This window comes from Mycobacterium sp. ACS4054, assembly GCF_001667275.1.
Taxonomy (GTDB): domain Bacteria; phylum Actinomycetota; class Actinomycetes; order Mycobacteriales; family Mycobacteriaceae; genus Mycobacterium.
In genome coordinates this window covers 1-56,083 of sequence record NZ_LZHV01000006.1, presented here as the reverse complement: position 1 = coordinate 56,083, position 56,083 = coordinate 1, and the positions used below count along the sequence as shown (strand labels likewise).

At 68.8% G+C, this 56,083-nt stretch carries 56 protein-coding genes and 2 pseudogenes (1 of these 58 cut by a window edge); 36 read left to right on the top strand and 22 right to left on the bottom strand.

The window, feature by feature from the left end; translation table 11 throughout:
* Positions 1–566, bottom strand: the 5' portion of a protein-coding gene (locus tag A5730_RS00925; protein WP_067894310.1) for a mycofactocin-coupled SDR family oxidoreductase. Its footprint begins 262 nt before the window's first position; 566 of the gene's 828 nt are visible here — the first part of the coding sequence; the start codon lies at positions 564–566; the stop codon falls past the left edge of the window.
* 103 nt (positions 567–669) lie between these two features.
* Complete coding sequence (locus tag A5730_RS00920; RefSeq protein WP_067894307.1) at positions 670–1,521, bottom strand: LysR family transcriptional regulator; 852 nt, start codon at positions 1,519–1,521, stop codon at positions 670–672.
* Positions 1,522–1,677: 156 nt separating this feature from the next.
* On the opposite strand from A5730_RS00920, the gene A5730_RS00915 reads away from it, so the two are divergent.
* The 4 genes from A5730_RS00915 (at position 1,678) to A5730_RS00900 (ending at position 4,726) form a co-directional block, all read left to right on the top strand.
* The gene (locus A5730_RS00915) at positions 1,678–2,634 is read left to right on the top strand and encodes a DMT family transporter (RefSeq protein WP_067894371.1); all 957 of its coding nucleotides are present in this window, start codon (positions 1,678–1,680) and stop codon (positions 2,632–2,634) included.
* 69 nt (positions 2,635–2,703) lie between these two features.
* A complete protein-coding gene (locus tag A5730_RS00910; RefSeq protein WP_067894306.1) occupies positions 2,704–3,936 on the top strand; it encodes a TetR/AcrR family transcriptional regulator in 1,233 nt (410 codons plus the stop codon).
* 228 nt (positions 3,937–4,164) lie between these two features.
* The gene (locus A5730_RS00905) at positions 4,165–4,389 is read left to right on the top strand and encodes a hypothetical protein (RefSeq protein ID WP_067894305.1); all 225 of its coding nucleotides are present in this window, start codon (positions 4,165–4,167) and stop codon (positions 4,387–4,389) included.
* Between the two features lie 7 nt (positions 4,390–4,396).
* The gene (locus A5730_RS00900) at positions 4,397–4,726 is read left to right on the top strand and encodes a hypothetical protein (RefSeq protein WP_067894304.1); all 330 of its coding nucleotides are present in this window, start codon (positions 4,397–4,399) and stop codon (positions 4,724–4,726) included.
* A 54-nt stretch (positions 4,727–4,780) separates the two neighbouring features.
* Here A5730_RS00900 and A5730_RS24870 read toward each other — a convergent pair whose 3' ends face one another.
* Both A5730_RS24870 and A5730_RS00895 read right to left on the bottom strand, forming a co-directional pair.
* The gene (locus A5730_RS24870; RefSeq protein ID WP_197281059.1) at positions 4,781–4,948 is read right to left on the bottom strand and encodes a hypothetical protein; all 168 of its coding nucleotides are present in this window, start codon (positions 4,946–4,948) and stop codon (positions 4,781–4,783) included.
* A 71-nt stretch (positions 4,949–5,019) separates the two neighbouring features.
* Complete coding sequence (locus A5730_RS00895; RefSeq protein WP_197506074.1) at positions 5,020–5,712, bottom strand: class I SAM-dependent methyltransferase; 693 nt, start codon at positions 5,710–5,712, stop codon at positions 5,020–5,022.
* A gap of 160 nt (positions 5,713–5,872) precedes the next feature.
* Here A5730_RS00895 and A5730_RS00890 point away from each other — a divergent pair, with 160 nt between their 5' ends.
* The gene (locus A5730_RS00890; protein ID WP_067894299.1) at positions 5,873–6,295 is read left to right on the top strand and encodes a nitroreductase family deazaflavin-dependent oxidoreductase; all 423 of its coding nucleotides are present in this window, start codon (positions 5,873–5,875) and stop codon (positions 6,293–6,295) included.
* A gap of 278 nt (positions 6,296–6,573) precedes the next feature.
* Positions 6,574–8,115, top strand: coding sequence for a SulP family inorganic anion transporter (locus A5730_RS00885; RefSeq protein WP_067894368.1), 1,542 nt, complete (start codon positions 6,574–6,576; stop codon positions 8,113–8,115).
* 15 nt (positions 8,116–8,130) lie between these two features.
* Here A5730_RS00885 and A5730_RS00880 read toward each other — a convergent pair whose 3' ends face one another.
* Positions 8,131–8,604 (bottom strand): hypothetical protein, encoded by a 474-nt coding sequence (locus A5730_RS00880; protein ID WP_067894296.1) that lies wholly within the window; start codon positions 8,602–8,604, stop codon positions 8,131–8,133.
* Between the two features lie 71 nt (positions 8,605–8,675).
* Positions 8,676–9,533 (bottom strand): LLM class F420-dependent oxidoreductase, encoded by an 858-nt coding sequence (locus tag A5730_RS00875; protein WP_067894293.1) that lies wholly within the window; start codon positions 9,531–9,533, stop codon positions 8,676–8,678.
* Positions 9,534–9,664: 131 nt separating this feature from the next.
* Between A5730_RS00875 and A5730_RS00870 the strand changes: the two genes are divergently transcribed.
* Both A5730_RS00870 and A5730_RS00865 read left to right on the top strand, forming a co-directional pair.
* Positions 9,665–10,702 carry a 2-hydroxyacid dehydrogenase gene (locus A5730_RS00870; RefSeq protein WP_369829842.1) on the top strand — a complete coding sequence of 346 codons (1,038 nt, stop codon included), beginning with the start codon at positions 9,665–9,667 and terminating at the stop codon, positions 10,700–10,702.
* A 79-nt stretch (positions 10,703–10,781) separates the two neighbouring features.
* Positions 10,782–11,603 carry a formate/nitrite transporter family protein gene (locus A5730_RS00865; RefSeq protein WP_067894288.1) on the top strand — a complete coding sequence of 274 codons (822 nt, stop codon included), beginning with the start codon at positions 10,782–10,784 and terminating at the stop codon, positions 11,601–11,603.
* Between the two features lie 4 nt (positions 11,604–11,607).
* On the opposite strand, the gene A5730_RS00860 is transcribed toward A5730_RS00865, so the two are convergent.
* Positions 11,608–12,540, bottom strand: coding sequence for an LLM class F420-dependent oxidoreductase (locus A5730_RS00860; RefSeq protein WP_067894286.1), 933 nt, complete (start codon positions 12,538–12,540; stop codon positions 11,608–11,610).
* A 116-nt stretch (positions 12,541–12,656) separates the two neighbouring features.
* Between A5730_RS00860 and A5730_RS00855 the strand changes: the two genes are divergently transcribed.
* Positions 12,657–13,094: an ATP-binding protein gene (locus tag A5730_RS00855; protein WP_067894285.1), complete on the top strand. Its 438-nt coding sequence runs from the start codon at positions 12,657–12,659 to the stop codon at positions 13,092–13,094.
* Positions 13,095–13,101: 7 nt separating this feature from the next.
* Here the strand turns inward: A5730_RS00855 and A5730_RS00850 are convergent, their stop codons facing one another.
* The 5 genes from A5730_RS00850 to A5730_RS00830 form a co-directional block, all read right to left on the bottom strand.
* Entirely contained in the window at positions 13,102–14,460 is a 1,359-nt protein-coding gene (locus A5730_RS00850; protein ID WP_067894364.1) for a wax ester/triacylglycerol synthase family O-acyltransferase, read from the bottom strand.
* A 94-nt stretch (positions 14,461–14,554) separates the two neighbouring features.
* A complete protein-coding gene (locus A5730_RS00845; RefSeq protein WP_067894283.1) occupies positions 14,555–16,540 on the bottom strand; it encodes a 4-alpha-glucanotransferase in 1,986 nt (661 codons plus the stop codon).
* 125 nt (positions 16,541–16,665) lie between these two features.
* Positions 16,666–17,301, bottom strand: coding sequence for a phosphate signaling complex protein PhoU (gene phoU / locus A5730_RS00840; protein WP_067894281.1), 636 nt, complete (start codon positions 17,299–17,301; stop codon positions 16,666–16,668).
* 40 nt (positions 17,302–17,341) lie between these two features.
* Positions 17,342–18,670, bottom strand: a complete 1,329-nt coding sequence (locus tag A5730_RS00835; protein WP_067894362.1) for an MFS transporter — start codon at positions 18,668–18,670, stop codon at positions 17,342–17,344.
* Positions 18,671–18,847: 177 nt separating this feature from the next.
* A complete protein-coding gene (locus A5730_RS00830; protein ID WP_067894279.1) occupies positions 18,848–19,435 on the bottom strand; it encodes a hemerythrin domain-containing protein in 588 nt (195 codons plus the stop codon).
* A 185-nt stretch (positions 19,436–19,620) separates the two neighbouring features.
* Between A5730_RS00830 and A5730_RS00825 the strand changes: the two genes are divergently transcribed.
* From A5730_RS00825 to A5730_RS00815, 3 genes are all read left to right on the top strand, one after another.
* Positions 19,621–20,505: a cyclopropane mycolic acid synthase family methyltransferase gene (locus A5730_RS00825; RefSeq protein WP_067894357.1), complete on the top strand. Its 885-nt coding sequence runs from the start codon at positions 19,621–19,623 to the stop codon at positions 20,503–20,505.
* A 141-nt stretch (positions 20,506–20,646) separates the two neighbouring features.
* A complete protein-coding gene (locus A5730_RS00820) occupies positions 20,647–21,156 on the top strand; it encodes a hypothetical protein (protein ID WP_082946655.1) in 510 nt (169 codons plus the stop codon).
* A gap of 61 nt (positions 21,157–21,217) precedes the next feature.
* Positions 21,218–21,571, top strand: coding sequence for a VOC family protein (locus A5730_RS00815; RefSeq protein WP_067894274.1), 354 nt, complete (start codon positions 21,218–21,220; stop codon positions 21,569–21,571).
* Between the two features lie 3 nt (positions 21,572–21,574).
* Here the strand turns inward: A5730_RS00815 and A5730_RS00810 are convergent, their stop codons facing one another.
* Positions 21,575–21,841, bottom strand: a complete 267-nt coding sequence (locus tag A5730_RS00810) for a YdeI/OmpD-associated family protein (RefSeq protein WP_067894267.1) — start codon at positions 21,839–21,841, stop codon at positions 21,575–21,577.
* A gap of 37 nt (positions 21,842–21,878) precedes the next feature.
* A complete protein-coding gene (locus A5730_RS00805) occupies positions 21,879–22,769 on the bottom strand; it encodes a hypothetical protein (RefSeq protein WP_067894354.1) in 891 nt (296 codons plus the stop codon).
* A 50-nt stretch (positions 22,770–22,819) separates the two neighbouring features.
* Between A5730_RS00805 and A5730_RS00800 the strand changes: the two genes are divergently transcribed.
* Positions 22,820–23,539 (top strand): CoA pyrophosphatase, encoded by a 720-nt coding sequence (locus A5730_RS00800; protein WP_067894265.1) that lies wholly within the window; start codon positions 22,820–22,822, stop codon positions 23,537–23,539.
* Between the two features lie 27 nt (positions 23,540–23,566).
* Here the strand turns inward: A5730_RS00800 and A5730_RS00795 are convergent, their stop codons facing one another.
* Positions 23,567–24,136 (bottom strand): PadR family transcriptional regulator, encoded by a 570-nt coding sequence (locus tag A5730_RS00795; RefSeq protein ID WP_067894263.1) that lies wholly within the window; start codon positions 24,134–24,136, stop codon positions 23,567–23,569.
* A gap of 115 nt (positions 24,137–24,251) precedes the next feature.
* Between A5730_RS00795 and A5730_RS00790 the strand changes: the two genes are divergently transcribed.
* Entirely contained in the window at positions 24,252–24,674 is a 423-nt protein-coding gene (locus A5730_RS00790; protein WP_067894261.1) for a nuclear transport factor 2 family protein, read from the top strand.
* Positions 24,675–24,683: 9 nt separating this feature from the next.
* Positions 24,684–25,721: an LLM class F420-dependent oxidoreductase gene (locus A5730_RS00785; protein ID WP_067894259.1), complete on the top strand. Its 1,038-nt coding sequence runs from the start codon at positions 24,684–24,686 to the stop codon at positions 25,719–25,721.
* A gap of 11 nt (positions 25,722–25,732) precedes the next feature.
* Here A5730_RS00785 and A5730_RS00780 read toward each other — a convergent pair whose 3' ends face one another.
* Positions 25,733–26,776 carry a DUF3533 domain-containing protein gene (locus A5730_RS00780; protein WP_231994587.1) on the bottom strand — a complete coding sequence of 348 codons (1,044 nt, stop codon included), beginning with the start codon at positions 26,774–26,776 and terminating at the stop codon, positions 25,733–25,735.
* A gap of 142 nt (positions 26,777–26,918) precedes the next feature.
* Entirely contained in the window at positions 26,919–28,106 is a 1,188-nt protein-coding gene (locus A5730_RS00775; RefSeq protein WP_067894254.1) for an MFS transporter, read from the bottom strand.
* Between the two features lie 228 nt (positions 28,107–28,334).
* Between A5730_RS00775 and A5730_RS00770 the strand changes: the two genes are divergently transcribed.
* Entirely contained in the window at positions 28,335–28,613 is a 279-nt protein-coding gene (locus A5730_RS00770; protein ID WP_067894251.1) for a hypothetical protein, read from the top strand.
* Between the two features lie 91 nt (positions 28,614–28,704).
* Here the strand turns inward: A5730_RS00770 and A5730_RS00765 are convergent, their stop codons facing one another.
* The 4 genes from A5730_RS00765 to A5730_RS00750 are packed head-to-tail and all read right to left on the bottom strand — an operon-like array spanning position 28,705 to position 32,784.
* Complete coding sequence (locus tag A5730_RS00765) at positions 28,705–29,652, bottom strand: FAD-binding oxidoreductase (RefSeq protein ID WP_067894248.1); 948 nt, start codon at positions 29,650–29,652, stop codon at positions 28,705–28,707.
* A 21-nt stretch (positions 29,653–29,673) separates the two neighbouring features.
* Positions 29,674–30,891 (bottom strand): GNAT family N-acetyltransferase, encoded by a 1,218-nt coding sequence (locus A5730_RS00760; protein ID WP_067894245.1) that lies wholly within the window; start codon positions 30,889–30,891, stop codon positions 29,674–29,676.
* Between the two features lie 51 nt (positions 30,892–30,942).
* Positions 30,943–32,154: an acyl-CoA dehydrogenase family protein gene (locus A5730_RS00755; protein WP_067894242.1), complete on the bottom strand. Its 1,212-nt coding sequence runs from the start codon at positions 32,152–32,154 to the stop codon at positions 30,943–30,945.
* Between the two features lie 27 nt (positions 32,155–32,181).
* The gene (locus tag A5730_RS00750; RefSeq protein ID WP_156349414.1) at positions 32,182–32,784 is read right to left on the bottom strand and encodes a TetR/AcrR family transcriptional regulator; all 603 of its coding nucleotides are present in this window, start codon (positions 32,782–32,784) and stop codon (positions 32,182–32,184) included.
* A 234-nt stretch (positions 32,785–33,018) separates the two neighbouring features.
* On the opposite strand from A5730_RS00750, the gene A5730_RS00745 reads away from it, so the two are divergent.
* The 17 genes and pseudogenes from A5730_RS00745 to A5730_RS24065 all read left to right on the top strand — a co-directional run bounded on the left by A5730_RS00745 (position 33,019) and on the right by A5730_RS24065 (position 52,093).
* The gene (locus tag A5730_RS00745) at positions 33,019–34,347 is read left to right on the top strand and encodes a HAMP domain-containing sensor histidine kinase (RefSeq protein WP_067894240.1); all 1,329 of its coding nucleotides are present in this window, start codon (positions 33,019–33,021) and stop codon (positions 34,345–34,347) included.
* Positions 34,348–34,680: 333 nt separating this feature from the next.
* The gene (locus tag A5730_RS00740; protein WP_067894351.1) at positions 34,681–34,992 is read left to right on the top strand and encodes a PE domain-containing protein; all 312 of its coding nucleotides are present in this window, start codon (positions 34,681–34,683) and stop codon (positions 34,990–34,992) included.
* Between the two features lie 15 nt (positions 34,993–35,007).
* Positions 35,008–36,195, top strand: a complete 1,188-nt coding sequence (locus A5730_RS00735) for a PPE family protein (protein ID WP_067894238.1) — start codon at positions 35,008–35,010, stop codon at positions 36,193–36,195.
* A gap of 105 nt (positions 36,196–36,300) precedes the next feature.
* The gene (locus A5730_RS00730) at positions 36,301–36,615 is read left to right on the top strand and encodes a WXG100 family type VII secretion target (RefSeq protein WP_007166893.1); all 315 of its coding nucleotides are present in this window, start codon (positions 36,301–36,303) and stop codon (positions 36,613–36,615) included.
* Between the two features lie 52 nt (positions 36,616–36,667).
* The gene (locus A5730_RS00725; protein ID WP_007166892.1) at positions 36,668–36,955 is read left to right on the top strand and encodes a WXG100 family type VII secretion target; all 288 of its coding nucleotides are present in this window, start codon (positions 36,668–36,670) and stop codon (positions 36,953–36,955) included.
* Between the two features lie 78 nt (positions 36,956–37,033).
* Entirely contained in the window at positions 37,034–37,864 is an 831-nt protein-coding gene (locus tag A5730_RS00720; protein WP_067894235.1) for an ESX secretion-associated protein EspG, read from the top strand.
* A 132-nt stretch (positions 37,865–37,996) separates the two neighbouring features.
* Positions 37,997–39,022: a MinD/ParA family protein gene (locus A5730_RS00715; RefSeq protein ID WP_156349415.1), complete on the top strand. Its 1,026-nt coding sequence runs from the start codon at positions 37,997–37,999 to the stop codon at positions 39,020–39,022.
* Positions 39,019–40,548, top strand: a complete 1,530-nt coding sequence (gene eccD, locus A5730_RS00710) for a type VII secretion integral membrane protein EccD (protein ID WP_067822339.1) — start codon at positions 39,019–39,021, stop codon at positions 40,546–40,548. The genes A5730_RS00715 and eccD overlap by 4 nt, the downstream gene beginning before the upstream one ends.
* Positions 40,533–42,106, top strand: a pseudogene (mycP, locus tag A5730_RS00705) (type VII secretion-associated serine protease mycosin). Before eccD ends, mycP (A5730_RS00705) begins: the two are co-directional and overlap by 16 nt.
* The gene (eccE, locus tag A5730_RS00700; RefSeq protein ID WP_067894231.1) at positions 42,103–43,662 is read left to right on the top strand and encodes a type VII secretion protein EccE; all 1,560 of its coding nucleotides are present in this window, start codon (positions 42,103–42,105) and stop codon (positions 43,660–43,662) included. Before mycP (A5730_RS00705) ends, eccE (A5730_RS00700) begins: the two are co-directional and overlap by 4 nt.
* Positions 43,663–43,697: 35 nt before the next feature.
* Positions 43,698–45,536, top strand: a complete 1,839-nt coding sequence (eccA, locus tag A5730_RS00695) for a type VII secretion AAA-ATPase EccA (protein WP_067894229.1) — start codon at positions 43,698–43,700, stop codon at positions 45,534–45,536.
* A gap of 108 nt (positions 45,537–45,644) precedes the next feature.
* The gene (mycP, locus tag A5730_RS00690) at positions 45,645–46,988 is read left to right on the top strand and encodes a type VII secretion-associated serine protease mycosin (protein WP_067894228.1); all 1,344 of its coding nucleotides are present in this window, start codon (positions 45,645–45,647) and stop codon (positions 46,986–46,988) included.
* A 5-nt stretch (positions 46,989–46,993) separates the two neighbouring features.
* Positions 46,994–48,397 carry a type VII secretion protein EccE gene (gene eccE, locus A5730_RS00685; protein ID WP_067894348.1) on the top strand — a complete coding sequence of 468 codons (1,404 nt, stop codon included), beginning with the start codon at positions 46,994–46,996 and terminating at the stop codon, positions 48,395–48,397.
* A gap of 123 nt (positions 48,398–48,520) precedes the next feature.
* Entirely contained in the window at positions 48,521–48,883 is a 363-nt protein-coding gene (locus A5730_RS00680; protein ID WP_231994586.1) for a YbaB/EbfC family nucleoid-associated protein, read from the top strand.
* A gap of 106 nt (positions 48,884–48,989) precedes the next feature.
* Complete coding sequence (locus tag A5730_RS00675; protein ID WP_197506070.1) at positions 48,990–50,000, top strand: glycosyltransferase family 9 protein; 1,011 nt, start codon at positions 48,990–48,992, stop codon at positions 49,998–50,000.
* 69 nt (positions 50,001–50,069) lie between these two features.
* Positions 50,070–51,125, top strand: coding sequence for a glycosyltransferase family 9 protein (locus tag A5730_RS00670; protein WP_197506068.1), 1,056 nt, complete (start codon positions 50,070–50,072; stop codon positions 51,123–51,125).
* A complete protein-coding gene (locus A5730_RS24065; RefSeq protein ID WP_197506066.1) occupies positions 51,122–52,093 on the top strand; it encodes a DUF4254 domain-containing protein in 972 nt (323 codons plus the stop codon). Before A5730_RS00670 ends, A5730_RS24065 begins: the two co-directional genes overlap by 4 nt.
* Before the next feature lie 10 nt (positions 52,094–52,103).
* On the opposite strand, the gene A5730_RS00660 is transcribed toward A5730_RS24065, so the two are convergent.
* Positions 52,104–52,880, bottom strand: a complete 777-nt coding sequence (locus A5730_RS00660) for a hypothetical protein (RefSeq protein WP_067894213.1) — start codon at positions 52,878–52,880, stop codon at positions 52,104–52,106.
* A gap of 440 nt (positions 52,881–53,320) precedes the next feature.
* Between A5730_RS00660 and A5730_RS24545 the strand changes: the two genes are divergently transcribed.
* The 3 genes and pseudogenes from A5730_RS24545 to A5730_RS00645 form a co-directional block, all read left to right on the top strand.
* The gene (locus A5730_RS24545; RefSeq protein ID WP_067894211.1) at positions 53,321–54,805 is read left to right on the top strand and encodes a hypothetical protein; all 1,485 of its coding nucleotides are present in this window, start codon (positions 53,321–53,323) and stop codon (positions 54,803–54,805) included.
* An 8-nt stretch (positions 54,806–54,813) separates the two neighbouring features.
* The gene (locus A5730_RS00650) at positions 54,814–55,161 is read left to right on the top strand and encodes a YbaB/EbfC family nucleoid-associated protein (protein ID WP_055405264.1); all 348 of its coding nucleotides are present in this window, start codon (positions 54,814–54,816) and stop codon (positions 55,159–55,161) included.
* A 166-nt stretch (positions 55,162–55,327) separates the two neighbouring features.
* Positions 55,328–56,083: pseudogene (locus tag A5730_RS00645) on the top strand (secretion protein EspK); the annotation flags it as partial.

Here is a 56,083-nt window from a genome sequence, read left to right as displayed (position 1 = left end):
ACGGCCAACGAGTTGGTGAGCCCGACGACGCCGAACTTGCTGGCGCAGTAGTGCCCGCAGCCCGGGACCGCCTTGATTCCCGCCGCGGAACTGATGTTGATGATCGATCCGCCATTGCTGGCCGTGATCATCGCCGGGACAACGGCTTTCATGGTGTTCCACAACCCGGTCAGGTTGGTGTCGATGGTCTCCTGCCACTGCTGGGCCGAAATCTCCCATAGCCGGCCCCAATTCAGCACGCCGGCATTGGCCACCACGATGTCGAGCCGGCCGAACTGCTCGATCGCGTTGGCCACGACCCGCTGCTGGCCCACCAAGTCGCGGACGTCGACTTCGTCGGCGAAAATCTTGCGGCCCTCGCCCTCGACCAGGCTGACCGTCTCGGCCAGGTCCTCGGGAAGGGCCGGGGGATAGCCGTTGTGTTGTGCGACCGGTGCGCAGGCGTCGATTGCGACGATGTCGGCGCCGGCCCGGGCCAGCCGGACACAGTGGGAACGGCCCTGGCCGCGGGCGGCCCCGGTCACGTAGGCGACTCTGCCGGCCAGTGGGGCGACGGGATCGGTCATGCCGACGGCTCCTCTTCGTGCGGCGCGGGCCGGGCGGGGCCAGCGAGTGAATGACTGAAATTCAATGCCTTGGCCGTCCGGATATCAACCGCGGCGCCGACGGCTACTCCGCGGCGGCGAGCACGTCACGCACCGCGTCGTCGACCGTGCTCAGCACGTCCGGGTCGATGCCGGCGCGGCCGCGCACCAGAACCGATGCGTTATTGGCGGGTGGCAGACCCTCGGCGGGGCACAGGCCGTCGGGCAACCTCCCGATCATCGGCAGCAGCGCCACCCCCAGACCCGACCGCACCGCCGCATACAGCCCGGACAAGTCGCCGCACTCGGCGGCGATGTCATAGGCGATGCCGTTGTTTTCGAGGATGGCGAACGCCGGTTCACGCAAGGTACACGGCTCGGAGAAGACCACCAGCGGGAGTGGTTCTCGTGCCGGGACGGCCAAGGCGCGCGCCGAAATCCATTGCAGCCGAACGAGTCCGGACGCGTGGGCGCGGTCCAGGCCCGCGCCGTCGAGCATGATCGCCAAGTCGACCAGCCCGCGTTCGATCGAATCGGCCAGGGAGACGTTGCGGTCGAGCCGGAAGCGCACCCGACGATCGGGCAGCCGCTCCCGCAGCACGGTGGTCAGCCCCGCCAGCATCACGTCGGCGCCGTGCTCGGTGGCGCCGATCGTCAGCAGCTTGGGTTCGGTGGCCCCCAGGTCGTCGAGCGCGGTGTCGTGAGCGGCCAATATCGCGCGGGCATGCCGCAACGCCTTGAGCCCAATCTCGGTGAAGACGATGCCGCGCCCGGAGCGTTCGATCAGGGGCTCGCCGACCACCGCCTCGACTCGGCGCAGATGCTGGCTGACCGCGGACTGACTCAGGTGCAGGGCGGCGGCGGCGCGGTGAAATCCGCCACAGTCGGCGACCGCGACAAGGCTGCGCAGCGGCGCGATGTCCAGCACTTGGGCCATAGTCAGCACGATAGTCCGATCAGCATTCTCGATCAATCGTGCCGATAGGTGAACCGATTTCGGCGCCAGGACTCAAGGACTGATAAGAGAACGCGATCGATCCCGATCAGCAATATTCGTTGGACGCCGGCGGTCGTCTGGGCCAGCATGGGTCGCATGGAGCTACCGCGCATGCCGCTGACGACCGCGTCGGCGGTGACGTTCTTCTACGCGCTCGGTTACCCGATCGGGGTCCTGGCGGTGACCGCGATCACCCCCATGGCCGCGTTGGTCCTGCGATTCGGTTTGGCCACAACGGTTTTGGTTATTTGGGCGCTGCTGGCGAAGGCGCCCTGGCCGCGGGGAGCGCAGTTGGGTCACGTCGTGGTGGTCGGCCTGCTGATTCAAGCGGTGCAATTCTGTTGCCTCTACGAGGCCGTTCAGCTCGGGTCGCCGGCTGTGCTGTGTGCGGTCGTGATCGCGATGAACCCGGTCGTCACGGCCATCCTGGCCGCCGCGTTCTTGCGCGAACCCCTTGGCCCGCAACGGGTGGCGGCGCTCGCGATCGGGGTAGTCGCGGTGCTCGCCGCATGCGCCAGGCGGCTGGCGAGCACCCACGGGATCGACCCGGTAATCGTGCTGCTTGGCGTTGCGCTGCTTGGCCTTTCGGCCGGCGGCGTCTACCAGCAGCGCTTCTGCTCGGGCGTCGACTTCCGCACGACGAGCGCGATGCAGAATGCGGTCGCACTGATCCCCGCGGCGGCGCTGGCGGTCGCCACGCCGTTCACCGTGCACGACGTCCGGCAGGCGGTGATCGCGGTCACCGCCATGGTGCTGCTCAACGCGACGCTGGCGGTGAGCCTCTACGTGCGCGCCATCAATGCCCATGGCGCCGCGGCGGTGGCCATGCTGTTCGCCGTCATCCCCGCGGTCGCCGGGGTGCTGGCATGGCTCATGCTCGGCCAGCGGCCCGACGCCGGTGTCGCCGCCGGGCTGGTCCTGGGCGGCGTCGCCTGCTGGCTCAACGGCAGGGCCGCCCGCCCGCGCCGTGCGGCGCCGGAGGTCCCGGAACTGGGGGTGTCCCCCCTGGGCCAGCGAATTCCTGCCGCGGCACCCTCGTGTTCTGGAAGGTAGCGCTCGGGTCGGAAAATCCGGTCAGCCACCCGGCCACTTCCCGCGCACGCTGCGGCTACGGTGATCTTTATGCCGTCGACCAGCCGCGCCTCCGCAAAGCCGGTAAAGCGACGTCCCAAAGACCGCAAGGCACAGATTGCGCGGGCGGCCGCCGACGCGTTCAGCGAGCTCGGCTATCACGCGGTCAGCATGGAGAACATCGCGGCCCGGGTCGGGGTCTCGGCGGCGGCGCTGTACCGGCACTCGCAGGGCAAATACGACCTGTTCCGGTCCGCTGTCCTGGCGCTAGGTCAAGAGCTCGTCGACGCCACCGAGTTCGCCGACCAGCCGCCCGACAACGCCGATCCCGAGGAGTCGCTGCGTGCTCTGACCGAAGCGCTGATCGACACCGCCATCGCCAACCGCACCGCCGGCGGACTCTATCGGTGGGAAGGCCGTTACCTGCTCGGTGCGGACCAGGAATTGCTGGCCGAGCAGGTCAGGCTGGTCAACCGGCGCCTGCAACGCCCATTGGTCAGGCTCCGGCCCAAACTGCGGTCGCGGCAGCGGTGGGTGCTTTCTGCCGCGGCGCTGAGCGTGATCGGCAGCATCACCGACCATCGCTCCCGGCTCGGCAACGGTGAGATCCGGGCGACCTTGGCCGATATCTCCGCGGCCGTGTTGAGGGCTGACGTGTCCGACCCGCCGGCGACCGCAGCGGAATCCCCACGGGCAACGACGATTACGAGTGCGGCCGGTAGCTACGAATTGCTGCTGCACGAATCCATCCGGCTGTTCGACGAACGGGGCTACCGCGAAACCGGCATGGAGGACATCGCGGCCGCCGTCGGCATACCGGTGGCCAGCATCTACCAATACTTCCCGAGCAAGTCCGCGATCTTGGCGGTCTCATATCGGCGCGGCGCGGACCAGCTTTCCAGCGACCTGACCACCATTCTGGCCGCGGGCGGCGATCCGGAGCGCTCGCTGACGCAACTGATCGACGCCTTCGTCGCGCGGTCGTTAGCCAATCCCGAACTGGGCCGCGTGTACTACACGGAGCGTCACAACCTGCCCGACGCCGACGCAGTGCTGCTCTACAACATTCACCGCTCGACGGTGGAGTCCTGGGCCCGACTGGCCGTAGCCGCGCGGCCCGGCCTAACGCTTGGCCGCGCGCGATACGCCGTACACGCCGCCTTCGCCCTGGCCGTCGACATCGGCCAGCTCGTGATCCACGGCCCGGGCCAATACGCCCGTGAGACGGTGCGCCGGCTGATGGAGATCACCTTGCTCGGCGGGTCAGCCCCAACCAAGGCTTGATCCGCTGCGGGTCGGGCCACGCTTCGCCCGGAACGGTGCTGCACATCGCAGGCCCACCCTGTGCGCGGCCAGCGCACCGCGCTGCCTTGAAAGCGATGCCGCCCAGGCCAATCTCCGGATCGACGCAGCGATCGGGCGGCGCTCAATACCGACGAGCGCTATCAAATACGTCGAACGACCGTTAACATAATAAGCTCCGACCACGCTTCCGTGCGAAAGGCACGCCCGATGCTCAACAAGATCCGCCGCCTATTGGACTACCAGTTGACCGTCGCTGAGCTGCTGGGACTGGCCGTCCTGCTCGGCACGCCCTATCTGATCGTCGGGGTGATCTGGTCGTCCACCCACACGGCGCACCTGCGCGACATGCACGGCCTCGATTTGGTGGTGTCGTTTCTCGGGTCGATCGTGTCGTGGCCCGTGCTGATCTTCGCGAACGTGTGCATGACGTAGGAACGACATGACCAAACGCGGATCCCTGGTTGCCGCCGCGGCCGTACTGGCTTTGGCAGGCGGGCTTTTCGCCCTGCGCTTCCCCGTCTTCATCGACGCCTACGACCAGTTCGGTTGGCAGGTCAAATGCGGCAGCGGCTTCACGACGGATTTGATCCAGGCGTCGAGCGCCGACCAGGCCGTCAGCGCCCCCAGCTCGAACTATGTCGGCCAATGCGGCACCGCGCTGATGATGCGTCGCCTGTGGGCGATTCCCCTGGCGGCACTGGGGGGCCTGGCGTTGACGGCGCTGACGACGTCGGCGCTCGCCCACGACCGCCGGAAGATCAGCACCTGACGGCAATCACCGGATCATGAGCTGGCTCAACGGATTCCGAGCCCCCCGATCACCCTATCGCGTGCTCTCGTCGGGGAGGTCACGCCGGGACTGGTGCAGTCCCGGCGCATCCGGGTCGTCGTCCTGGTGCTCCAGCTGTTCCTGCAACTTGCGCTGTTCCTCGGTCGCCTCTCTGGCGTCCTCGGGTGCGGGCGGCGGGTCGAAATTCACTTGCTGGTCCACGTGAGATCCCCTCTGACTTGTCGCTCCAGTCAGGATCTCCCGAATGGCCGGTGGCGAAACCTTGCGAGCCCCTACGCGCCGAGATGCGCGGACAGCAGCCAGGCCCCCACCGACTTGCGGCCGTTGCCCTCGTCGCGAATGTCGGCCCCGCCAAAGGCCTGGAAGCCCGCCAGGAAACTGTCGGGCACGTTCGCGTGTATCCGCGCGGGGCGGATCTCGTCGATCACCCAGTACTTGGAGACGACGCCGCGCAGCTCGTCCTCGGTGACGGCGTTGACCGGGCCGTCGGCGGGCATGCCCGCGCGGTCGAAGACCAGCACGAAGTAGGAGGCACCCGGCTCGGCGGCGCGCACGATCGACTGCTGGTAGCCCTCGCGCAGCTCGACGGGCATCGAGTGGAAAAGAGTGCTGTCGACGATGGTGCCAAAGCGTCCGTCGTACCCGCCGAAGGCGCTGATGTCGGCAACGTCGAAGGTGGCAGTGGTCAGGCCCCGCGCGGCGGCCTTCTCGCGTGCCAGCTTGATGGCGGTGGGCGACTGATCCAGGCCCACCGTGGTGAAGCCGCGTTCGGCCAGGAACAGCGATACCGCCGCCTCTCCGCAGCCGGCATCGAGCACGTCGCCGTGGAACTTGCCGGCCTCGATGAGCGCCGCGATCTCCGGTTGGGGCTCGCCGATGCTCCACGGCGGCCGATTGCCCTCGCCCATCTCGGGGGCTTCGCCCCGGTAGGCGGCTTCAAACATTTCGTGAGTCGACTGAGACATGCCACCTTTATATCAATCTCGCTGAGATATGTCAACTAGCCTGATATAACCCGACAGGCAGGCTACTTCAGGGTGGCCGCCAGTTAGTTAGCCCATTTAAGCGACCGTGCGGCGCTGCGCGGCGGGGTGACTGCAGCGCGACGACGTGTTGAGATCGGGTATGGCCGACGACGTCGAACTGAGCCCGCGGGACTGGGTACGCGAGCAGACCGAGAAGATTCTGGAGCAGGGCACGACCGACGGGGTGGAGATTCTCGATCGGCCGGTAGTTCTGGTGACCGTGACCGGAGCAAAGTCCGGCAAAAAGCGCTACGTGCCACTGATGCGCGTCGAGAGCGACGGCCGTTACGCCATGGTCGCCTCGAAGGGGGGCGCCCCGGCGCATCCCTCGTGGTACTTCAACATCAGGGCCAATCCGGAGGTAACGCTGCAGGACGGCGACAGGGTCCTCGCGCTTAGGGCTCGCGAGCTCGAGGGATCCGAGCGCGAGCAGTGGTGGCAGCGCGCGGTCGACGCCTACCCTCCCTACGCCGAGTACCAAACCAAGACCGCAAGGCAGATACCGGTTTTCGTTCTGGAATAGGTCCGCTGCGCCCCAATTGATTTCATTTCAAGCGCGCACCGAAAACGGCGATATCCAGCTGTAGCAGAACATTTGCATTCGCTATGCGCAGGGCTCGTCGGGTTGCCACTCAGGTGGCGCCCCCATACCTTCGGTAGGCATGGGCCAGGCACGCCCCAAAGAACAATGACGTTCGTGGCGAGTGTATTCGCTTGTGTCGCCGTATATTTCAGTGCGCTAACCGGCATGTTACGGACAGATCTCCGAGGGCGCCGTCATGCCTGATGCAGGAGGGGTCGATGCAACACGCCGAAAAGGTTGATCCGACTCGATTCGGCGGCTTGCGCGCGGCTATCTCGTACGACTTGCCGTCCTCGTTGGTGGTTTTCCTGGTGGCGCTTCCCTTGTCGCTGGGGATCGCGATCGCCTCGGATGCCCCGGTGCTGTCCGGCTTGATCGCGGCGATCGTCGGGGGCATCGTCGCCGGGTGCCTCGGTGGGTCGCCGTTGCAGGTCAGTGGACCGGCTGCCGGGCTGACGGTGATTGTCGCCGACCTGGTCGCCCAATTCGGCTGGGGAATCACATGTTTGATCACCGTGATAGCCGGAGCGCTCCAAGTCGTGTTGGGCATCAGCCGGATCGCGCGGGCCGCCCTGGCGATCTCGCCGGTGGTGGTGCACGCAATGCTGGCCGGGATCGGAATCACGATCGCGCTGCAGCAGGCGCACGTATTGCTCGGTGGTGAATCCCAGAGCTCGGCATGGACGAACGTTGTGGGGCTGCCCGCACAGATCGCCGGCGCCCACCGGCCGGGCCTCGCGCTGGGCCTACTGGTCATCGCCATCCTGATCGCGTGGCGTTGGGCGCCGGCCCGGCTCGCCAAAATCCCCGGTCCACTCGTCGCCATCGTCGTCGCGACGGTGCTCTCAATCACGTTGCCGTTCAATGTGTCCCGGATCAGGCTGGAGGGCTCGGTGCTGGATGCGCTGCAGCTGCCGGAACTTCCGCACGGCAATTGGGGAGCCGTCGTGATCGCGGTGATCACCGTGACGCTGATCACCAGCGTCCAGAGCCTGCTGACTGCGGTCGCGATCGACCGCATGCACAATGGGCCGCGCACCGACTTCAACCGCGAGCTGATCGGCCAAGGCGCGGCGAACATGGCGTCGGGCGCGATCGGCGGCCTTCCCATTGCCGGTGTCATCGTGCGTAGCGCGGCTAATGTCAACGCGGGCGCCAAGACTCGCGCGTCGACGATCATGCACGGGTTCTGGATTTTGGCGTTTGCCGTGCCTTTCGCCGGGCTGGTCGAACAAATCCCCACCGCTGCCCTCGCCGGCTTGCTCATCGTCATCGGCATCGAACTGCTGAAACCCGCACACATCGAAACCGCGCTGCGCAACGGCGATCTCGCCGTCTACCTGGCGACCATCGTCAGCGTTGTCTTCCTAAACCTGCTGCACGGCGTGATGATCGGGCTGGCCGTGGCGGTCGTCGTCACCGGATGGCGGGTGGTTCGGGCCAAGGTGGAAGCCAAGCCCGTGGGGGACGAATGGCATGTGGTCATCGAAGGCGCCTGCACGTTCCTGGCCCTGCCCCGGCTGACGGGCGTGCTCGCAACGATTCCCGAACGCACCCGGGTGACCGTCCACCTGGTGGCCAACTACCTCGACCACGCCGCGCACCAAGCGATCGGCGACTGGCAGCGTCGGCACTGCGCCACGGGCGGCGAGGTCACGGTCCACCACGGACCGATGGAACCCTTTGGGCGCGTGGATGAGTCGTCGAGGGTCGGGCGTCGCGCGGCCCACCTCAGCCTGGTGGACGCGGACGCGGGTTAACCCACGTCGGCCGGCTCAGGATGCGTAGGCGGTGCCCTGAGGCAACAGGTGCCGGCGAACGAGCTTGTGCCACCGCCGTTGCCGGTACCGGAAAATGCCGGTCGCGACCCTCGCCACGACGGCGGTCGCGGGCCCCGCGTCGATTTCGACCGTGTCGCTGTACCGGCACGAGTGCCCGTCGATCGGTTCGACGTGCAGCGTGTGATTCCACGCCCGGAGAATTCCGCCGTGCTCGTGGGTGCGAACCGTTCCCTCGGCCTCGTCGATGCGCACGATCTCGATCGTGTGCCGGTACGCCGGTAGCAGATGAAAGGCGAACAGCAACGCCGTCCCGCGCTCGCCCAACCGCAGCGGCTCCGCTCGGCCGCTCAACGCCGGGATGCCGAACAGGCCTTTGCAGACGTAGAGGAACGTGACGGGGGAGAGCATGGCCGCCCACACCCGGTCGGCCGTAGTGGGTAGGACCGTTTCGAGGTGGACGGTGCGCATCACGCCTCCGGCAGTAGTTAGGGTGTCCTAAGTATGCCTGGTGGGCGCGCGGTTGGCCACCTCCCGGGTCCCTATCTCGCGTCGGCGGCGAGGAGCTCCAGCACCGCGAGGTGTTCGTCGACGGTCGCGAGCCCGGCGTTCATGGTGTTGACCGACACGTGGGTGGCACCGGCGGCGCGCCAGCCCGCGATGTGGGCGGCGACCTTGTCGCGATCACCGGACCAGGTGACCCGGCCTTCCATCCCGAGGCCGGCCGCGTCCCGGCCGGCGGCCGCGGCCGCGCGTTCCACCTGCTCGCGCGCGTGCTCCAAGCCGGGCCCCGGAGCCGTCATCGGGAACCACCCGTCCGCGAGCCGTCCCGCCCGTTCCAGGCCGCGGTCGGAGGCCGCGCCGATCCAGACGGGAATGGGCCGTTGGTTGGGCAGTGGCGCCAGCCCCGCCGCGGTCACCGCGTGGTACTTCCCGTCGAAGGTGACCGATCGTTCGGTCCACAACCGGCGCATCAGCTCGATCTGTTCCTCGGAGCGTCTGCCCCGATTGGTGAACCTTTCCCCAAGCGCCTCGTATTCGACTGCGTTCCAGCCCAATCCGACGCCGAGCCGGAACCGGCCGCCGGTCAGCAGGTCGACCTCGGCGGCCTGCTTGGCCACCAACGCCGTCTGTCGCTGCGGCAGGATGATGACCCCGGTGACAAGTTCGAGTGAGGTGATTGCGGCCAGGTAGCCGAACATGACGAACGGCTCGTGAAATGTCGAATCGATGTCGTACGGGCCGTCCCAGCCTTGGTGGACTTTTGGGTCGGCGCCCACGACGTGGTCGTAGGCGAGGATGTGGGTGAATCCGAGGCCTTCGACGCCCTCGCCATACGCGCGGACGACCGCGGGGTCACCGCCGAGCTCGGTCTGCGGGAACACAACTCCGATGCGCATTCGTCGTTCAACCAAGCCATCGCCGGATTGCTTCCCACGCGTAACGGGAAAAGATTTGGGACGGTGCCGTCTTCGCGCCTCTCGGCAAGTGGTCGCTCGAAGCGACGGTTCTCAAGGTGGTACCCGGGGGAATGCCCGACACCGTCGCGGAACATAACGGCGCCCGCCGCTCGAATATTTCGCCGACACTCGATGATGGACGGGTGACGACGAAAAAGATCAGCAGCGCGGTGCGGGTCGGCAAGTTCGAGCGGACATTCGACGCCGAGCTGGCCGCGCGCTACGACATCCCGAAGCTGCCCGACGGCCCCGGGCGGGCCGACTTTCTTGCCGAGCACGGGGCCGAGTTTCGTGTCGTGGTGACTTCGGGGCCGCCCGGCGTCGATGCCGAAACCATCGCGGCGCTGCCGAACCTGGAGGTGATCGTCAACAACGGCGCCGGGGTGGATCTGATCGATCTGCCGGCGGCGCAGCGCCGCGGCATCGGCGTCAGCAACACGCCCGACGTGCTTTCGGACACGGTCGCCGACACCGCCCTGGGCCTGATCCTGATGACCCTGCGCCGGTTCGGCGCCGCCGACCGCTACGTGCGGGCGGGTAGATGGGTCCGCGACGGCCCGTTCCCGTACGCCCGCGATGTCAGCGGCCTGCAGGTCGGGATCTTGGGTCTGGGCCGCATCGGATCGGCGATCGCAACCAGGCTCCTCGGATTCGACTGCGCGATCGCCTATCACAACCGCCATCGCATCGAGGGCTCACCGTTTCGCTACGCCGCGTCGCCGCTGGAGCTGGCCGAGTCGGTCGACGTTCTCGTCGTGGCCACCACGGGCGACCCGCACACTCGCCATCTGGTCGACCGCGGCGTCCTCGAGGCGTTGGGGCCACAGGGTTACCTCGTCAACATCGCGCGCGGCAGCGTGGTCGACCAGGAGGCGCTGGTGGAGTTATTGGTCGGCGGGGGCCTGGCTGGAGCGGGGCTGGACGTCTTCGTCGACGAACCACACGTCCCGACCGAGCTGGTGGACCTGGACAACGTCGTGTTGTTTCCGCACATCGGCAGCGCCACCGCGCGCACGCGCCGGGCGATGGCGCTGCTCGCCATCCGCAATCTGGACAGTTACCTGCAAACCGGTGAGCTGGTGACGCCCGTGCTTCGACCGCGGCGGTGAATCCCCGAGCGGCCGGCTCCTGTCAGATGTCTCACACGGATGGTCGAGCATCCGAATAACGGGTATCAGGCCATCCACCATGAGCCACACCACCCAGCGCCAGCTCGGCCAGACCGACAGCCCGATCGAGGACGAGCTCGAGGACGCCTTCGGCAGGATGCTGAGCGAGGGCACCCAGCGGCTGCACCGCACGTGGCGCGGCGTCCTGGTCACCGGGTTTTTCGGCGGCACCGAGGTGGGGATCGGCGTGCTCGCCTATCTGTCGGTGCTGGACGCCACCCACCGGCCGCTGCTGGCCGGCCTGGCATTTTCGATCGGCTTCCTGGCCCTGCTGCTGGGCCGCAGCGAGCTGTTCACCGAGGGCTTCATCATCCCGGTGGTGACCGTGGCCGCCAGGCGGGCCAATTTCCGCCAGCTGGGCAAACTCTGGGGCGGCACCATGTTCGCCAACCTCGTCGGCGGCTGGGTGATCATGTGGCTGATCATGACCGGCTTCCCCGAGTTGCACGCGCAGACCATCGAATCCGGCACCCACTTCGCCACCGCCCCGCTGTCCGGGCAGAGCATGGCGCTGGCGATCCTCGGCGGCATGGTCATCACGCTGATGACCCGGATGCAGCATGGCACCGATTCCGTGCCCGCCAAGATCGCGGCGGCCGTCGCCGCCGCCTTCCTGCTCGCGGGGCTGCGGTTGTTCCATTCGATCCTGGACTCGTTGCTGATCTTCGGCGCGCTGGTCACCGGGGATGCGCCGTTCGGTTACCTGACCTGGCTGGGTTGGTTCGGTTACACCGTGTTGGGCAACATGATCGGTGGGCTGCTGTTCGTGACGCTGCTACGGCTGCTGCGCAGCAAGGACCGGCTCGAGGAAGAACGCGCCGACGCGCAGTCCGTTCAGTAGAGCGTCAAAGCAGTTGCGGCATAACCTCGCTCGCGAGCAACTCCAGGTGCGCGAGATCGGTCAGGTCCAGCAGTTGGGTGTACACGCGCCGCACGCCGATCTCCCGCCAGGCGCCCAGCTTGTCGACGATCTCGGCGGGCGTGCCGACCAGCGGGCTGTTCGAACGCAGCTCGTCGAGCTCGCGCCCGATCGCCGCGGCGCGGCGGGCCACTTCGGTGTCGTCGCGCCCGGCGCAGAGCACGAACGCGCTGGAGTAGGTCATCGAGTCGTCGGATCGGCCGACCGCGGCGACCGCTTGCGCCACGCGCTGATACTGCTTCTCGGCCACGTCGATCGGCGCGAACGGAATGTTGAATTCGGCCGCGTAGCTCGCCGCCAAGTGCGGGGTTCGCTTGGCGCCGAGGCCGCCGATGACGATCGGCGGATGCGGGCTCTGCACCGGCTTGGGGAGCGCCGGTGAACCGGTGATGGTGTAGTGCTTGCCGGCGTAATCGAAGGTGTCACCCGGCTGCGTGGTCCACAGCCCGGTGACGATGGCCAGCTGTTCGCTGAGCCGATCGAACCGCTCACGCAGCGGCGGAAAGGGAATGCCGTACGCCAGGTGCTCTTGTTCGAACCAGCCGCTGCCCAGACCGAATTCGACGCGGCCGCCGCTCATCTCGTCGACCTGCGCCACCGCGATCGCCAGCGGGCCGGGGTGCCGAAATGTTGCGGAGGTCACCAGGGTGCCCAGCCGGATGCTCGACGTTTCCCGGGCGATCGCCCCGAGCGTCACCCAGGAATCGGTGGGCCCCGGCAGGCCGTCGCCGCTCATCGCCAGGTAGTGGTCGGACCGGAAGAACGCCGCAAAACCCAGCTGCTCGGCGGTCTGGGCCACGGCGACCTGTTCGGCGTAACCGGCGCCCTGCTGTGGCTCGATGAATGCGCGGAATTCCATGCCGATCCTTCGTATCTCGTTGTTATGCAGCCTGATTCCGAACCTGTACCCGCCTGTGGCCAAAGCGAGACGCCGAACGGGTTAGCATCCCCGGCGCAACTGGGTATGCCCTGAGCATGGCCTCACTCCCTCCACCCATCGTTGTCACTCCCGCGCGATTGACCTGCGCCGGCGCCGCCGACGCGGTCACCGCGGCGCAGTTGCGCCGCGCCCTGCGCCGGTGGCTTCAGGAGGCGACCCTGGCTCCGGCGGAGGTTCGCGACGACATCATTCTGGGCGTCAACGAGGCGCTGGCCAACTGCGTCGAGCACGCGTACCGCGCCCACGACTCGGCCGGGACCATGAAATTGCAGGCGAGCCACGACGCCGCCACCCAATCGGTGAGCGTGTGCGTCAGCGACCGCGGATCGTGGCACCCCCCGTCGCCGCGGCGGCTCAGCGATCCGCGGCGGTCCCGCGGCATCATGTTGATGCACGCGCTCGCCGACCACTGCACCATCACCGCGCGCCCCAACGGCACGACGGTGTGCCTGGACTACACCACCAGGCCCTAGCCGCCGCTCACACGCCGACGGCGCGTTCCAGGTCCTTGAGTGAGGTCTCGAGGTGACCCAGCAGCCGCTGCAGGTGCGGGACGCTGCGGCGGCAGCCGACCAGGCCGAAGTCGAGGTTGTCGGCGTTGTTGGTCACCGTGATGTTGACCGCCTGACCGTCCAACGGGATGGACAGCGGGTAGTTGCCGTCCAACCGCGCGCCACGCCAGTACAGCGGCTCGGAGGGACCGGCCGAGACGTTGGAGATGACGATGTTGAACGGCGGTGACGCCGCGGACAGGTAGCCCGGGATCAGCCCGAAGAACAGGCCGCCGATGTTGAACGCCGACAGGGCCAGTTGCTGCACCGGCGGCAGTTGCTGGAAGACCTCTTTGGTGTCGCGGATCGACGTGCTGACGATCTCGAGCCGCTTCGCCGGGTCGTCCAGGTCGGTCGCCAGGTTGCACAGGAAGGTGCCGACCAGGTTGCCGCCGCGGTCGTCGTCGGCCTTGCGGAGATTGACCGGCACCATCGCGGTCAGCGGGGAGTCGGGCAGGGCGCCCTGCTCGAGGAGGTAGGCCCGCAGGGCCCCGGAGCACATGGCCAGCACGACGTCGTTGACCGTCACCCCGGCCGCCGACTTCACCGCTTTGATCCGGTCCAGCGACCAGGACTGCGCGGCCACCCGGCGGGCGCCGCCGATGCGGACGTTGAACATGCTCCGCGGGGCCCGGAACGGCAGCGTCAGTTGCTGTTCGAGCAGCGCCGCCCGCGTCAGTTTCAGCGTGGACGGCGCCAGGGCGAGCGCCGACCCCGCGGTGCGGCCCACCCGATCCAGCAGTGACGGACGCTTGTGGTCCCCGCCGCGGTTGCGCGGCCCGAGGCTCCACGGGACGCGCACCTCGTCGTCGCCGGGGTCGGGGGTGAAGGCGCGTTGCACCAGCCGCATCGCGGACACGCCGTCCATCAAGGAGTGGTGGTACTTCGTGTAGACCGCGTACCGGCCATCCTGCAGGCCCTCCACCAGGTGGGCCTCCCACATCGGCCGGTGCCGGTCGAGCAGGCTGCCGTGCAGCCGGGAAACCAGCTCCAACAGGTCGCGGACCCGGCCGGGCTCGGGCAGGGCAGAGCGGCGCAGGTGGTAGTCGAGTTCGACGTCTTTGTCGAACGACCACGCGAGGTTGGTCAGGCCGCCGAAGAAGGCCGGGTGCTTGCGGAACGTCGGTTGCACGTCGGTGCACTCGAGCATGGCCTGATAGGACTCGCGGACGAAGTGGGGCCCGGCGTCCTTCGGCGGCTCGAAGAGTTGCAGCGACCCCACATGCATCGGGTGTTCGCGGGATTCGCCGATGAGGAACAGCGCATCGGTCGGCGATATCGGTTCCATGGTCAGCCCCATTCCTTTCGCTGCGCCGGCGAAGCGGCACACACCCATCTCCTAGTAGCCGAAGTGCGCCCTTGCTAATCAGCCCTGACCGCGATTAGGACGACGCGCGGAAAACCGCGGTGATCTCGGCGACCCTCGGGTCGGCGCGCAGCTCCTCGAGCGTTTCCGGCAGCGGCAGCCGCCAGTTCGGGTACTCGTCGACCGTGCCGGGCAGGTTGGGCTGGCGGGGTTCGGCCAGCGCGTCGTACGGCGAGATCAGCTTCAGCCGGCTCGGGGTGGCGGCCAGGAACCGGTGCATCGCGGTGATGATCGCCGCCTCGTCCGGGTCCGGGCTCGTGAGCAGTCCTTCGGACCGCAGCAGCTCCACCCATTCGGCCCGTTCCTTGTCGGCCACCGACTGCTCGCCCGGCACGTCGTCGAGCAGGCCGAGGTCGGCGCGGGCCCGCACGTGCTCGCCCCGCAGGAAGCCGGCCGCCGTCGGGAGGTCGTGGGTGGACAGGCTGGCGGCCGCCCGCGACGGCCATCGCCGCGGCGGGAGCAGCGGTTCGCCCGCCGCGGATTCGTCGCGGGTGAACCAGGACACCGCGCACCCCAGCATCTCGTTGTCGGCGAGGGCCTGGGTCACCTCCGGTTCGACCGTGCCCAGATCCTCGCCCACCACGGTGGCCCCGGCCCGGTGCGCTTCCAGCGCCAGAACCGCGAGCATGACCTCGGCGTCGTAGTGGACGTAGGTGCCGCGGTCCGGGCCGTCGCCCGGCGGAATCCACCACAGCCGCCACAGGCCGGCGACATGGTCGATCCGCAGACCGTCGGCGTGGGCCAACACGGCGCGCAGCATGTCGCGCAGCGCGGCGTAGCCGGTGGCGGCGAGGCGGTCGGGCCGCCACGGCGGCAGTCCCCAATCCTGGCCGCGCGGGGTGAAGTTGTCCGGCGGGGCCCCGATGCTGACCCCGGTGGCGAGCACGTCGGCCAGCGCCCATGCGTCGGCGCCGTTCGCGTCCACGCCCACCGGCAGGTCGTGCAGCACGCCGAGCGCCATGCCCGCCGCCCGGGCGGCGTCGCGCACCGCCGTCAGCTGTTCGTTGCAGCGATGCTGCACCCAGGCATGGAAGGCGACCCTGGGCGCGAGGTCGCGCCGGGCCGCCGTGACCGCCGGCCCGGCGACGTCGCACCGCGGCGCCGGCCACCGGGTCCACCGGCCGCCGTGCCGCTCGGCCAGGGCGCAATAGGTGGCCCAGTCCCGCAACCCCGTCTCGGCGCCCGAGCCGTCCAACGGGCTGGGCCGGCCCTCGGCGCGCCAGAGCAGTTCCAGGGCCGACCGCTTGGCCGCCCACACCAGGTCGTAGTCGATCCGCTCGGTGGTCGCCGAGACCCGTAGCGCATCGACCTCCGCGCGGGTGGCCGGGTCGGCGCGGGAATAGGCATCGAGGTCCTCGATGCGCAGGGCCAACGGATTGGCGAACCGCCGGCTGGACGGGGTGTAGGGCGACGGCTGTACGGGATGCGTCGGCCCCGGCGCGTGCAGCGGGTTGAGCAGCAGGGCGCCCGCGCCGTGTTCGGTGGCGGTCCAGTTCAGGAACTCGCGCAGGTCGCCCAGGTCGCCAATGCCCCAGGACCGGCCCGAGCGCAACGCGTAGAGCTGCAGCATCCAGCCCCAGGTCGCCGGCGTGGGCGGCACCCGCGGCGGGGCGGCCACCAGGGTGGCCTCCTGGCCGTCGCGCAGCTGAAGCCGATACCAGCCCGCGGGCAGGTCCGCGGGCAGCTCGTCGCGCACCTCGATCCGGTCGCCGTCCTCGCCCATCAACACCGCGGCCCCGGGCAGCCGCCGCGGTCGCCCGCCCACGCGCACGGCCATGGTGGGCGCCAGGGCGCCGGCGCGCTCGCGCGCGGCCAGCTTCGCCAGCTCTTGGCGCCGGCCGGCCTCGCTGGCGGCATCGACGTCCAGCAGGCCGAGCACCCGGATCACCACGTCGGCGTCGACCTCGACGGGTTCGCGTCGTTCGTTTCGGTAGGAGGTGGCGACCCCGTGTGCCGCGGCCAGCCGGCGCAGGTCCTCGGGGACCGCCTTGGGCTTGGCCATCAGCGCGCCGGCCCTTGCAGGACGTGGGCGTCGAAGAGGGGGCGGCGGCAAGGCGGCTTCACCTCGCTTATATACCCACGCCGCGGCTCCTCACACGGAAGCCGTTTGGTTGCAGGCGCTTTCGCCTACTGCCCGGTGGCCTGGAAGATGACCCGCCGGGCGATCTGCACGGCGTGATCGGCGAATCGCTCGTAGAAGCGCCCCAACAGTGTGACGTCCACCGCGGCGGCCACGCCGTGCGGCCAGCCGGGATCCATCAGCACCGCAAGCAATTGGTGATGCAGTTCGTCCATCGCGTCGTCGTCGCGGCGGATCTGCGCCGCCCCGCCCGGATCCTGGGCCAGCAACACCTCGCGGGCGTCGCCGGCCAGGTGCTCGGCCACGTCGCCCATCTCGGCGATGTGCCGGCGCACGTCGTCGGGCACCGCGTTGCGCGGATGACGCATGCGGGCGATTTCGGCGACGTGTACCGCCAGCCCGCCCATCCGCTGCGCGTCGGCGGCGATGTGGATCGCGCTCACCACCGCGCGCAGATCCGTGGCCACCGGCGCCTGTAATGCCAGCAACGCGAAGGCGGTCTCCTCGACGTCGTGGTCGACGGCGACGAGGTCCGACTGGCCGGCGATGACGCGTTCCGCCAGCACCAGGTCGGCTTTCAGCAGCGCCTCGGTGGCCAGCGCGATGGCCTCCCCGGCCATCGCGCACATCGCCCCGAGCTGTTGGGTTAGCGTTCCCAACTGGTGATGAAAAGCGCTCCGCATGCCTAAAGAGATTAGGCAGGGACGCGAAAAATAAACGTCGCTAGCTGACGTCGTCGGCCAGCGCGCGCGCCTCCTGTTCGGTTTCCACCGCGGGCCCGGACCCCGGCAGCGGCCTACCGGCGACCTCGGGCGTGAACACCAACGTGACCGCCCCCACCAGGCCACCGAAGATCATCATGTAGGCGGGCGCCATGACGTTGCCGGTGCCCGACACCAGCGCCTGGGCGATCAGCGGCGTGGTGCCGCCCACCGCCGATATCGCGATGTTGTAGGAGATGGCCAGCGCACCGTAGCGCACGCTGGTGGGAAACAGGGCCGGGAGCATCGCGGGTGCGGTGCTGTCGAAGCAGAGCTCCATCAATCCGATCAGCAGCACCCCGAGGAAGATCACCGGGTAGATGCCGCCGAAGCGCATGAGCAGGAAGGCGGGAATGGAGCCCACGATCAACAGTGCGCAGCCGGTCCACATGATCGGTTTGACGCCGATGCGGTCGGACAGCGCGGCGACGAGCACCACGGTGACCATCAGGATCGCCAGCGTCACCACGATCATCACCAGCCCGGCGGTGTGGCCGACGCGCACGAACAGCTTGAGGTACGTCGGCAGGTAACCGGTCAGCATGAAGTCGGCGACCTGGGAGGTCAGCACCAGCGCCGCGCAGATCAGCAGGCCGCGCCACTGGTCCAGCACCGTGCGCCGGAATTGCTGCCGCCCGCCGCCCGGCGGCCCCGCGCTCTCGGCCGCGTTCTGGTAGGCGGACGACTCCTTGAGTCGCAGCCGCAAAAACAGCGCGAACAGGCCGAAGGGCGCGCCGAGCAGCAGCGGAATCCGCCAGCCGTAGGCCAGCCAGTCGTCCTCGGGCAGCCAGCTCTGCAGCGCGGTGACCATCCCCCCGGCGAGCACGAATCCGACCAGATTGCCCATCGGCAGGAAGCCCACCATCATGCCGCGCTTGTGGTCCGGGGCCTGCTCGACCAGATAGGTCATCGCCCCGACAAACTCACCGCCGGTCGACAGGCCCTGAAAGATGCGGGCGATGGCGAGCAGGATGGGCGCCCAGATTCCGATGGCGCTGTAGCCCGGCAGCAGGCCCGTCACGGTGGTGCTCACCGTCATCATCAGGATGGTGACGACGAGGACGCGGTGCCGTCCGATGCGGTCGCCGAGCGGGCCGAAGATGAAGCCGCCGAGCGGGCGCACCATGAACGCCGCCGCCAGCGTGCCGAAGGTCGCGATCAGATGGACACCGCTGACGCTCTTACCCGGATAGAACACCTGGGCGATGGTCGTGGCGATGTAGCCGTAGACACCGAAGTCGTACCACTCCATGAAGTTGCCGATGGCGGTGCCCATGATGGTTTGGCGCATGGCCGGGTCGGCGACCCGGATCTCGTCGCGGGCCCATTTCGTCCGGCGCGGTCGCGCGTTCATCGCCCGATTGCGTACCCAGAAGTCTCGCGGGCCGAACACTTCTCACTCCCAACCGGCTGTACGTCGGAATTGACCGGGGGCCGATCGTAGCCACCGGGCCTTGGTCGACCGAACTCACTGACCTTTCAGGCTGCCGATGCGGAGCGAAAAGTCCTTCGGCTCGGACCGCTCCTTCGGCGGCGCGGTGGCCTCGACATCCTCGACGTAGCGCTGCGGGTCCCGGTCGACGATGGGCAAGCCCTTGGTGGTGGGATGCTCGGCCATGAACTCGCTGTACTGCCGGCCCAACGCCTCGCGCAGGCCGGCGGGGGCGGCGCGGCGGAAGTCGGAGAGCCCCTCGCGCTCCTCCTCCCCCATGTGTTCGTCGTTGGCCTCGCGGGTGCGGCCGACCGCCGCCCACCACTGCTCGCTGCCGACCCGGGCGGCGTTGGCGTCGCGCACGCCGTCGCGGATGTCGTTGTGATCCCCGATCGCGTCGAGCGTCTCGCCCTCGGCGTCCTGCGTGCCCCGCTTCAGCAGCTGCGGGTAGAAGATCTTCTCTTCGATGTAGGCGTGCACGTCCAGCTTGTCGGCGAGGGGGCGCCACACCCGCGCCAGGGCGGTCTCGTCGACCGGTGTCTGCGCCTGCAAGTAGTCCAGCTTGGCGAACTGTTCGCGGAACCACTCGTGGTCGGCGAGGATCAACATGGTGATGTCGGCCATCGCGGCGCCCCGCCTTTCTCACCCGCTACGGTTCGCGGCCATGTTGTCCCATCGGGGCGGGCCAGTCAACCGGCCGGGCGACGTGGGGAAAGGCCTCGCCAACCGTGCGGATACACTGGGGCGTCAGCATGTCGATCGACCGCGATCGCACGCGGGAAAAAATCCACCAAAGTCAGAGGTTGTTTGTGCCCGAGAACCGCAGCGAGCCCGTGAGCCTAGAGCCGCATTTCGACGACGTTCAGGCGCACTACGACTTGTCCGACGACTTCTTCGCGTTGTTCCTCGACCCGACGCGGACCTACAGCTGCGCCTACTTCGAGCGCGAGGACATGACCCTCGAAGAGGCACAGCTGGCCAAGGTCGACCTCTCGCTGGGCAAGCTCGGGCTGCAACCGGGCCAGACCCTGCTCGACATCGGCTGCGGCTGGGGCACCACCATCATCCGGGCGCTCGAGCAGTACGACGTCAACGTCGTCGGCCTCACCCTGAGCCGCAACCAGCAGGCGCACGTGCAGCGCCGCCTCGACGAGCACCCCAGCCCGCGCAGCAAGCGGGCGCTGCTGCAGGGCTGGGAGCAGTTCGACGAGAAGGTGGACCGCATCGTGTCCATCGGCGCCTTCGAGCACTTCGGGCGCGACCGCTACCCCGACTTCTTCAAGATGGCCTACGAGGCGCTGCCCGACGACGGTGTGATGATGCTGCACACCATCATTCAGCCCAGCCGCGAGGAGTTCGAAGAGCGCGGGCTGCCCATCACCATGACGAAACTGCGGTTCATGAAATTCATCATGGACGAGATCTTCCCGGGGGGAGACCTGCCCGCGGCCAAGACCGTCGAAGAGCAGGCGACCCGCGCCGGCTTCAGCCTCAAGCTCTACCAGCCGCTGCGCCCGCACTACGCGCGCACGCTGGACACCTGGGCGGCCGCGCTCGAGTCGCGCCGCGACGAGGCCATCGCCATCCAGTCCCAAGAGGTCTACGACCGGTACATGAAATACCTCACCGGTTGCGCCGACCTGTTCCGCGAGGGCTACACCGACGTCGCGCAGTTCACCCTCACCAAGGGCTGACGACGCCGCCGCCCGTGCGGGCGGCACATGACTGACCCGGGGCGGTTTATCAGCTTCGCCCCCGGGGTAAATCCACGAGCAACAACCTGACTCGGTGCGCGTCGGCATTCGTCGGCGCAAAACCGCAGGGGAGGACTGATCGTGGCTGCCAAATATCGGATGCCCGCGACGCCGGAGCAAAGTTCGGCGGTACGCTGGCCCGCGCGCCGCGGGTCGGGTGTCGCGGCGGTGTGCGAAGTCGCCTCGGCGTCCATGCTGTGCGCGGCGGCGTGTGCGGCACTGCTGCTCAACGCGCCGCACGGCCAGAAGCGAACCATCGAGGCCAGCCAGGAGCCGCCGGTGGCCTCGCAGTCGGTGCGCCAGGAGGGCACGGTGATCGCCGTGTCGCCGGGCTCGGTGACCGCGCGCAGCGCCAACGGGTACACCCAGACCTACCTGGTCACCCCCAACACCGCGCTCATCGGCCATGGCGGGGGCCAACCCGCCGGTGTCGCTTCGCATTTCACGGTCAACGACCACGTGGAGATCGTGGGGACCATTCAGGGCGGCACCGCTCTGGCCACCGCGGTGGCCGACCGTGACGCCGGGCGCGGGGACGGGCCGCCCATGGATTACCTTGACGGACAGGTGATTCCGGCCGGCCGGACCTGATCTTGACCGCTCGCCCGCTCCCGCGGCCTAGTCTGTATGCCATCCGGCCAGAGGAGGCACCGTGAGCGAGCACGAAGTGAAGATGATCATCCTGTCGACCGATGACCTCGAAGAGTCGATCCGGTTCTACAGCGAGACCCTGGGAATGGCGCTGAAATTCCGCGACGGAGCGCACTTCGCCGCCCTCGACGGCGGGCCCGTCACGCTCGCCCTCGCGACCCCGGTGGACCATCCCATCCCGGGGCAGGTCGTCGTCGGCATCAAGACCGCCGACGTCGACGCCGCGGCCAAGGCGGTGGAGGCCAGCGGCGGCGGCATCGTCAAGGGTCCGTACGACGACGCACACGAACGCCGCGCCGTGGTCTACGACAACAAGGGCAACGGCCTGGTGTTCTACAAGCCGCTGAGCCGCTGACAGTTATTTACCGGTGCGCTCGCGGTGCTTGCAGCCCGGCCAGCAGCACGGCCGGCGCTTGCCCTCTTCCAACTCCTCCTGCGTCCGGCGGATGCGACGCTGCCGGGTCGCGTCTTGCTTGGCGTCCTCCACCCAGCAGATGAACTCGTTACGGGCCAAGGCCGTGATGTCGTTCCACGCGGCCAGTGCCGTGGCATTGCCGATCAGCGACTCGCGCAGGTCCGCGGGCAGCTTGTGTACCACTCCGCCGGGTATCCGCTGGTTGCTCATGCGGCCAGGCTAACGCGCCGGCACGGGCACGCAGCCATCAGGAAGCCAAATGCGCGCTGTCGTCGTGCAATTCGTCGCGGCGCAACCCCATCGGCGTGAGGCCGGGAACGTCGCCGCCCGCCACCACGGCGCGGGTGATCGGTGTGAGCGCCCGAAACAGCGTTTCCACCTCCTCGTCGCTGAGCGCGTCGAGCGCCGACAGGGACAGCGCATCGGTGGACCGCTCGATGTGGTCTTTCAGTTCCCGGCCGGCGCTCGTCAGCGACCCGTCAGCGTCGAGCAGCCCCCGATCGGCCAGCCGTTGCTCGTGGTGCCGCCACGCCGCCTCGTCGTAATCGCGGGTGCGCGCGATGTACTCGCGCGGCACCCCGCCCGCCGCGGCGTGCAACACGTTGGATTCCCGACCGGAGATGCCGGCGGCGGCCAGCACCGCCACGTGACCGTCGCCGCGTTGCTCGCGCAACAGCGTGGTCGCGTGCCACAGCGCGGCCAGCGGATCGTCGGGCCACGGCAACGCCGAGTTCGCGGCAAACAGCGGACGCCCGTCCAGCGGCGCCAGTCTTGCCGCCTTCCCCGCCAATTCCGCTGCGATGCGGACGCTTTCGACAGACTCCAGCCCGTACCGGCGCAGCGCCGCGACGGCCGAGTCCTGCCGGGCGCGCAGCGCCGCGTCCGGGCCGGCGATGTGCCATGCCGCCGGCAGCGCCTTGGCCACCCGCTCCGGGGCGAAGTTGTAGAAGACGGCGGTGACGACCTCGCGCGGCACCATCCCCAGCGGCGCCGAGCGGGCGGCGAAATAGCCCATCCAGAATCCGCGGTAACCCAGGCCGTCCAGGGCCGCCCGCGCCTCCGGCGCGAAGTACGTCACCGCGTGCACCGGTTCGAAGCGGTCGAAGAAGCGCCGGGCCAGTAGGGGGTTCCTCTGCACGGTCGCAGTCAACCACATCGGGGCTCGGCCTTGCGCTTAGTCTCGAACTCGTGACCATCCCGTACGACGAGGCGCTGCGTGAGCGGATCGGCGGCCATCTGGCGAGCCATCACCGTCGCGAGGTCACCGACCCCACGAAGCGCCACGCGGCGGTGGCCGTGGTGCTGGTGGACTCGACCCCGGGCGAGGACCGGGTGGATCCGGCGCCGGTGGACGAGTGGAACGGCGACCGCGGGATGCCGGCGCACGGCCTCGACGGCCGGATGGTCGACGTGTCCGGTGGCGCGGCGTTCCTGTTGTGCCGCAGGGCGTCTCGCCTCAGCTCGCACGCTGCGCAATGGGCGCTGCCCGGCGGTCGCCTCGACCCGGGCGAGACCGCCGTCGACGCGGCGCTGCGGGAATTGCGCGAGGAGGTCGGCGTCGCCCTGGCCGCCTCGACGGTGCTTGGGCTGCTGGACGATTACCCGACCCGGTCCGGGTACGTCATCACCCCGGTCGTGATCTGGGGCGGCGGCCGCCTCGATCCCCGGCCGGCGCCCGACGAGGTGGTGGCGGTGTACCGGGTGGGCCTGCATCAATTGCAGCGCGCCGATTCACCGCGGTTCATCACCATCCCGGAGAGCCCGCGCCCGGTGGTGCAAATCCCGTTGGGAAACGACCTGATTCACGCGCCCACCGGCGCCGTGCTGCTGCAACTGCGGTGGTTGGGCCTCGAAGGCCGCCCGGACCCGGTCGACGAGCTGGAGCAACCGGTCTTCGCCTGGAGATAGCGGTCGAGCGCCATGGTCGGCGTCGGCTCACTCCTCGGCCCGCGCGGACAGGCGATGTTCCATGACGGCCAGCGCGCGGCTGGCCCAGCGAATGTTCTCTTCCTCGAACGCGATTCCGCGCAGCAGCGTCAGGTAGGGGCCGATGCGCTCGGCCTCGGCCAGGAATTCCTCCTCGTCACGTCCGTCCAGCACCCGCGCCCGTAACCGTTCGTAGCGTTGCAGTTTGGCCGTCGCCCATTGCAGGCGCTCGTCGATGAATTCGCGCACGGCGCGGGCGTCCCCGGCGTCGGCGGCCTGGACCTTCACCATCAGTTCGTCGCGGATCGCCGACGGCCTGGGCGCCTTGGCGGTGAACTCTCCGATCGCGGCGCGACCGGCGTCGGTCAGGGAGAAGAGGCGCTTGTTGGGCCGGCGCTCCTGGTGCACCAGCCGCGCCTGGATGAGCCCCTGGTCGGCGAGCCGGTCGAGTTCCCGGTACAGCTGCTGCGGGGTGGCCATCCAATAATTGGCGACCGAGGCGTCGAAGTCCTTGGCCAGGTCGTACCCGGACGATTCGCCCTCGAGCAGGGCGGCCAGTACCGCGTCACGCAGCGACATCCAAAGATGCTACAACGGCGCGATTAATCAACAAAGTGATTAATCGCACTATGGACATGTGAGATCCCACCGCATAGCGTCAACGGCACTTCCCAACGAAATGTGAGGTGGGCGGATGCATCCCTTCCGCAAGGCGGTCGAAGAGCGTGACGAGCGGGCCATGCAGGCGCTGCTGGCCGACGATGTCGTGTTCACCAGCCCGGTGGCCTTCAAGCCCTACGTGGGCAAGCCGATAACCGCCGCGATCCTGCGCGGCGTATTGCGAATCTTCGAGGACTTCCGCTACATCCGTGAGATCCACGACGACGGCGGGCGCGACCACGCTTTCGTGTTCGAGACCGGGATCGCCGGGGCGCCCGGCGTCAAGATCACCGGTTGCGACTTCCTGCACTTCGACGACGACGGGCTCATCGACGACTTCATGGTGATGGTGCGGCCGCTGTCGGGCGCCAAAGCGCTCTCGGAGGCGATGGGGGCGCAGTTCGACCGGATCCAGCGCGAGGCGCTCGAGCTGGCCGACGAGTCCACCACCGCGTAAGGGGGGAAGATGCGAATCGGTTTGGGCATCAACTATGCGGGCGGATTCAAGGACGTGGCCGCCGAAGTCGCCGACCTCGAGCGCGCCGGGCTCGACATCGTCTTCGTCCCGGAGGCGTATTCGTTCGACGCGGTGAGCGCGCTGGGCTACCTGGCCGCCAGCACCGATCGGGTCGAACTGGCCTCCGGCATCCTGCAGCTCTACACCCGAACGCCGACGCTGACCGCGATGACCGCCGCCGGCCTGGACTACGTCTCCGACGGCCGGTTCACCCTGGGCCTGGGCGCCTCCGGCCCGCAGGTCATCGAGGGCTTCCACGGCGTGCCCTACGACGCGCCGATCGCCCGGACCCGCGAGGTCATCGAAATCTGCCGCCAGGTGTGGCGCCGCGAGACGGTCAAACACCAGGGCCGGTACTACACGATCCCGCTGCCGGCGGGGCAGGGCACCGGCCTGGGCAAGCCGCTGAAGCTGATCAATCAGCCCGTCCGGGAACGCATTCCGATACTGATCGCGGCGCTGGGACCGAAAAACGTGGAGCTGGCGGCCGAGGTCGCCGAGGGGTGGCAGCCGATCTTCTATCTGCCCGAGAAGGCGCAGGAGGTGTGGGGGGAGGCGTTGGCCGCCGGCCGCGCCAAGCGGGACCCCGGCCTGGGTAAGCTCGACGTCTTCGCCGGCCCGGTGCTGGCGATCGGCGAAAACGCGGAATCCCTGAGGGAATTCGTCAAGCCGCACTTGGCCCTCTACATCGGCGGGATGGGGGCCAAGGGCAAGAACTTCTATCACACGCTGGCCACCAAGTACGGCTACGGCCCGCAGGCCGACCGGATCCAAGAGCTCTACCTGGCGGGTGACAAGGAGGGCGCCGCCAAAGTGGTGCCCGACGATCTGGTGCGCGACGTGAACCTGATCGGGAGCCGCGCGTTCGTCAAGGATCGCCTGGCCGCCTTCCGGGAAGCCGGGGTTACCACACTGAACGTTTCGCCCATCGCGTCCACGCCCGGCGAGCGGATCAAGCTGATCGAGACCCTGCGCGAATTAGTGTGAGCCTGAACGCCTTACGCTTCGGCCGGGGAGCGATGTAGCGCGCGGGAACACGCTAGCAACGCGGCCAACGTGATCGAAAGCCATACGGCCAGAACGACGAACGGCAACGCGCGCTGGTTCTGCGGGAAATAGGTTGCGGTGTGGATGGCGGCGACCGTGGCACCGCTCGGCAGTGCGTGGTTGAGAACCGCAAACGGCTGCGGCAGCAGCGACGCCGACACCGCGCCCCCCGACGAGGTGTTGCCGAGCAGGATGAACACGCCCCAGGTCGGGATGATCGCCCAGCGGTGGATCAACACCAGCATCGTCGAATTGAACAGCGCCGCAATGGCAATCTGCAGCGAGATCACCAGCCACAGTTCCGGGAAGCGGGTGTGCAGCGCCCCCAAAACGGGCCCGGCCACCACGGCAAGCGCCGCCCCGCCGATGACCGCCAGTGCGCCCACGCACGTCAACCAGCCGCGCAGCGTCAGCGTCTTGACGTTGGCCCGCAGCTGGAACATCGTGACGAATCCCAGGATCGTCGCGGCGATGGTGACGTAGAAGGTGGCCAACCCGGATGGGTCGGAGGCCGGCAGCGGATGCAGATCGGTGATCGGCAGCAGGTAGCGTCCCGGCGCCGGCTCGTCCAGTTGCGTCAGGACGCGCACCGCCGACGAGCCGCTGGCGCTCGACAGCAGGAGCTGGGGCGGCGCGACGGTGGCGTCGATGACGGCGGTGATCGTCTGATGATCGATTGCCGCGACGGCCGCCTGCCTGGATGGGTAACCGCGGACGCTGAATTCGTGCTGCCCCTGCTGCATTCCGGCGACGATGGGCGCGGTTACCGAGGCGGGACCGACGACCCCGATGGGCAGCTCCCGCGGCGCGGGTCTGCCCAGGGCCACCGTGTAGGCGGCCGCGAACGTCGACGTCATCACGAGGGCGATCGCCATCACCGCGGCCGCCTTGCGGATCTCGAGCGGAATGCGCCCCAGGGACAGCCGATTCACCGGGGGCCGTGCGGATTCCCCCGAATCGTGGTCGTTTTGAGTGACCGGCGGCGCGGTGCTCACTGATGCGTTTCTGGTCATGGTGCGGTTGCTGTTCTCCGGTCCGAGGGCCGCGCTCGGTGAAACCCTCGAGCCCCGCCGCGGATGGTGATCGATCACTCCCTGGTACCCGCGCGCCGCCCGGCGAAACATGCGGTCGGCGGCGTCAGCCCTTTCGGTGGGCGTCGCGTCGAAGGCGCACCGCCCGACTGGCGGCGGCCAACAACGCCAACGCCGCCATCACCGCGAGGATGGTCGTCGAAACCGCCGATCCGACCGTCGCCAAGATGAGCGGCAGGCCGAAACCGATGTACGTCACCACGTAGAACGCGCCAACGAGCCCGCCGCGCAAGTGTTTCGGCGCCGCGGACTCCAAGTCGATCAGGCCCTCACGCAGACAGAGCCCGGACGCGCACCCGAGCACCAGGAACAGCGCCAGGCCCAACGCCGGCGACATGGTCGGCGGGGCCAGCGCCGTGACCGCGTAGCCGAGGGCGGCCAGCAGGGCGCCGACGGTGCCGGCCCGCGGCCCCCAGCGGCGCGCGCGGGCGAGCACTTGGATAAGCCCGCTGACCCCGTTGACGAGCAGCGTGGCGGTGCCGATCGCCATGGGGGCGGCCAGCCCCGTGTGGACGCGGCCGGGGATCGCGACGAAACCAAGGGTCGCCGACGCGAACACCCATGGCGCCAGCGGCATCGCCCAGCTCAACGCCCGCGCGGCTCCCTGTCCCGGGTTCGTCGTCGGCTGCTGCACCTGAGTGGTTGGCGGCGCGGTGGTGCGCGCGCCCCGCGCCGCAAGAACCGCGAAGGCCATCGCGGCCACGCCGATCGCGGCCGCGATCACGAACGACAAGAGGATGCCGCCCGGGCCGGCCTTGACGATCAACGCTCCAGCGAACGGGCCGATCGCAAAACCGCCCATCAACACCGCTCCGGCCATGGCGGCCCCGGCCGGACCCTTCAGATCGGAGGCCCAGGCGGTGCAGGAACTCATGGCCAGGCCGACGCCGAACCCGACGACCAGGCGTCCGACGAGCAAGACGTCGTACTGCTGAGAGCACAGCATCGCCACCGTGCCGGCCACGGCGGTCGCCGCACCCGCCAGCGCCACCGGCCGCCGCCCGAACGCGTCCGACGTGCGCCCGCCGACGAGCAGACCCGGCACCAATCCCACGGCATACACGCCGAAGATCGCATCGAGGGTGGCCGCGCTGAGGCGTTGCCGAACGCTGAGCAGGGGCATCAATGCGACGAAGTGGTTGGCGACCCAGCCGACGGATAACAGCAGCACCAACACGGCCGCGAACACGCCGCGGTCGGAATTTTGGGCACCCGCCTTGCCCAGTGTCGCCACCGACGGCCGCGGAGTTGACCCGTTGGCTAGGGACACTGGACGTTTCCTCCCCGTGCGGCTCGGCACGACAAACCCTAAAGGACGATGCGGACGAGGCAGTTATTCCCCATCGCGTGCGGTTTGCACGCGGCGCAAACGCGGGAACCGACCGGGCAAATCTCGTGCGGGGGTTTCAAATCGGTCGATTTGGTGTACTGATACCACTACTCGACTCCAGGGAGGCAAACCATGAAGCAAATCGCGGCCGCGGCGTTCGCGATGGCTGTGCTGCTGTCCAGCGCGTGTTCGGCCTCACAGGTCATCAACACCGGCGGCGACACCAAGTGCAAGGAGTTCACGACGCAGGACGAGAAGAAGCAGAACGACGAGGTCAGCAAGATGCTGAAGGACAAGAACGGCACCGACCCGGCCAACGCCGAGATCTCGGCCACCCGGCTGTCGGCCTTGACGTACTGCCAGACGTTGGGCAAGCCGGACACCAAGATCTCCGAGGCGCCGCACGGCTGACGGCGCCCGCCGGCCCGCACCGAAGCGGTTGCGCGCCAAGGCTTTACTCGTCGGCGGCATCAGCGTCGCATCGAGTAACCCTGCGCCGCAACTAGTTCAACACCAGCTCGACCGGCGTCTCATCGCTGAGGGCCGCGCGCGCGAGCAGCTCACCCAACAGCGGGCCGAACTTCATCAGGTTGGCGCCGACGAACGCGAGAACGCGCCCGCGCCGCGCCACCGTCCAGCCGTCGCCGCCCGCGTCCAGCCACGGCGCGCGAACGGTCACGCAGTCCACCCGGTCCACCGGGGAAAGCGTGGGAAACAACGCGCGGACCGTCGCGGGATCCGGTGCCTCCTGCCCGAAGGCCCAGCGGCCCGTGCTGCCGAGCGGCAGCCCGTAGCCCTCGGGCGCCGACAGGCACACCGCCCCGGTCGCATCGGCGCCCTCGTAGGTGAATCGGGTGTGCGGCGCGAAGTCGACACCGAGCGGGCCGAAGAGCGCGGGGGTTTGCACACCGGCGCAGACCAGCACGCGATCGCCCCGCAGCACGGTGCCGTCGGCGAGCGTCGTCGCGCCGTCGTCGGCGACCGACACGACCTCGTCGCGGCGCACCTCGACCCGCAGCGCCAACGCGGACAACGCCCGGCGGATGCGCAGGCTGCCCCCGAGGGGGTCCAGCACGCCTGACTCCCAGGGCGCGGCGGCGAAAGGAATGCGCGCGGCGATATCGGCCCGGTCCAGCCAGTGGAACGCCGCCCCGGCCTCCGTCATCGCCTCCGCGGTCTCCTCGCAGGCGCCGGCGGTGATGAATCCCTCCGAGCCCAGCAACCGGCCCGCACCGAGTTCGGTCTCCCAGCGCTGCCAGCCGGCGCGGGCCCGCAGGGCGAGGCGGCACAGCGCCGGGCGTCGGTGCGCGATCCGGAAGATACGGGCCAACCCGGTGGATTGCTCACCGAATGGGCGCCCGCGCTCCAGCACGATCGCGGGCTCCCCGCGCCGCGCCAGCTCGTAGGCGGCGGCCAGCCCACACACCCCCGCGCCGACGATGACGATCACGCGACCCGCATACCCGCGCGGCTAGAAGAAGAACCCGGCGTGGGGCGCCTGTGCCACCGCGAACAGGCGGTCGGCCGCGGCGATCGCGGCCGGGTCGTCGGCGCGGGCAAGCTCTGCGACGGCGAGGTCGCGCCACGTCGTGCCGCCGAGCAGGACCGCACCCAGCCCCTCGGCGTCGACCCGCAACTGCGCGGGTTCTTCGGTCGGCCCGGCGCCGTCCGGCGTGATCACAAAGCTGCACGAATTATGTTGCAGCTGAGAATCATTCAGCGCGATGGTGACCGCGTCGCCGTCGCCGTAGCGACGCGCCGCCAGGGCCCGCGGCGCGTCGATGACGCGCAGCCAAGTCTCGTCGTGCACCGCGGTGACCCGCGCCGCCCCCCGATCGGCCAGCAGCCCGGGCAGCGGGTCGTCCAACGGCAGCATCCAAAAGACCACGCGGTCAATGAGATCGAGCCCGAGCAGGAACCGCAGCAGTCCGAGGTAAGCCTCGGCGGTGGGGGCGAAGAAGTCCTCCACCGCGATGGTGCGCTGGTCGCTGACGAACCACCTGTCGGTGTCGACGGGTCGGTAGCGGGCGAACCCCGATTCGGACCCCGGCGCCCCGTGCACCGCGACATACGAAGGCTGCGGCGACATTTCGGTGCGTAGCCGCAGACCTTGCCACCACGCGTCGGGCCGGTCGATGGTGCCCGGGCGCGTCGGACGGTTCTCGGCGTAGATCCGGGGCAGCAAATCCCAGGCGTCCGCCGGGTCGACCAACCGCACCGGGCCGCCGTCCCCGACGTCGCGGCGCAGCGCCGCCCGCGCGGTGTGCACCTCCACCGTCTGCGACGAGCTGGCGACGCCATAGCCGTATCGGCCGTAGATCGTCGCCTCCGATGCCCGCAACGAGGCGACCACCTCACCGCGGGCGGCGATGTCGCTCAGCTGATGACGGATCAGCTCGGTGGCTACGCCGCGCCGGGTGAACGACGGCAGCACACCGATGTGCGTGACGGCGGCGTGCCCCACCACCGCCCCGCCGGGCAGCGTCATTCGGCTCGTCACGGCGTCCGCGGTGCCCACCAGCTGGCCGCCCACGAACGCGCCGACGGTGCGGCCGGGCTCGAGCAGCTCGGTGATCCGGCCGGCCGGCAGGTCCGGCAGCGGCGGGAACCCGATCATGGCGACCCGAAACACGTTGGCCGCGGCGAGCAGGTCCGCTTCGCTGTCGAGGATCCGGATCTCGGTGGTCATCCGGCCATCATGTCTGGTGCCCGCCGCGGCACGGGCCGCGGGATGCGGCCGCTACCGGATCTGCAAGCCGGTCAGCGCCCGCGAGATGACCAGGCGCTGGATCTCGCTGGTGCCCTCGAAGATGGTGAAGATCTTGGCGTCCCGGTGCATCCGCTCGACGGGATAGTCGCGGGTGTAGCCGTTGCCGCCGAGGATCTGGATCGCCTCGTCGGTGACGTAGACGGCCGTCTCGCTGGCCACCAGTTTGGCCATCGACCCCTCCGCGGCGTCGAACTGCTGGTTGTTGCGCGCCATCCAGCCGGCCCGCCACACCAACAGGCGGGCGGCGTCGATGCGGCTCTTCATGTCCGCCAACTTGAATGCCACCGCCTGGAATTCACCGATCTTGCGGCCGAATTGCTCACGCTGGCAGGCATAGTCGAGCGCATACTCGTAGGCCGCCCGCGCCACGCCGACGGCCATGGCCCCGACCGTGGGACGGGTGCGCTCGAAGGTCTTCATCGCCGCCTGGCTGCGCGCGGAGGCACCCGACTTGACGCGGGCGATGCGCGCCTCGAACTTCTCCCGGCCGCCGAGGATGTGGTCCTCGGGCAGGCGGACGTTGTCCAGCACGACCTCGGCGGTGTGGGAGGCCCGGATCCCGTGCTTCTTGAACTTCTGGCCCTGGGCCAGCCCGTTGACGCCGGCCGGGACGACGAACGTGGCCTGCCCGCGGGTGCCCAGCTCGGGGTAGACCGACGCCACCACGATGTGCACGTTCGCGATGCCGCCGTTGGTCGCCCACGTCTTGGTGCCGTTGAGCACCCACTCGCCGGTGGCCTCGTCGTAGCGCGCCCGGGTGCGGATCGCGCCGACGTCCGAGCCGGCGTCGGGCTCGGACGAGCAGAACGCACCCAGCTTCGGCTCGTCGGCGGTGCCGAACATCTCGGGCAGCCAGCGACCCAGCTGTTCGGGAGTTCCGTTGCCCGCCAACGCCGCCGCGGCCAAGCCGGTGCCCATGATGGACAGCGCGATGCCCGCGTCACCCCAGAACATCTCCTCGAACGCGGTGAGCATGCCGAGGCCCGTCGGCTCGGCCGCCTGCTGGGCGAAGAAGTCGGGGGAGTACAGGCCCACCTTCGCGGCCTCGGCGATCACCGGCCAGGGCGTCTCCTCCCGCTCGTCCCATTCCGAGGCGGCGGGGCGGATGACGTCGGCGGCGAACTTGTGCACCCAGTCGCGCACCTCGATCACGTCGTCGGTCAGCTGTAGGGAAAAAGTCATGGCTTCACTCCTGAATGGTTGTTGTGCTCAACGGGTTCCGTATTGCGAGAGGACGCTGACCGTTTGGTTGACCCACGCCTCGAAGTAGCGGTCTTCGTCGATGTTGCCGGGCAGCCGGCCGGTCAGCGCCTGCAGCGTCGCGGCGTAGGACAACGATCCGATCGCGACGGCCGCGGCCGCCTCCGGATCGGGGATGGCCGTGCGGCCGGAACGGTTGGACGCCGCCAACTCGTCGGCGAAGCGTTGATAGGCGTTGTCGGTGATCACCTGCCACGTCTTCTCGTCGAGGTCGCCGAGCTCGTCGGGTTCGCGCAGCATCACCTTGAGCAGATCTTCGCTTTCTTTGAAGTTGCTCCAGATCAATTGGCCGGCGGTGCGGACCGCCTGCTCGACGCTGCCCGGCTGCCCCGCGTCGTATTGCTCGCGCGCCGCCACGATGCTGTCGATCCGGTGCGCGACGGCGGCCTCGAGCAGCTCGCGCTTGGAGCCGAAGTGCTTGTACAGCGCGCCCGACCCGGGGGCCAGGCCGGATGCCCGCTGGATGTCGGCGACCGAGGTCGCCGCGTAGCCCTTGGCGGCGAAGAGCTTCAGCGCCTCGGCCAGCAGCCGGTCGCGTCCGGAGGCGAGCATGGTGAGAGAGTACTCACTCACCGAGCTCAGAGGCAAATGTTGCAGGTCGCGGGGCGGCCGGGCACGAGCCGAAGGATTGGCGCTACATTCTCTGCGAAACGCCACGACGCCTGAAGGCGGCGAACCGTTATCGGTGTGAGGGTTGTGATCAGCCGTCGACACCGTCGCCGGCCCGGCGCCGCGAGCGGCACTAAGGAGCGTGACATCCGCGTGTTACCGCACGTAAAGCTGCCGATGCGGGTGTTGTCGCTGCGCACCATCGTCGTCGTCGCGGCGCTGTCGGTGATCACCCTCGTCGTGCTCTTGGGCACCTGGGTGTGGGTCGGTGTCACCAACGATCAGTACAGCCAGCTGGACCGCCGGCTCGACTCAGTCAGCAGCCTGGGCGACATCAACACGCTGCTCAACAACGTGGAGCACGCCAGCCCCGACCAGCCCATGCCCGACGGCAACCTGGTCCGCACCGCGCGCATCGGCGACGTGACCGTCTCGGTGCCCAGCAACATCGTGCTGCCCAAGCTGCCCAACGGATACGCGAACACCACCATCAACGGGGTGCAATACCGCGTCCGCACGTTCTCCGCCGGCCCCGCCTCGATCGCGCTGGCCGCGCCGCTGGCCGAAGCCCAGCACCGCATCAACGAGCTGCATCTGCGGGTGCTGTTGATCTGCGCCAGCGTCATCGGCGGCACGGTGGTCGTCGGCTGGGTGATCTCGTTGATCATGGTGAACCCGTTCCTGCTGCTGGCCCAGCAGGCCCGCGCCATCAACGCCCAGTCCAGTCCCGACGAGGTTCAGGTGCGCGGGGTGCGCGAGGCCGTGGAGATCGCCGAGGCCGTCGAGGGCATGCTCGCGCGCATCGGCAACGAACAGCAGCGCACCAAGGCCGCGCTCGAGTCGGCCCGTGACTTCGCGGCCGTTGCCTCTCACGAGCTGCGCACCCCGTTGACGGCGATGCGCACCAACCTCGAGGTGCTCTCCACCCTGGACCTGCCCCGCGAGCAGCGGGACGAGGTCATCGGCGACGTCATCCGCACCCAGAGCCGCATCGAGGCGACGCTGACGGCGCTGGAGCGACTGGCGCAGGGGGAGCTCACCACCGTCGACGATTTCGTCCCGTTCGACATCACCGAACTCCTCGACCGCGCGGCGCACGACGCGCTGCGGGTCTATCCGGAGGTGGACGTGTCGCTGGTGCCGTCGCCCACGGTGCTGATGGTCGGGCTGCCCACCGGGTTGCGGCTGGTGATCGACAACGCCATCGCCAACGCGGTCAAGCACGGCAACGCCGGGAAGATTCTGCTCACCGTCAGCAGCTCCAGCGAGGGCGTCCAGATCGCGATCGACGACGACGGAACCGGCGTCCCGGAGTCGGAGCGCGCTTCGGTCTTCGAGCGCTTCGCCCGGGGGTCGACGGCATCGCGGTCGGGATCCGGACTGGGCCTGGCGCTGGTCGCGCAGCAGGCCGAGCTGCACGGTGGCACGGCGGCGTTGCAGACCAGCCCGTTGGGGGGCACCCGGCTGCTGCTGAACCTCGCCGGCGATGGGCGCGGCCCCGCGTAGCTTTCGGCCGCTATTCCGGCTCGCGAAATTGCGGCGATCGGCCGAATTCGCGCTAATACCGCCAACAATGGGCGGATTGCCGATTACTGCCACGCATTTGCATGACCGAGGCGAATCGGCGGTTCGGGCCGGTGCCGGCGTGACCGGTGTGCCTGCAGTGACATACGAGATTGTTTGACGGATGACTGATAACGGGAATACCGGCGGTCAGATCGGCCGCCGAATTTTCGGCCTCCGGCCTTGCGAGAAAGCGAGTGAATACACGAACGGTCGAACCGCACTAGACTGATGCGCCAAGCCCGTCTTATGACGCTGAGCAATCGGAGGGAAATCATGACTATGTCGATGCAGCCAGAGGCGGTTCTGGCATCGGCAGGCGCGGAGTCGGCCATCAGCGCCGAGACCGAGGCGGCGGCTTCGGCGGCGGCGCCGGCCCTGCTCGGTGCGCTGCCGATGGGCAGTGACCCCGACTCGGCGATGTTCGCGGCGGCCCTGAACGCGTGCGGCGCGAGCTATCTGGGCGTGGTGTCCGAGCACGCCGCGCAGCGCGGCCTGTTCGCCGGGGCGCAGGGCCTGGCTTCGGCGACCGTCGTGACGACGGAGGCCGCCCGCATGGCCGCGCTGGCGGCCAGCGGAATCGCTTAAAAGGGGGAAGTACGCATGGCCGATCCGGGGTGGGCCGCGCGTACGCCTGAGGAAAACGATCTGCTGCTGAAGGGCGGCGTCGGGGTGGGCACGCACCTCGCCAACCAGGCCGCCTGGATGGCTCTGGCAGCCACCCACCACGCCTCAGGTGTCGCGTCGGCGATCAACACCGCTACGACGTCGGCATCGTGGCTTGGTGCCGGGTCGGTCGCTTCGGTCGCAAACGTCACGATGCTCAACACCGCGCTGCACGGGCTGGCCGGCTGGGTCGACGTGAAGCCGCCCACCGTCGCCACCGCGGTCTCCGCGTATCAGATGGCGTACGGCTCGATGCGCCCCGCGCCCGAGTGCATCGCCAACCGTGACGAATGGGGCGTCGACAACTGCATCAACCCCATCGTGCTCGGGGCGCTCACCCCGCGCATCGTCTCGCTCGACGTTCAGTACTTCGGGGTGATGTGGCCCAACAACTCCGCCGTCGGGGCGAGCTACGGCGCCATCCTCACGTCACTGACCGAGAGCCTCGCGATCGCCCCGCCCGTCGCGACCCTGGGCGCGTCGCCGGCGGCACCGGCTCAGGCGGCCTCGGCGGTGGCCGAGTCGGCCGCCCAGGTCGGGGCCGGGGACGGCATGCGCTCCGCATTGCAGGGCGCGCAGCAGGGCACATCGAGCGCCGGTCAGGCGGCGTCGGGCGGCCAGGACTTCATGAGCCAGGCCGGCTCGTTCATGGAGCCGTTGCAGTCGGTGATGCAAGCGCCGATGCAGATGATGCAGGCGCCCATGCAGATGATGCAGGCGCCGATGCAGATGATGCAGCCGCTGCAATCGATGATGGGCATGTTCGCCAACCCCGGCGCCATGGCCGGGGCGGCACCCGGGGTGTCGGCGGTCTCGGCGACGGAGATGTCGGCCGTCAGCGCGTCCGGGGGCGGCGGGGGCGCGGCCATGGGCGCCGGGGGTATGCCCGCGACCAGCTTCACCCGTCCGGTCAGCGCGTTCGAACCGGCCGGCAGCGGTCGGCCGGTGGGGTTGCGGCCCAGCGGGGCGTTGGGCGCCGAGGCCATGCGTCCGCAGACCACGACGGTCGGCGGCGGTACACCGATGGGCGGCATGCCGGTGGGGCATGGGGCGGGAGGAGAACGCGGATCTCGAGACAAATCCGAACAGCCCGCGACAGTGCGGGTTGTCGACGATCGGGTGTGAAGCCGGCCCGGCTAAGGGTGAATCGACAGGTATAAATAGCCGCCATACACTTCGCTCCATGCCCCAGGCATTACGGGGGGCGGCCAACCGGAGAAGGAGAATTCAGTGACAATCAAGGTGACACCGCAAATGCTTCGCGATACGTCCAACGCCATCCAGGCGAACATGGAACACGCGATTGGTATCGGCCAGGGGTACGTCGCAAATCAGGAAAACGTGATGAACCCGTCGACATGGTCCGGTGACGCGGTGGTCGCGTCGCATGCGACGGCCATCGAGGTCCAAAATGACCTCAACAAGGTCTTGAACGGCGGCACCCGGCTGGCCGAGGGCCTCAAGCAGGCCGCCGCCCTGATGGAGGGTCACGAGGCGGATTCTTCGCACGCTTTCAGCGCCCTATTCGGTCACGGCGGATCCTGACTCCCGCGCCGCATTCGTAAATCCATAAACGGTTTTTGAAAGGAACTTAATTATGTCCGACCCAATCACTTACAACCCGGGGGCCGTCGCCGACTTCGCCACCGATGTCGCTTCTCGCGCCGGCCAGTTGCAGGGCATTTTCGATGACACCTCGAACCGGACGAACGCGTTGCAGGAATTCTTCGCCGGCCATGGCGCGTCGGGCTTCTTCGAAGCGCAGGCGCAGATGTTGTCGGGGCTGCAGGGTCTCATCGACACGATCCGCCAGCACGGGCAGACCACGTCGCACGTGCTCGACGGCGCCCTGAGCACGGACCAGCACATCGCCGGCCTGTTCTGACTCCGAGGCAAAGGTGGGGCAGGCGCGCCGCGCGTCCATGCCCCACCTTTGGCGCCCTTGCCCGCTGAGGAAACCGACATGCTGACAACGACGGTCGACGGCTTGTGGGTGCTGCAGGCGGTCTGCGGGGTGGAGCAGACCTGTCCCGAGCTCGGACTGCGCCCGCTGATACCGCGGCTCGACACCCCCGAACGCGCGCTGCGCCACCCGGTGGCGGCCGAGTTGACGGCCGCGGGCGCGCTCGACGAGGCCGGCAACGCCGACCCGATGATTCGCGAGTGGCTCACCGTGCTGTTGCGGCGCGACTTGGGCCTCCTGATCAACATCTCGGTCCCCGGGCGCGAGGCCACCCGGGCGGCGATCTGCCGATTCGCCTCCTGGTGGGTGGTGCTGGAACGCCACGAAGACTTGGTGCGCCTCTATCCCGCCGGTACTGCGAGCAACGAAAACGGCGCCAGCGACCTGGTGGTGGGCCAGGTCGAGCGGCTGTGCGGGGTGGCGGAGGTGGCGCCGCTGAAGCCGGTCACGCTCGATACCGAGCAGTTGCTGGCCTCGGTGCGCGACGCTGCCGGCCTGAAGGAGTTCCTGCTCGGCCAGAACCTCGACGTCGACCAGATGCAGATCGTCACGATGGCCGCCGATCCCGCTCGTTCGGCGCACGCGCACATCGTCGGCCTGCAGGCCGGCGTCGGGCCGGACGAGATGGCGCGGATCGCGGTCGGCGATTCGACCGTGTCCATCATCGACACCCCGGCCGGCCGGGTCTGCGTGGAGAACGTCATCTCGGGCCAGCGCCGCTACCAGATCCTTTCGCCGGGGTCGCGCAGCGACATCAGTGGCGCGGTGCAGCGGCTCATTCGCCGCCTGCCCGCCGGCGACGAGTGGTACTCGTATCGGCGGGTGGTCTGACCGGACGGGCCGACTTCTCAACTGACCCAAGATAAGTCAGTAAACCAATGGCGTGGAATGGCAACCCCTTACGCGCTTGAACGGTCTCTTGATCGGTAAACGCGGTATCGCCGAGCGTGTTAGCATCGCGAAGTGACGAGCCCTTGGAATGACCCGAATATGTCGGACGAAGGGGCGCTCAGACGGGGGGATCCGTCAGGGAGCCGCAACTTCCCCGATTCGGTATCGGACACCATGCGCATTACCGATCTGGCGGCGCCTCGAAAGATTCCTCCAGGCTCGGGTTGGCGGAAATTCATCTACGTCATCTCATTTAAGAAAATAAACCCCGGGGAATCGCCCAGCGAGCGGCACTACCGTGACCTGCAGAACCGCATCCGGCGGCACATCCGTAGGCAGTACGTCATCACGGTGGTCTCGGGTAAGGGTGGCGTCGGCGTCTCGACGATGGTCGCCTGCATCGGTGGTGTGTTCCGAGAGTGCCGCCCGCAGAACGTGATTGCGATCGACGCCGTCCCCGGTTTCGGCACGCTGGCCGACCGCATCGACGAGTCGCCGCCGGGCGACTACACCGCCATCATCAACGACACCGACGTCCAGGGGTACGCGGACATTCGTGAACACTTGGGGCAGAACCCGATCGGGCTGGACGTGCTCGCCGGAAACCGCACGTCCGACCAGCCCCGGCCGCTGGTGCCGGCCATGTTCTCCGGCGTCTTGTCGCGGTTGCGGCGCACGCACACCGTGATGATCGTCGACACCTCGCCCGACTTGGAACACGAGGTGATGAAGCCGGTCCTGGAAAGCACCGACACCCTCGTGTTCGTCTCCGGCATCACCGCCGACCGGTCCCGGCCGGTGCTGCGGGCGGTGGACTATCTGCGGTCACAGGGTTACCACGAGCTGGTTTCGCGGAGCACCGTGATCATCAACCACACCGACGAGATCACCGACAAGGATGCGCTCGCTTACCTGACGGAACGGTTCAGCAAAGTCGGCGCAACTGTCGAAGAGATGCCGTTCGATCCGCACCTGGCCAAAGGCGGACTCATCGACACGGTTCATGAATTGAAGAAAAAGACGCGGTTGCGGCTTTTTGAAATTACCGCCGGGTTGGCCGACAAATACATTCCAGATGCCGAGCGGACGGCGCCGTGACATCAGCGCATAAGGTCGCTTTCCCGGCGCGCTGTGCGGTCAACATTTCCTACGAGAAGCATCTCTGCTCCCAAGTTTTCCCTGCCGGAATTCCGGTGGAGGGATTCTTCGAGGGAATGGTCGAGCTCTTCGACGCCGACCTGAAGCGCAAAGGGTTCGAAGGCATTACGTTGCCGGCGGGCAGCTACGAACTGCACAAGATCAACGGGGTGCGGCTCGACATCAACAAGAGCCTTGACGAGCTCGGCGTGCAGGACGGCGACACCCTGGTGCTGGTGCCCCGGGTCGACGGCGAGTCGTTCGAACCGCAGTACGAGTCGCTGTCGACCGGGCTGGCGGCCATGGGTAAGTGGCTCGGTCGCGACGGCGGCGACCGGATGTTCGCCCCGGTGACGCCGCTGACCGCCGCGCACACCGCGATCGCGATCATCGCCATGGCCGCGGCGGTGGTGGTGGCGCTGACGCTGCGTGCGCGGACGTTCACCGACAGCCCCGTCCCCGCCGCGGTGGCCGGCGCCGTCGGCGTCTTGCTGGTGGTCGCGGCCTCGGTGGTCTGGTGGGGTTGGCGCGAGCGCCGCGACCTGTTCAGCGGCTTCGGCTGGCTCGCGGTCGTGCTGCTGGCCGTCGCGGGTGGCTGCGCGCCGCCCGGCGCGCTGGGGGCGGCCCACGGGTTGATCGGCCTGGTGATCGTGATCCTGGGGGCCATCGCCATCGGGGTGATGACGCGCAAGCGGTGGCAGACCGCGGTCGTCACCGCGGTGGTGACGGTGTGCGGGATCCTCGCCGCGGTCGCCCTCGTCCGGATGTTCCGGCCGGCCTCGGCGCAGGTGCTCGCCATCTGCGTGCTGGTCGGATTGCTGATCCTGGTGCGGATGACGCCGCTGATCGCGCTCTGGGTGGCTCGGGTGCGGCCGCCGCACTTCGGGTCGATCACCGGCCGCGACCTGTTCGCGCGCCGCGAAGGCATGCCCGTGGACACCGTCTCCCCGGTCAGCGAGGACGAATCCGAGGACGAGGACAACGAACTGACCGACATCACCGCGCGCGGCGCGGCGATCGCCGCCTCCGCGCGGTTGGTCAACGCGGTGCAGGTCGGCGTGTGCGTCGGGGTGTCGCTCGTCCTGCCCGCCGCGGTGTGGGGGGTGCTGACGCCCGGGCGCCCGTGGGCCTGGCTCGCGCTGGTGGTCGCCGGGCTGGTGGTGGGCATCTTCATCACGCAGGGCCGCGGATTCGCCGCCAAATACCAGGCCGTCGCGCTGGCCTGCGGGGCGGCGGCCGCGGTATGCGCCGGAGTGCTCAAATACGCGCTCGCCGAGCCGAAAGACGTTACGAGCGGGCTGCTTTGGCCCGCGGCGGCGGTGGCGGCCTTCGCCGCCTGCGGACTGGCCGCGGCGCTGTTGGTGCCGACGGTGCGGTTCAGACCCTTTATCCGGTTGACGGTGGAATGGGTGGAAGTGCTGGCGTTCATCGTCCTGCTGCCCGCCGCGGCGGCCCTGGGAGGGCTGTTCACGTGGATTCGCCACTGAAAAGGGCCGCGGCGGTGGCCGGCGCCGTCGCCCTCGTCGCGCTGTCCGCGAATATCCCTGCCGCGCAGGCGATCACGCCGCCCCAGGTGGATCCCGCAATGGTGCCACCGGACGGGCCGCCCCGATCGGATCAACCGATGCGGCGGGCCAACAGCTGCTCGACGCCGATCACGGTGCGAAACCCCGACGTGGCGCAGCTGGCGCCGGGCTTCAATCTGCTCAACATCACCAAGGCGTGGCAGTACAGCACCGGCACCGGTGTTCCGGTGGCGGTCATCGACACCGGCGTCTCGCCCAACCCCCGGCTGCCGGCCGTGCCCGGGGGTGACTACATCATGGGCGAGGACGGCCTGTCCGATTGCGATGCGCACGGCACGATCGTGGGCTCGATCATCGCCGCCGCGCCGCAAGGCGTCCTGCCGATGCCGCGCCCGATGCCGTCGACGCCGGCGTTCCCCCCGCCCGCCGGACCACCGCCGGCCAACGGGGCGCCGCCGACCCCGGTCGAGGTGCCGCCGCCGGGGGCGCCACCGCGGCCTCCAACGGGCCGGCCGACCCGCAGACCGAGGACGAACCCGCGGTGCCCCCGCTCCCGCCGGGTGCGCCCGACGGGGTGGTCGGGGTGGCCCCGCACGCGACGATCATCTCAATCCGCCAGTCCTCCAGGGCTTTTGAGCCGGTCAATCCGCCACCGGGAGACCCCAACTCCGACGAGAAGGTCAAAGCCGGCACGCTCAATACGGTGGCGCGGGCGGTGGTCCACGCGGCCAACATGGGGGCGAAGGTGATCAACATTTCGGTCACCGCATGCCTGCCGGCCGCGGCCCCGGCCGACCAGCGGGCGCTCGGCGCGGCGCTGTGGTACGCCGCCACCGTGAAGGACGCGGTGGTGGTCGCCGCGGCCGGCAATGACGGGGAAGCCGGCTGCAACAACAACCCGATGTACGACCCGCTGGATCCCTCGGATCCGCGGGACTGGCATCAGGTGAAGGTGGTCTCGTCGCCGTCGTGGTTCTCCGATTACGTGCTGTCGGTCGGTGCGGTCGACGCGACCGGCGCCGCGCTCGACAAGAGCATGTCGGGCCCGTGGGTGAGCGTCGCGGCGCCCGGCACCCACATCATGGGTCTGTCGCCGCAGGGCGGCGGGCCGGTCAACGCCTACCCGCCGTCGCGGCCGGGCGAGAAGAACATGCCGTTCTGGGGCACCAGTTTCTCGGCCGCCTACGTCAGCGGGGTGGCGGCGCTGGTCCGGGCGAAGTTCCCCGACCTGAGCGCGCATCAGGTGATCAACCGGATCGTCCAGTCGGCGCACAATCCGCCGGCGGGGGTGGACAACAAGGTCGGCTACGGGCTGGTGGATCCCGTTGCGGCACTGACGTTCAACATCCCGCCGGGCGACCGGCTGCCGCCCGGCGCGCAAACCCGGGTGATCCGGCCCGCCCCGCCGCCCCCGCCGGCCGATCACCGGGCGCGCAACGTCGCCATCGGGTTCATCGGCGCGGTGGCCGCCGGTGTGCTGGTGGCCACGGTCGCCGCGCGGCTGAGGCGGGCGCGGTGAGGACCAGGCTGACCGGGTTCAGCCCGGGTAGCAACCGGCGGGTCCTCGGGGTCTGGGTGATCTTCCTGCTCGCGGTGGCGAGCTGGGCGGCCGGCGGCTACCGCGGCGCGGCGGTCGCCGTGGTGGTCGGCGTCGCGCTGGTGTTCGTCCGCTGGTGGGGTCAGCCGGCGTGGTCATGGCTGGTGCTGTGGCGGCACGGCCGGCGCCCGATCCGCTGGGATGTGCCAATCACGGTGGCCAACAACCGATCCGGCGGTGGAGTCCGGGTGCAGGACGGTGTCGCGGTGGTGGCGGTGCAGCTGCTCGGCAGGGCGCACCAGGCCACCACGGTGACCGGCTCGGTGACCGTCGAGACCGACAACGTCATCGACGTGGTGGAACTGGTGCCGATGATGCAGCAGGCGTTGGGGCTGCAGCTCGACTCGATCAGCGTCGTCTCGCTCGGCTCTCGGCACGGCACCATCGGGGACTATCCGCGGGTGTATGACTCGGAGATCGGCACGCCGCCGTATGCGGGCCGGCGCGAAACCTGGCTGATCATGCGGCTGTCGATCATCGACAACACGCAAGCGCTGCGCTGGCGCACAACCGTTGGCTCCGCGGCGATTTCGGTGGCACAGCGCATCGCGGGGCTGCTGCGTTGCCAGGGGTTGCGGGCGAAGGTGGCCACCGCCACCGACCTGGGCGAGCTCGATCGGCGGCTGGGGTGCGACGCGATCGAGGGGGACACGCAGAGGTGGAAGGCCATCCGCGGTGAGGCGGGCTGGATGACGACCTACGCGTATCCCCCGGAGGCGATCACGTCGCGCGTGCTGTCCCAGGCCTGGACGCTGCGCGCCGACGAGGTCATCCAGAACCTGACCCTGTATCCGGACGCTACCTGCACCGCCACCATCACCGTGCGCACACCGACGCCGGCTCCCACCGCGCCCAGCGTCATCCTGCGCCGGCTCAACGGGGAACAGGCCGCCGCCGCCGCGGCCAACATGTGCGGGCCGCGGCCCTACCTGCGCGCCCTGCGACCCAGCCGCCTGCCCGAGCACCTGGTCACCGAGATCGGCCCATCGGGCGTGCTCATCGGCAAGCTGAGCAACGGGGACCGGCTGCTGATCCCGGTCACCGATGCCGGTGAGCTGTCGCGGGTCTTCGTGGCCGCCGACGACCCGATCGCCAAGCGCATCGTGATCCGCACCGCCGGCGCCGGCGAGCGCGTCTGCGTGCACACCCGCGACACCACGCGATGGACCACCGTGCGGATGCCGGAGATCAGCGTCGTCAGCACGCCCCGGCCCGCGCCGCGCACCACGGTCAGCGTCGTGGAGCACGTCGGTCCGATCTCGCCGACCCCGCGACCCGTTACCGTGATCACCGTCGCCCCGTCGGGCACGAGGCTGCCCGAGGGCCAGCGGCACAACTTCGAGGTGATCATCGAGCAGATCGGCCCCGCCACGGTGCGGGTCGGCGCGGCCGGCAAGGACTGGCTCGTCGAGATGGACATGTTCCGCGCCGAGAACCGCTATGTGAGCCTCGACCCGGTCACCATGTCGGTTTTCTAGTACGTCAGCGAGTTTGAGTTTGAAGAGCGCACACAATGGGTGATTTACAAACTGCCCGTAGGCATTTCGATCGGGCCATGGCGATCAAGAGCCGGCAGGGCCGGGCGGCGGCGCTGCCGGAGTTCGTCGCGGCCACCGATGCCGACTCGTCGATGGCCGACGCGTGGCTGGGCCGCGTCGCCTGCGGTGACAACGCCTTGGCATCGCTGAAGAAGCTGTATGCCGCCAGCGAATGGTTGCACCGCGAGACCACCCGCATCGGGCAGACGCTCGCCGCCGAGATCCAGCTGGGCCCCTACATCGGGATCACCGTGACCGACGCCTCGCAAGTCGGGCTGGCGTTGGCGTCGGCGCTGACCATCGCCGGGGAGTACCCCGAGGCGGACCGGCTGCTGGCCAACCGCGACCTGTTGGATTCCTGGGCCAACTATCAGTGGCACCAGCTGGCCCGCGCGTTCCTGATGTACACCACGCAGCGTTGGCCGGACGTGTTGCTGGCCGCCGCCGAAGAACTGCCGCCACAGGCCATCATCATGTCGGCGGTGACGGCGTCGATCTGCGCGCTGGCGGCCCACGCGGCCGCGCACCTCGGGCAGGGCCGGGTGGCGCTGGATTGGCTGGACCGCGTCGACGTGATCGGGCAGACCAACGCGTCGGGCCGCTTCGATGCGGACGTGCTGACCGCTTCGATCGGGCCGGCCGATATCCCGCTGCTGGTGGCCGATTTGGCGTACGTCCGCGGCATGGTGCACCGCCAGCTACGCGAGGAGGACAAGGCCCAGGTCTGGTTGTCCAAGGCGACCATCAACGGGGTCCTCACCGAGGCGGCCAAGGAGGCGTTGGCCGACCCGAACCTGCACCTGGTGGTGACCGACGAGGAGACGATCGCCAGCCGCACCGACCGCTGGGACGTGTCGACGGCCAAGAGCCGAGACGAGCTCGACGACGATGCCACCGCCGAGCGGCGGGCCGAGCTGCTCGCCGAGGGCGACGCCCTGTTGGCCAAGCAGGTCGGTCTGGCGGCGGTCAAGCAGGCGGTGTCGGCGCTCGAGGACCAGCTCGAAGTGCGCATGATGCGCCTCGAGCACGGGCTGCCGGTGGAGGGGCAGACCAACCACATGCTGCTGGTCGGACCGCCCGGAACCGGTAAGACGACCACCGCCGAGGCGCTGGGCAAGATCTACGCCGGAATGGGCATCGTCCGCCACCCCGAGATTCGCGAGGTTCGCCGCTCGGACTTCTGCGGGCACTACATCGGCGAGTCGGGCCCCAAGACCAACGAGTTGATCGAAAAGTCGCTGGGCCGAATCATTTTCATGGACGAGTTCTACTCGCTGATCGAGCGGCACCAGGACGGGACACCCGACATGATCGGCATGGAGGCCGTCAACCAGTTGCTGGTGGCGCTGGAAGCGCACCGCTTCGACTTCTGTTTCATCGGCGCGGGTTACGAGGACCAGGTGGACGAATTCCTCACCGTGAACCCGGGTTTGGCCGGGCGGTTCAACCGCAAGCTGCGGTTCGAGTCGTATTCGCCCGCGGAGATCGTCGAGATCGGGCACCGCTACGCCGCGCCGCGCGCCAGCAAGCTCGACGACGCGGCGCGGGCCACGTTCCTGGACGCGGCCACCACGATCCGTAACTACACGACTCCGGGCGGGCGCAACGGCATCGACGCCATGCAGAACGGCCGGTTCGCCCGCAACGTCATTGAGCGTGCGGAGGGTTTCCGGGACACCCGCGTGGTCGGCCAGAAGCGCGCGGGCCAGCCGGTGACGGTCGAGGATCTGCAGATCATCACCGCCCCCGACATCGATGCCGCGGTGCGCAGCGTGTGTTCGGACAACCGCGACATGGCCGCCATCGTCTGGTGATCGCCTCCTAAAAAAGCGTTCGGGACGCGGCCCGGAAAGCTTAGGATGCTCGCAGGCCCGCGGCGAGCCAGTGCGGCCGCCGCGGCGAAGCGATTGGAGTGTCCGGAGGTGCACCGTATCTTCCCGATCACGGTGGCGCTCATGTTCGTATTGCTCACCGCGCCGCCCGCCGCCGCGGTCGCCCCACCCTCGATAGACCCGGCCGCGGTGCCGCCGGACACCACCGGACCCGACCAGCCCCTGGAACAGCGCCGCGTCTGCCGTGCGCCATTGACGTTGCCGGGCACCAACTTTCACGATGCCCCGTGGGCCAACGCCTACCTGGGCGTCGGGCAGGCGCAGCGATTCGCGACCGGCGCCGGGGTCACGGTGGCGGTGATCGACACCGGCGTGGACGCCTCACCCCGGGTCCCGGCGGAGCCGGGCGGCGATTTCGTCGTCCCCGACGGCAACGGCCTCTCCGACTGCGACGCCCACGGCACGCTCACCGCGTCCATCATCGCCGGCAGGCCCTCGCTCACCGACGGGTTCGTCGGTGTCGCGCCCGACGCGCGGCTGATCTCGGTGCGCCAGACGTCGGAGGCCTTCGAGGCCAAGGACAACCAGAACAACCAGAACGACCCGAACGCCTCACCGGCGGCCGGGTCCGTCCGCAGCCTCGCCCGCGCCGTGGTGCACGCGGCCAACATGGGTGCCGGCGTGATCAACATCAGCGAGGCGGCCTGCTTCAAGGTGCGCAAACCGGTGGACGAGTCCTCCCTGGGCGCCGCCCTCAACTACGCGGTCAACGTCAAGGGCGCCGTCGTCATCGTCGCGGCCGGCAACACCGGCGGCGACTGCTCGCAGAACCCCCCGCCCGACGCGTCCCGGCCGAACGACCCCCGCGGCTGGGAGCAGGTGCAGACCATCGTCACGCCGGCGTGGTACGCGCCGCTGGTGCTGGCCGTTGGCGGCGTCGGCCAGAACGGGGCGCCGAGCCCGTTCTCGATGAACGGACCCTGGGTGGGCGTGGCGGCACCCGCGGAGGACATCGTCGCGCTCGGCGGCAACGGCGAACCGGTGGATGCGTTGCCCGGCAAGGACGGTCCCGTCCCCATCGCCGGAACCTCGTTCGCCGCGGCGTACGTCTCCGGCGTGGCGGCCCTGCTCCGGCAAAAGTTTCCCGACCTGCCTCCGGCCCAGATCATCAATCGGATCACGGCCACCGCGCGACACCCCGGCGGCGGCGTCGACGACGCGGTGGGCGCGGGCGTCGTCGACGCCGTCGCGGCGCTGACCTGGGACCTCCCGGCGGGAGCCGGGAACGCCCCGTCGGTGAAGCGGATCCAGCCCCCGGTGCCGGTGCCGCCGCCCGATCACGGGCCCATCACCGCCGTGGCGCTGGGAATCATCGGGCTGACCCTGGCGCTGGGAATGGCCGCGCTCGCCGGACGAGCGCTGCGGCGGCGGTGACGACGATGCGATCACTGGGGCTCCGGTTCAGCACCGTGTACGCGCTGTTCTTGGGGGTGCTGGCCCCGCCGTGCATCCTGCTGTTCCTGAAGACGCGCTACCCCTGGGCGGGCCCCACCATCGTGGGCGTCGCGGTGCTGCTGGCGTTGGTCACCTTCCGCGGTCGACGGTTGCTCGGCTGGGTGGCCGCGTTCTTCGCCTGGCTGGTGCGCCGCCGTCGGCCCCTGGATACGCCGTCGGAGCCCGTCGTGGGAGCCACCGTGCAGCCGGGTGACCACGTCGCCGTGCGGTGGAAGGGCAAGGTCCTGGTCGCCGTCATCGAGCTCGTCCCGCGTCCGTTCACCCCGACCGTCATCGTCGACGGGAAGGCGAACACCGACGACGTGGTGGACACCCGGTTGCTCGAGCAGTTGCTGTGCGTGCACTGTCCCGACCTGGAGGCCGACGTCGTCTCGGCGGGCTATCGCGTGGCCAAGACGGCCGCGGCGGACGTGGTGGGCATGTACGAGCAGCTGGTCGGCTCCGACCCGGCGCCGGCGCACCGCCGGACCTGGATCATCATCCGCGCCGATCCGCGCGTCGACCGCAAGTCGGCCGGGCGGCGCGACGCCGGGGTGGCGGGACTGGTCCGCTACCTGGTGGCGTCGACGACGCGGATCGCCGACGAACTGGCCAGGCACGGGGTCGACGCGGTGTGCGGGCGCAGCTTCGACGACTACGACCGCGCCACGGACATCGGCTTCGAACGGGAGAGATGGTCGACGATCAAGGGGCGCAACAGCTTCACCACCGCATACACCGCGCCCGGCGGCCCGGACGTGTGGTGGGCGGCTCCCGCCGATCACACCATCGTCCGGGTCCGCATCGGGGCGGGGGCGACGCCCCAGTCCACGGTTTTGCTCACCACCGCAGACAAGCCGGGAAAGCGCCGCGGGTTCCAGCGGGTGTCCGGTGGCCAGCGGGCCGCGTTGCAGGGTCAGACCCTGGTCTCCGATCGGCACTGTCAGCTGCCCATCGGGTCGGCGGGCGTGCTGGTCGGTGAGACGGCGAGCCACTACCCGGTCTATCTGCCGTTCGACGACGTCGACGTGAGCGTCAACCTGGGCGACGCCCGGGTGTTCACCCAGTTCGTCCTGCGGGCCGTGGCCGCCGGTGGCACCGTCACCTTGGGCCCGCACTTCCGGGAATTCGCCGAGCTGGTCGGCGCGCAGCTCGGGCCGGAGGCCAAGGTGGCGTGGCCGCACGCGACGAGCTACCTCGGCCGGCACGCCGGGGTCGAGCGGGTGACGTTGCGGCACAACGCCCTCAGCACTCCCAGGCACCGGCAACTGCCGATCCGGCCCCTCAGCGCGCCGGAGGAAAGCCGCTACGAGCAGACCCTGCCCGGGGCCGGCAGAACCGCGTCCTGACCCCCGCCGCGGCGACTCCGCTCGACGCGCGCGATCGGCCGGGGCGCCTTAAACTCGAGCCGGTCGTGGACCAAGCGCAGTCGGCCCACGCGCAAGACTCAGCCGAGGTTAAGGACCTTCCTCATGAGCACTCTTCGCATGAGCCCCGACGCGCACCCGCAGGTGGCGCAGGCGCTCGAGCAGTTGCACCAATTCAGTTCGGCCCTCGAGTCCCAGATGCGCCGGACGCACATCGAATCCTTTACGGCCACAGACGAAACCGAGACGGTCGAGGTGACCATCAACGGGCAGCGGTGCATCGTCGGCCTGGATATCGAGGACGGCCTGCTGCGCCTCGGCTCCCACACCGTGCAGCAGCGCATCAACGAGGCGCTGCACAACGCGCAGGCCGGCGCCTCGGCGGCGTTGCGGGCGCAGCAGGCGCAGCTCTTCGCCAGCCTCACCGAGCTCGCGGGTTCGCTGCAGAAGACCGTCGGCCTGATTTGAGCCGCAGCCCACTCGGATTGGGGGACAACGCCCCTCCTGGCGTCTAGACTCTGCCGGGAGCATGGGCGATTTCGAGCGAGATGTCGGTTCTCCCGGACGCGATTCGGTGCGCGCTGAGCCGGAGCCGCTGACCGATCTGTTGCACGCGGCAAGGCCCGCGCTGTGTTTCGTCTCGAACATCGGGGACTCGGTGCTGACGCTGCCGGCGGTGCGCGCGCTGGCCGGTATGTTCACCGCCCCCATCACGATGATCTGTCCCAAGGTCGCCTTCGACTTGTGCTTTCGGGAGGTCAGCCCGCGGCACGTCGACACCGCGGGACTGCCGTTCACGGCATCCGCCGGCCCGCCTTCGCCGTCGCGGCGTCCGTTCGATTTCGACGCCCTGGCCGCCCAGATCGGTGACGTCGACGTATTCATCGACACGCTGACGTGGAGTGCGCTGTCGAACACCATCATTGGTCCGCTGGTGCAGCGGATAACGCCCAAGAAGAGCATCGGATTCGTCGCCGACTACGGCTACGACGTCGTGATCGGCAAAGAGGAATGCCACGCGGCCGACCTGATGTTCAAGTTGGCCCGGCTGTTCGATCCCTCGCTGCGCATCGAGTCCTACGCCCAGCCGGTGCCCATACCACCGCCCGTCCAGGAGGAGGCGCGGTCGATCCGCGCCGCCATGCCCCCGGGCGCCAAGGTGCTCGTCGTGCACGCCGACACCAACTGGCCGGACAAGCGCTGGCCCGCCACCAGATTCATCGACCTGTTGGATCGGTTCCTGTCGCGCCATCACGACTTCGTCGCGTGGATCGTCGGCATGGGGCACGAGGAGCTCAACGTCGGGCGCGAGCGCGACCGGATCCTCGCCCACCTCGGCCAGCCGCTCGACCTCGCCATGGGCATGGTCGCCGCGGCGGACCTGTTCGTCGGGATCGATTCCTGCATGCTCCACGCCGCCGACCTGGCGCGCGTTCCGGGAGTGGGCCTCTTCGGCCCGACGCGGGCCGACACGTGGGGGTTCCGGTTCGGGCCCCACCGGCACGTCGATAGGACCACGATGGCCGACATCACCGTCGACGAGGTGCTGGCGGCGATGGACGAGCTCGCCGGCCGCGTGACGTAGGCGTCAGCTTCCGAATTAGTGCACTCACCATGCCCGACGCGGGTTTAAGCTCGGCAAAGGATGGTCGGGTTGAGCGAACTCACGGTGCTGCAGGGCGGTCACTCGGTAACGGTTGAGCGTGGCCTGCTAACGCATCTGCTGCAGGCGCGTAGGCCCACGGTCTATTTCTCCACCCTTATCGGGGACTCCGTCCTGGTTTTGCCGACGCTGCGGGCGCTGGCCGAATTGTTCAGTGCGCCAATGACACTGGTCTGCCCTGAGGTGAGTTACGACCTGTGTTTCCGGGAGCTGGGTGCGCGGCTCGTCGACATCACCGGGTCGCCTCCGTTCGGGCCGCCGCTGGGACCGGCGTCGAACCGAGTTCTGGATTACGACGCCCTGGTCACGGAGATCGGCGACATCGACCTGTTCATCGACGCGGTGCCGTGGGACGTGCCGTCGAACGTTTTCGTCCGTCCGCTTCGGCAGCGACTGGCGCCCGCGACCAGCATCGGCTTTCCGACCAGCGACGCCTACGACATCGTGGTGCCCAGGGACCTGCCGCACGCGGCCGACGTGACGTTCAAGTTGGCGCGGCTGTTCAATCCCGACGCGCGGATCGAAAGCTATGCCGGGCCGGTGCCCATCCCCGCGTCCGTGCAAACGGAGATCCGGGCGCATCGCGCCGCCCTGCCCGCCGGGACCAAGGTCCTGGCCGTGCACGCCGACACCAAGTCGCTCAACAAGCGGTGGCCGGTAACCCGCTTCATCGATCTGTTGGACCGGTTCCTGGTGCGTCACCGTGATTTTGTGGTCTGGGTCGTCGGGATGGGACCCGAAGAACTCAACGTCGGCCGCGAGCGCGACCGGGTGATCCCGCACCTCGGGTCGCCGCTGGACGTCGCGATGGGCATGGTCGCCGAAGCCGACCTGTTCCTGGGAATCGACTCGTGCATGCTGCATGCCGCCGACCTGGCACGCGTTCCGGGCGTGGGCCTCTACGGTCCCACCCACCCAGACAGATGGGGCTTCCGGTTCGCGCCGCACCGGCACATTCACATGGCGGCCATGACGGACATCACCGTCGACATGGCCCTCAGCGCTCTGGAAGATGTTGCCGTCCGCGAGATGGCGAGCCGCGCATGACGGCGAGCATGCAGAGCCTGCGCTGTCACGCTCAGCTCGAGCCGGGTATTCGGCTGCTCCAGCAGCGCGTTGGCGCGCTCGGGGGCCGTACCCTTCGCGGTTGTGAGGGGCATCCCCCTGGCGGCGACTCCGGCCTGCAGCCGCGGTATGTCCGCGTCGCGGCGGCCGGCGAGGTCTTGACCAAGCTGCGACAGCTTGCGGCGCAGGCGAATTCGCCCGCAGGTCACATCCCCCGGGTATCGGTGGAGGTCAACGAGTGCGAGCTGCCGACCGATACCGGACAACCAAACAAGGCAGTCGACATCGTCTTCGCCCCGCAGCCTGGCCTCGACCCCCGCAACTATTTCGAGCACCTGGCCATCAGCTACTCCGAATTCTGCGGGCGGCTGCCCGGGCGCATCGGCGGTGACCCGACCACTTCGGGGCTGCTGTCGACCGCGCGCCAATTCTATGACAGGGCGCTGGCGTGGCACTGCACCGAGCCGGCGATTTCCATTGAGGGGCAAGGAATCTCGGCGAAGACGCTACACGTGCACGCGCTGAACTTCGCCCTGTGGCATCACGAAGACGCTGTTCGCCGCACCGGCGTCAACGACCGCGAGATAGCCCGCAGGAAACGTTGCATCGACGACCTCAACGCCCGGCGCAACGCGGCCGTCGAGCACATCGACGTGAGCCTGCTCGAGCGCCTCGATGCCCGCGATACCGCGCCGCTGCACACCGAAACGCCCGGCACGATCGTCGACCGGCTTTCCGTTTTGGCGTTGCGGATCATGCACACCAACCGGGCGGAAGGTCCCAGTTCGCGCCTTGCGGTGCTCGAAGAGCAGTACGACGACCTCTTCGGCGGCCTCGAGCAGTTTTTGACGCGGCTGGCCGGCGGCGAGATCAGGTTCAAGCTCTACCGACAGTTCAAGGCGGCCGAACAGCGAAGTCACTGCGCGCTGTTCGAGAACCGAGAGCCCTGACGCGGCGCGTTCAGTACGCTGCCGCCTCCCACCACCGTTGCCAGTCCAGGAAGGGGTCCTTCTGCGCCGCGTATTGAAGGTGCAGGGCGATCGACGGTAGCGGGGTGAACAGCGAAACCTGCTCGCGCCAGATCTTGTTGATGGTGGATTCCTCGAAGATGTGATGTTCGAGGCCGTAGGGGGTGCTCGAATAGCGGGCGAGCCGGTCGAAAAGCTCCCAGTTCCGCCTCAATGTGGCGGTTTCCACCCAGCAGGTATTCGTCGTGTGCGTGTTCGTTCGCCAATGCCGGCGGGGGCCGTACAGGATTCGGCAATCATGCCGGCTGTATATCGGGCTGAGGTAATTATCGGGATCATCGAATGGGTGAAGGGCCACTTCATCCCCGCCGCGTTTGTTTTTGAAAAACGCATGGGCCTCCAGCATCTCCGGTATGGCCGACGGCGCGTGCAGGTAGTCGTCCTCGACGAAGTAAACGAGGTCGCGGGCGTCGTCACGGGCCCTGGAGAAGGATGCCACGCAGGACGCGTTGTAGCCGCGATCCGTCAGCGCGACGAATTCGACCGGATGCCGGCATCCGTCGAGGATTCGGTGCAGCGGAGCGATGGCGGCGGGCGACGAGTGATCGTCGAAAACGCGCAGCAGGATGTCGCCCGACGCTTCGTTGATCGAGGTGACCAGCGACTGTGTGCACCTGAGCATGATTTCGCTTTTCGGGGCGCCGACGTACCGGTGCCCGCCGTGCACGCTCGTCTCCGAATGGGTTTGCAGGTGGATGTCCAGTCTCATGGCTGCGGTGAGCCTAACGCAGAACGACCGCCTTTCCGGGCGGCCGGGAGCGCGCCCCACGCCGCCGAAACGCGGTCGGCAACCCGCGTCGTCAGGGGAGACCGAGGCGTCCGGATGCCGCCGGGCTGCGGCCTGAGACCGGCCGATTTCGGCCCGAAAAGAGCCGAAAGCAAGGGCGCAAATTGCTGCGCGTGGGCACTGTTTGGTGACTTAGGATTAACCATCGTGAGCGGTATGTGCACCCTGCACCGCCCGCGGGATCCGGCACTACGAAAGGGGTGATGGTGGTCGCACCGCATCCTGTCTTCGGTGGTGCCGCGTCCGTGTCACGCGCCGGTGGCGCGGTCAGCATCGGCTACCGCCGGGCGACCGGGCCGGGCCGCGGTCATCGGGAATCCCCGACGGCTTGCGCAAAAGGAGAATGAGCCGACGTGACTCAGATGCTGAAGGTCGAGTACGAGGAACTCCTGCAGCGCGCCGACGAACTCGAGGCCCCGCTGCCGTCCGTCCCCGCCACCAATCCGCCGCCGCCATGCGCCCTTTCGTTCGTCAACGACGCCGCCACCCAACTCGCGCTGTCGGCCGATGCGATGCGGCTCTACCTGAAAACCTGTGAGCGCGAATGGAAAGCGTTGGCCAAGTCGCTACGCAACGCGGCCAAGGCCTACGAAGAGGTCGACGAGGGGGCGGCGGCGTCGATCGATGCCATCGGCACAAACGGGTCTTCTTCGGGTTCGGCGGCGGCCGCGGGAGCCAATGGTGAACTGTCGGCCCTGCAAGACCAAAGCTGGGCCCGCGATCCACTGCCACCGCTGAAACCGCCGCCGACGTTCGAATACCCGTACTACGAGGTCAGGCAGGCGGCCAAGGACATCGAGGCCGGCGATCAGGGCGCGGCCTTCCGGGCTTTCGCGAAGGAATGGGACGCGTTTCAGCGCGAATTCCAGAAGACGGCCTACCGGTTCCGCCCCTTCGTTTCCTGGGAGGGCGAGGCGCGGGACCTCGTGGAAGCTAACTTCGACACCCAGCGCGAGTGGATCCTCTCGATCGCACAAATGTGCGTCACACTCGGCAACCAGGCCAACAGGGTCGTCGACGCGCACAAGAAAGCGCGAGTGGCGTACGGGGACTCCGCCTCGCGTAATCCCGACGGGACGTGGGCAATCGAGGCCGAGCACCCCACGAACTACGAGGTCGAACTGAACGACTGGTGGTACCGGAGATACACCGAAGACGGCGGCCACTACTTGTACATGGCGATCAGCTGGTACGAAAGTCTGCAGGCGAAATCCGAGCGGTCACTCGCGCTCTACGTTTCGAACGCGGGCTTGCCGATGGCGCCGGTGAGTCCGAAGATGCCGCCCAGGGCCCAGTACATCGCCCCGCCGCCCGACCCCAACGCCCCCGGGGACGACACCATCGTCGACCCCATCCTGGACGGTGGGGGAACTGGAATTCCCCCGACGCCGACGCCGATGATGCCCACCATGCCGCCGGGGATGGGTGGGGCTGGAGCGTCGCCGGACCAGGCGGCCATGGACGCCGCGATGCAGGACGCGCTGAAGGGCAAAGGGGCCGGCGCGCCCGGTGGGGCGGGACTCAAGCCCGCGTCGTTGGGTGGTGGCGGCGGGGCCGGCGTGCCATCGATGCCGTTGCAGCCCGCGGTGGATGCCGAAGCGGCGTCGCGGCCGGCCGGCGCGGGACCCGGGGGTGGGGGACCGGGCCGCGCGATGCCCGCCGTGGCGGGCGCGGCAGGCGGCGGCATGGGTGGCGGTATGGCGCCGATGGGCGGCCCCGGCCAGAACCAAAACCAGGGCAAAGGCAAACGCGTGCAATCGGAAGACGAATCGCTCTATACCGAGGAGCGCGCATGGACTGAGGGCGTCATCGGGAACCGCCCGCGCAAGAGCACACCCGACAAGTGAGGACCCCAATGACCGTCGAGATGCATCCCCAGGTGGCCGAGGCCATGCGGCAGGCGCGGCTGTTCCAGTCCGCGCTGGAAGATCAGCAGCACCGCAGGGACACCGAAACATTCAGCGCCACCGACGAATCCGAAACCGTCGAGGTGACACTCAATGCGCGGCTGTGCCTGACCGGCTTGCATATCGAGGACGGCCTGCTGCGGCTGGGCGCGGAGACGGTCATGGAGCGCATCAACGAGGCGATCGGCCACGCGCAAGCCGCCGCGACCGAAGAGATCGACGCCGAGCACGAGCGGCTCATCGAGTTGGTGGCCGGAATCGCCGGTTCGCTCAAAGAGACCCTGGGCTTGACCTGAGCGAAACCCGGTGCGGGCCGCGGATTTGCGCCCACCGCCGGCGCCGGCGGCCGCGCAATTTGCCGCAGTTGGCTTGGCCGAACCTCGATTACGCTTACTAACCATGATGTCCGGTACCCCCCAGCGGCCGCGGTGTCGGTTTGCGCCGCCGGGAGAGGAGTAACCGATGGGCGTCGCGAAGCCGGCGAGCGAATACGCCGGGCAGATGCTTGCCCCGGACGCGTGGCCGGAGCTGGACGAGGACAACTACTACGACCGCGCGCAGCAGTACACCGATGTGCTGCGGCGGGTCACCGAGGTGTTGGAGACCTGCCAGCACGAACAAAGCGACCTGTTCGACGGAGGGTTCTGGTCGGGGGGCGCCGCCGCCGCCGCCAATACCGAACTCGGCACCAACATCGATGAGCTGACGAAGCTGCAGAACGGCCTGGCGACGGTCATCACCTGGAACCGGTATGTCGCGGATTCGATCACCCAGGCCAAGTGGGACGTGAGCGACATCGTCGAGGCCGCGCAGGCGGAAATCGATGCGCTCGAAAACGATTCGTCTCTGGAGGCCGCCGAGCGGACCACCGCGATCAATGCGGTGGTGGGCACCGCGTACGGGGCGAATCTCGGAGTGGTCACCGGCACCGCCGAGCGCATCTTGGCGAGTAAGGCTTGGAAGCCGCCGCACAACGCCCTGCAGGATCTCCTCGACCAGAAACAACCTCCCCCGGTCGCACTCCCGGACAAGCCTGCACCGCCCGAGGAAGAGGAACGCCCGCAGCCCGATCCCGCGCAACCCGCGCCGGTCGCACCGCCCCCGAGCGCTCCCCCGCTTTCGCCACCCGGATCACCCGGTGGCGGCGCGCCACCGCCGACCGGAATGCCTCCCCTTACCGGCCAACCGCCCGCGCCGCCCACCGGTGCGCCCAGGCCG

What these genes read in the sequence shown, in the direction of transcription:
- A5730_RS00920 (WP_067894307.1), bottom strand. Translation starts at nt 1,521, where the DNA reads ATGGCCCAAGTGCTGGACATCGCGCCGCTGCGCAGCCTTGTCGCGGTC.
- A5730_RS00915 (WP_067894371.1), top strand. Translation starts at nt 1,678, where the DNA reads ATGGAGCTACCGCGCATGCCGCTGACGACCGCGTCGGCGGTGACGTTC.
- A5730_RS00910 (WP_067894306.1), top strand. Translation starts at nt 2,704, where the DNA reads ATGCCGTCGACCAGCCGCGCCTCCGCAAAGCCGGTAAAGCGACGTCCC.
- A5730_RS00905 (WP_067894305.1), top strand. Translation starts at nt 4,165, where the DNA reads ATGCTCAACAAGATCCGCCGCCTATTGGACTACCAGTTGACCGTCGCT.
- A5730_RS00900 (WP_067894304.1), top strand. Translation starts at nt 4,397, where the DNA reads ATGACCAAACGCGGATCCCTGGTTGCCGCCGCGGCCGTACTGGCTTTG.
- A5730_RS00895 (WP_197506074.1), bottom strand. Translation starts at nt 5,712, where the DNA reads ATGTCTCAGTCGACTCACGAAATGTTTGAAGCCGCCTACCGGGGCGAA.
- A5730_RS00890 (WP_067894299.1), top strand. Translation starts at nt 5,873, where the DNA reads ATGGCCGACGACGTCGAACTGAGCCCGCGGGACTGGGTACGCGAGCAG.
- A5730_RS00885 (WP_067894368.1), top strand. Translation starts at nt 6,574, where the DNA reads ATGCAACACGCCGAAAAGGTTGATCCGACTCGATTCGGCGGCTTGCGC.
- A5730_RS00880 (WP_067894296.1), bottom strand. Translation starts at nt 8,604, where the DNA reads ATGCGCACCGTCCACCTCGAAACGGTCCTACCCACTACGGCCGACCGG.
- A5730_RS00875 (WP_067894293.1), bottom strand. Translation starts at nt 9,533, where the DNA reads ATGCGCATCGGAGTTGTGTTCCCGCAGACCGAGCTCGGCGGTGACCCC.
- A5730_RS00870 (WP_369829842.1), top strand. Translation starts at nt 9,665, where the DNA reads ATGCCCGACACCGTCGCGGAACATAACGGCGCCCGCCGCTCGAATATT.
- A5730_RS00865 (WP_067894288.1), top strand. Translation starts at nt 10,782, where the DNA reads ATGAGCCACACCACCCAGCGCCAGCTCGGCCAGACCGACAGCCCGATC.
- A5730_RS00860 (WP_067894286.1), bottom strand. Translation starts at nt 12,540, where the DNA reads ATGGAATTCCGCGCATTCATCGAGCCACAGCAGGGCGCCGGTTACGCC.
- A5730_RS00855 (WP_067894285.1), top strand. Translation starts at nt 12,657, where the DNA reads ATGGCCTCACTCCCTCCACCCATCGTTGTCACTCCCGCGCGATTGACC.
- A5730_RS00850 (WP_067894364.1), bottom strand. Translation starts at nt 14,460, where the DNA reads ATGGAACCGATATCGCCGACCGATGCGCTGTTCCTCATCGGCGAATCC.
- A5730_RS00845 (WP_067894283.1), bottom strand. Translation starts at nt 16,540, where the DNA reads ATGGCCAAGCCCAAGGCGGTCCCCGAGGACCTGCGCCGGCTGGCCGCG.
- phoU (WP_067894281.1), bottom strand. Translation starts at nt 17,301, where the DNA reads ATGCGGAGCGCTTTTCATCACCAGTTGGGAACGCTAACCCAACAGCTC.
- A5730_RS00835 (WP_067894362.1), bottom strand. Translation starts at nt 18,670, where the DNA reads ATGCGCCAAACCATCATGGGCACCGCCATCGGCAACTTCATGGAGTGG.
- A5730_RS00830 (WP_067894279.1), bottom strand. Translation starts at nt 19,435, where the DNA reads ATGGCCGACATCACCATGTTGATCCTCGCCGACCACGAGTGGTTCCGC.
- A5730_RS00810 (WP_067894267.1), bottom strand. Translation starts at nt 21,841, where the DNA reads ATGAGCAACCAGCGGATACCCGGCGGAGTGGTACACAAGCTGCCCGCG.
- A5730_RS00795 (WP_067894263.1), bottom strand. Translation starts at nt 24,136, where the DNA reads ATGTCGCTGCGTGACGCGGTACTGGCCGCCCTGCTCGAGGGCGAATCG.
- A5730_RS00790 (WP_067894261.1), top strand. Translation starts at nt 24,252, where the DNA reads ATGCATCCCTTCCGCAAGGCGGTCGAAGAGCGTGACGAGCGGGCCATG.
- A5730_RS00785 (WP_067894259.1), top strand. Translation starts at nt 24,684, where the DNA reads ATGCGAATCGGTTTGGGCATCAACTATGCGGGCGGATTCAAGGACGTG.
- A5730_RS00770 (WP_067894251.1), top strand. Translation starts at nt 28,335, where the DNA reads ATGAAGCAAATCGCGGCCGCGGCGTTCGCGATGGCTGTGCTGCTGTCC.
- A5730_RS00760 (WP_067894245.1), bottom strand. Translation starts at nt 30,891, where the DNA reads ATGACCACCGAGATCCGGATCCTCGACAGCGAAGCGGACCTGCTCGCC.
- A5730_RS00755 (WP_067894242.1), bottom strand. Translation starts at nt 32,154, where the DNA reads ATGACTTTTTCCCTACAGCTGACCGACGACGTGATCGAGGTGCGCGAC.
- A5730_RS00750 (WP_156349414.1), bottom strand. Translation starts at nt 32,784, where the DNA reads ATGCTCGCCTCCGGACGCGACCGGCTGCTGGCCGAGGCGCTGAAGCTC.
- A5730_RS00745 (WP_067894240.1), top strand. Translation starts at nt 33,019, where the DNA reads ATGCGGGTGTTGTCGCTGCGCACCATCGTCGTCGTCGCGGCGCTGTCG.
- A5730_RS00740 (WP_067894351.1), top strand. Translation starts at nt 34,681, where the DNA reads ATGACTATGTCGATGCAGCCAGAGGCGGTTCTGGCATCGGCAGGCGCG.
- A5730_RS00735 (WP_067894238.1), top strand. Translation starts at nt 35,008, where the DNA reads ATGGCCGATCCGGGGTGGGCCGCGCGTACGCCTGAGGAAAACGATCTG.
- A5730_RS00725 (WP_007166892.1), top strand. Translation starts at nt 36,668, where the DNA reads ATGTCCGACCCAATCACTTACAACCCGGGGGCCGTCGCCGACTTCGCC.
- A5730_RS00720 (WP_067894235.1), top strand. Translation starts at nt 37,034, where the DNA reads ATGCTGACAACGACGGTCGACGGCTTGTGGGTGCTGCAGGCGGTCTGC.
- eccA (WP_067894229.1), top strand. Translation starts at nt 43,698, where the DNA reads ATGGGTGATTTACAAACTGCCCGTAGGCATTTCGATCGGGCCATGGCG.
- eccE (WP_067894348.1), top strand. Translation starts at nt 46,994, where the DNA reads ATGCGATCACTGGGGCTCCGGTTCAGCACCGTGTACGCGCTGTTCTTG.
- A5730_RS00680 (WP_231994586.1), top strand. Translation starts at nt 48,521, where the DNA reads ATGAGCACTCTTCGCATGAGCCCCGACGCGCACCCGCAGGTGGCGCAG.
- A5730_RS24065 (WP_197506066.1), top strand. Translation starts at nt 51,122, where the DNA reads ATGACGGCGAGCATGCAGAGCCTGCGCTGTCACGCTCAGCTCGAGCCG.
- A5730_RS00660 (WP_067894213.1), bottom strand. Translation starts at nt 52,880, where the DNA reads ATGAGACTGGACATCCACCTGCAAACCCATTCGGAGACGAGCGTGCAC.
- A5730_RS24545 (WP_067894211.1), top strand. Translation starts at nt 53,321, where the DNA reads ATGCTGAAGGTCGAGTACGAGGAACTCCTGCAGCGCGCCGACGAACTC.
- A5730_RS00650 (WP_055405264.1), top strand. Translation starts at nt 54,814, where the DNA reads ATGACCGTCGAGATGCATCCCCAGGTGGCCGAGGCCATGCGGCAGGCG.